The sequence below is a fragment of the Desulfovibrio aminophilus DSM 12254 genome, assembly GCF_000422565.1.
GTDB classification, from domain to species: domain Bacteria; phylum Desulfobacterota; class Desulfovibrionia; order Desulfovibrionales; family Desulfovibrionaceae; genus Aminidesulfovibrio; species Aminidesulfovibrio aminophilus.
Genome location: NZ_AUMA01000015.1, coordinates 56,797 through 114,467, shown reverse-complemented (window position 1 = coordinate 114,467; position 57,671 = coordinate 56,797). Strand labels below are relative to the sequence as shown.

The 57,671-nt window shown below is 68.5% G+C and carries 48 protein-coding genes and 1 riboswitch (2 of these 49 only partly in view); of the genes, 37 read left to right on the top strand and 11 right to left on the bottom strand.

The window, feature by feature from the left end; translation table 11 throughout:
• On the bottom strand, window positions 1-426 hold the 5' portion of the coding sequence (locus H587_RS0110515; protein ID WP_027176232.1) for a YMGG-like glycine zipper-containing protein. It extends 21 nt beyond the left edge of the window; only the first 426 of its 447 coding nucleotides appear in the window; the start codon lies at window positions 424-426; the stop codon falls past the left edge of the window.
• A gap of 372 nt (window positions 427-798) precedes the next feature.
• Complete coding sequence (serB, locus tag H587_RS0110510; RefSeq protein ID WP_027176231.1) at window positions 799-2,022, bottom strand: phosphoserine phosphatase SerB; 1,224 nt, start codon at window positions 2,020-2,022, stop codon at window positions 799-801.
• A gap of 239 nt (window positions 2,023-2,261) precedes the next feature.
• Here serB and H587_RS18220 point away from each other — a divergent pair, with 239 nt between their 5' ends.
• Both H587_RS18220 and H587_RS20270 read left to right on the top strand, forming a co-directional pair.
• Window positions 2,262-3,809, top strand: coding sequence for a methyl-accepting chemotaxis protein (locus tag H587_RS18220; RefSeq protein ID WP_051202660.1), 1,548 nt, complete (start codon window positions 2,262-2,264; stop codon window positions 3,807-3,809).
• A 367-nt stretch (window positions 3,810-4,176) separates the two neighbouring features.
• Complete coding sequence (locus H587_RS20270; RefSeq protein WP_084630616.1) at window positions 4,177-4,929, top strand: HNH endonuclease signature motif containing protein; 753 nt, start codon at window positions 4,177-4,179, stop codon at window positions 4,927-4,929.
• 102 nt (window positions 4,930-5,031) lie between these two features.
• Here the strand turns inward: H587_RS20270 and H587_RS18215 are convergent, their stop codons facing one another.
• The 3 genes from H587_RS18215 to H587_RS0110490 are packed head-to-tail and all read right to left on the bottom strand — an operon-like array spanning window position 5,032 to window position 8,721.
• Complete coding sequence (locus tag H587_RS18215) at window positions 5,032-6,873, bottom strand: putative nucleotidyltransferase substrate binding domain-containing protein (RefSeq protein ID WP_034609187.1); 1,842 nt, start codon at window positions 6,871-6,873, stop codon at window positions 5,032-5,034.
• Window positions 6,870-8,417, bottom strand: a complete 1,548-nt coding sequence (locus H587_RS0110495; protein ID WP_027176230.1) for a sodium:solute symporter family transporter — start codon at window positions 8,415-8,417, stop codon at window positions 6,870-6,872. The genes H587_RS18215 and H587_RS0110495 overlap by 4 nt, the downstream gene beginning before the upstream one ends.
• 1 nt (window position 8,418) lies before the next feature.
• Window positions 8,419-8,721 carry a DUF485 domain-containing protein gene (locus tag H587_RS0110490; RefSeq protein ID WP_027176229.1) on the bottom strand — a complete coding sequence of 101 codons (303 nt, stop codon included), beginning with the start codon at window positions 8,719-8,721 and terminating at the stop codon, window positions 8,419-8,421.
• Between the two features lie 785 nt (window positions 8,722-9,506).
• Here H587_RS0110490 and H587_RS0110485 point away from each other — a divergent pair.
• Genes H587_RS0110485 through H587_RS18210 form a run of 4 tightly spaced genes read left to right on the top strand, consistent with a single transcriptional unit; the run spans window position 9,507 to window position 11,939 of the window.
• On the top strand, window positions 9,507-9,758 hold the full coding sequence (locus H587_RS0110485) for a hypothetical protein (RefSeq protein ID WP_027176228.1): 252 nt from the start codon (window positions 9,507-9,509) through the stop codon (window positions 9,756-9,758).
• Window positions 9,759-9,782: 24 nt separating this feature from the next.
• Window positions 9,783-10,448: a molybdate ABC transporter permease subunit gene (gene modB, locus H587_RS0110480; protein ID WP_027176227.1), complete on the top strand. Its 666-nt coding sequence runs from the start codon at window positions 9,783-9,785 to the stop codon at window positions 10,446-10,448.
• Between the two features lie 11 nt (window positions 10,449-10,459).
• On the top strand, window positions 10,460-11,203 hold the full coding sequence (gene modA / locus H587_RS0110475; protein ID WP_027176226.1) for a molybdate ABC transporter substrate-binding protein: 744 nt from the start codon (window positions 10,460-10,462) through the stop codon (window positions 11,201-11,203).
• 7 nt (window positions 11,204-11,210) lie between these two features.
• Complete coding sequence (locus tag H587_RS18210; protein WP_051202659.1) at window positions 11,211-11,939, top strand: ATP-binding cassette domain-containing protein; 729 nt, start codon at window positions 11,211-11,213, stop codon at window positions 11,937-11,939.
• Between the two features lie 151 nt (window positions 11,940-12,090).
• Here H587_RS18210 and serS read toward each other — a convergent pair whose 3' ends face one another.
• Window positions 12,091-13,389, bottom strand: a complete 1,299-nt coding sequence (gene serS / locus H587_RS0110465; protein ID WP_027176225.1) for a serine--tRNA ligase — start codon at window positions 13,387-13,389, stop codon at window positions 12,091-12,093.
• Between the two features lie 179 nt (window positions 13,390-13,568).
• Between serS and H587_RS18205 the strand changes: the two genes are divergently transcribed.
• From H587_RS18205 to H587_RS0110405, 11 genes are all read left to right on the top strand, one after another.
• The gene (locus H587_RS18205; protein WP_051202658.1) at window positions 13,569-14,780 is read left to right on the top strand and encodes an ABC transporter substrate-binding protein; all 1,212 of its coding nucleotides are present in this window, start codon (window positions 13,569-13,571) and stop codon (window positions 14,778-14,780) included.
• Between the two features lie 30 nt (window positions 14,781-14,810).
• Window positions 14,811-15,962 carry an ABC transporter substrate-binding protein gene (locus tag H587_RS18200; RefSeq protein WP_051202657.1) on the top strand — a complete coding sequence of 384 codons (1,152 nt, stop codon included), beginning with the start codon at window positions 14,811-14,813 and terminating at the stop codon, window positions 15,960-15,962.
• Entirely contained in the window at window positions 15,955-17,970 is a 2,016-nt protein-coding gene (locus tag H587_RS19705) for a diguanylate cyclase domain-containing protein (RefSeq protein WP_051202656.1), read from the top strand. Before H587_RS18200 ends, H587_RS19705 begins: the two co-directional genes overlap by 8 nt.
• A gap of 43 nt (window positions 17,971-18,013) precedes the next feature.
• Complete coding sequence (locus H587_RS0110445; RefSeq protein ID WP_027176224.1) at window positions 18,014-19,132, top strand: heterodisulfide reductase-related iron-sulfur binding cluster; 1,119 nt, start codon at window positions 18,014-18,016, stop codon at window positions 19,130-19,132.
• A complete protein-coding gene (locus H587_RS0110440; RefSeq protein WP_027176223.1) occupies window positions 19,129-20,298 on the top strand; it encodes a hypothetical protein in 1,170 nt (389 codons plus the stop codon). The genes H587_RS0110445 and H587_RS0110440 overlap by 4 nt, the downstream gene beginning before the upstream one ends.
• Before the next feature lie 78 nt (window positions 20,299-20,376).
• Window positions 20,377-22,083, top strand: coding sequence for a bacteriohemerythrin (locus H587_RS0110435; protein WP_027176222.1), 1,707 nt, complete (start codon window positions 20,377-20,379; stop codon window positions 22,081-22,083).
• Window positions 22,084-22,737: 654 nt separating this feature from the next.
• Window positions 22,738-23,139: a hypothetical protein gene (locus H587_RS0110425; RefSeq protein ID WP_027176221.1), complete on the top strand. Its 402-nt coding sequence runs from the start codon at window positions 22,738-22,740 to the stop codon at window positions 23,137-23,139.
• Complete coding sequence (locus tag H587_RS0110420) at window positions 23,136-23,552, top strand: hypothetical protein (protein ID WP_027176220.1); 417 nt, start codon at window positions 23,136-23,138, stop codon at window positions 23,550-23,552. Before H587_RS0110425 ends, H587_RS0110420 begins: the two co-directional genes overlap by 4 nt.
• A gap of 53 nt (window positions 23,553-23,605) precedes the next feature.
• Window positions 23,606-24,019: a hypothetical protein gene (locus H587_RS0110415; protein ID WP_027176219.1), complete on the top strand. Its 414-nt coding sequence runs from the start codon at window positions 23,606-23,608 to the stop codon at window positions 24,017-24,019.
• A 169-nt stretch (window positions 24,020-24,188) separates the two neighbouring features.
• Complete coding sequence (locus H587_RS0110410; protein WP_027176218.1) at window positions 24,189-28,340, top strand: acyl-CoA dehydratase activase; 4,152 nt, start codon at window positions 24,189-24,191, stop codon at window positions 28,338-28,340.
• Between the two features lie 107 nt (window positions 28,341-28,447).
• Window positions 28,448-30,481, top strand: a complete 2,034-nt coding sequence (locus tag H587_RS0110405; RefSeq protein ID WP_027176217.1) for a methyl-accepting chemotaxis protein — start codon at window positions 28,448-28,450, stop codon at window positions 30,479-30,481.
• A 216-nt stretch (window positions 30,482-30,697) separates the two neighbouring features.
• Here H587_RS0110405 and H587_RS0110400 read toward each other — a convergent pair whose 3' ends face one another.
• On the bottom strand, window positions 30,698-31,888 hold the full coding sequence (locus tag H587_RS0110400; RefSeq protein ID WP_027176216.1) for a PhoH family protein: 1,191 nt from the start codon (window positions 31,886-31,888) through the stop codon (window positions 30,698-30,700).
• A gap of 323 nt (window positions 31,889-32,211) precedes the next feature.
• Here H587_RS0110400 and H587_RS18190 point away from each other — a divergent pair, with 323 nt between their 5' ends.
• The 5 genes from H587_RS18190 (at window position 32,212) to H587_RS0110375 (ending at window position 38,383) form a co-directional block, all read left to right on the top strand.
• Entirely contained in the window at window positions 32,212-33,885 is a 1,674-nt protein-coding gene (locus tag H587_RS18190) for a chorismate mutase (RefSeq protein WP_051202655.1), read from the top strand.
• Complete coding sequence (locus tag H587_RS18185; RefSeq protein WP_245560864.1) at window positions 33,860-34,126, top strand: hypothetical protein; 267 nt, start codon at window positions 33,860-33,862, stop codon at window positions 34,124-34,126. The genes H587_RS18190 and H587_RS18185 overlap by 26 nt, the downstream gene beginning before the upstream one ends.
• A gap of 22 nt (window positions 34,127-34,148) precedes the next feature.
• The gene (locus H587_RS0110385; RefSeq protein ID WP_027176215.1) at window positions 34,149-36,068 is read left to right on the top strand and encodes an aconitate hydratase; all 1,920 of its coding nucleotides are present in this window, start codon (window positions 34,149-34,151) and stop codon (window positions 36,066-36,068) included.
• Window positions 36,069-36,103: 35 nt separating this feature from the next.
• Entirely contained in the window at window positions 36,104-37,990 is a 1,887-nt protein-coding gene (locus tag H587_RS0110380) for a SurA N-terminal domain-containing protein (RefSeq protein ID WP_027176214.1), read from the top strand.
• 207 nt (window positions 37,991-38,197) lie between these two features.
• Window positions 38,198-38,383 (top strand): flagellar biosynthesis anti-sigma factor FlgM, encoded by a 186-nt coding sequence (locus H587_RS0110375; protein ID WP_027176213.1) that lies wholly within the window; start codon window positions 38,198-38,200, stop codon window positions 38,381-38,383.
• A gap of 50 nt (window positions 38,384-38,433) precedes the next feature.
• On the opposite strand, the gene H587_RS0110370 is transcribed toward H587_RS0110375, so the two are convergent.
• Window positions 38,434-40,761: a cache domain-containing protein gene (locus H587_RS0110370; RefSeq protein WP_027176212.1), complete on the bottom strand. Its 2,328-nt coding sequence runs from the start codon at window positions 40,759-40,761 to the stop codon at window positions 38,434-38,436.
• 272 nt (window positions 40,762-41,033) lie between these two features.
• Here H587_RS0110370 and H587_RS0110365 point away from each other — a divergent pair, with 272 nt between their 5' ends.
• The 10 genes from H587_RS0110365 to H587_RS0110320 all read left to right on the top strand — a co-directional run bounded on the left by H587_RS0110365 (window position 41,034) and on the right by H587_RS0110320 (window position 48,180).
• Window positions 41,034-41,435: a thermonuclease family protein gene (locus tag H587_RS0110365; protein WP_169432771.1), complete on the top strand. Its 402-nt coding sequence runs from the start codon at window positions 41,034-41,036 to the stop codon at window positions 41,433-41,435.
• An 87-nt stretch (window positions 41,436-41,522) separates the two neighbouring features.
• Window positions 41,523-42,092 (top strand): hypothetical protein, encoded by a 570-nt coding sequence (locus H587_RS0110360; RefSeq protein WP_027176210.1) that lies wholly within the window; start codon window positions 41,523-41,525, stop codon window positions 42,090-42,092.
• Between the two features lie 11 nt (window positions 42,093-42,103).
• On the top strand, window positions 42,104-42,502 hold the full coding sequence (locus H587_RS0110355; RefSeq protein ID WP_027176209.1) for a PA2779 family protein: 399 nt from the start codon (window positions 42,104-42,106) through the stop codon (window positions 42,500-42,502).
• 8 nt (window positions 42,503-42,510) lie between these two features.
• Window positions 42,511-43,080, top strand: coding sequence for a C39 family peptidase (locus H587_RS0110350; protein ID WP_084630605.1), 570 nt, complete (start codon window positions 42,511-42,513; stop codon window positions 43,078-43,080).
• A complete protein-coding gene (locus H587_RS0110345; RefSeq protein WP_027176207.1) occupies window positions 43,077-43,541 on the top strand; it encodes a tetratricopeptide repeat protein in 465 nt (154 codons plus the stop codon). The genes H587_RS0110350 and H587_RS0110345 overlap by 4 nt, the downstream gene beginning before the upstream one ends.
• Entirely contained in the window at window positions 43,538-44,674 is a 1,137-nt protein-coding gene (locus tag H587_RS0110340; protein ID WP_051202652.1) for a glycosyltransferase, read from the top strand. The genes H587_RS0110345 and H587_RS0110340 overlap by 4 nt, the downstream gene beginning before the upstream one ends.
• A 92-nt stretch (window positions 44,675-44,766) precedes the next feature.
• On the top strand, window positions 44,767-45,126 hold the full coding sequence (locus H587_RS18180; protein WP_084630599.1) for an Hpt domain-containing protein: 360 nt from the start codon (window positions 44,767-44,769) through the stop codon (window positions 45,124-45,126).
• Between the two features lie 109 nt (window positions 45,127-45,235).
• A complete protein-coding gene (locus tag H587_RS0110330; protein WP_034609213.1) occupies window positions 45,236-45,601 on the top strand; it encodes a DVU3141 family protein in 366 nt (121 codons plus the stop codon).
• Between the two features lie 43 nt (window positions 45,602-45,644).
• Complete coding sequence (locus H587_RS0110325) at window positions 45,645-47,261, top strand: polysaccharide biosynthesis/export family protein (RefSeq protein WP_027176204.1); 1,617 nt, start codon at window positions 45,645-45,647, stop codon at window positions 47,259-47,261.
• 16 nt (window positions 47,262-47,277) lie between these two features.
• Complete coding sequence (locus H587_RS0110320) at window positions 47,278-48,180, top strand: SAM-dependent methyltransferase (protein WP_027176203.1); 903 nt, start codon at window positions 47,278-47,280, stop codon at window positions 48,178-48,180.
• Between the two features lie 59 nt (window positions 48,181-48,239).
• Here the strand turns inward: H587_RS0110320 and ribB are convergent, their stop codons facing one another.
• Window positions 48,240-48,878 (bottom strand): 3,4-dihydroxy-2-butanone-4-phosphate synthase, encoded by a 639-nt coding sequence (gene ribB / locus H587_RS0110315; RefSeq protein ID WP_027176202.1) that lies wholly within the window; start codon window positions 48,876-48,878, stop codon window positions 48,240-48,242.
• Between the two features lie 110 nt (window positions 48,879-48,988).
• A riboswitch (FMN riboswitch) is annotated at window positions 48,989-49,145 on the bottom strand.
• A 106-nt stretch (window positions 49,146-49,251) separates the two neighbouring features.
• Here ribB and H587_RS21145 point away from each other — a divergent pair.
• Window positions 49,252-49,575 carry a DsrE family protein gene (locus H587_RS21145; RefSeq protein WP_245560863.1) on the top strand — a complete coding sequence of 108 codons (324 nt, stop codon included), beginning with the start codon at window positions 49,252-49,254 and terminating at the stop codon, window positions 49,573-49,575.
• 59 nt (window positions 49,576-49,634) lie between these two features.
• Here H587_RS21145 and H587_RS0110300 read toward each other — a convergent pair whose 3' ends face one another.
• On the bottom strand, window positions 49,635-50,207 hold the full coding sequence (locus tag H587_RS0110300; protein WP_027176200.1) for an OmpH/Skp family outer membrane protein: 573 nt from the start codon (window positions 50,205-50,207) through the stop codon (window positions 49,635-49,637).
• 236 nt (window positions 50,208-50,443) lie between these two features.
• On the opposite strand from H587_RS0110300, the gene H587_RS18175 reads away from it, so the two are divergent.
• The 4 genes from H587_RS18175 to H587_RS20605 all read left to right on the top strand — a co-directional run bounded on the left by H587_RS18175 (window position 50,444) and on the right by H587_RS20605 (window position 56,878).
• On the top strand, window positions 50,444-52,120 hold the full coding sequence (locus H587_RS18175) for an arylsulfatase (RefSeq protein ID WP_051202651.1): 1,677 nt from the start codon (window positions 50,444-50,446) through the stop codon (window positions 52,118-52,120).
• Window positions 52,121-52,184: 64 nt separating this feature from the next.
• Window positions 52,185-54,509 (top strand): tetratricopeptide repeat protein, encoded by a 2,325-nt coding sequence (locus tag H587_RS0110290; RefSeq protein ID WP_027176199.1) that lies wholly within the window; start codon window positions 52,185-52,187, stop codon window positions 54,507-54,509.
• Window positions 54,509-56,134: a SulP family inorganic anion transporter gene (locus H587_RS18170; protein ID WP_051202650.1), complete on the top strand. Its 1,626-nt coding sequence runs from the start codon at window positions 54,509-54,511 to the stop codon at window positions 56,132-56,134. The genes H587_RS0110290 and H587_RS18170 overlap by 1 nt, the downstream gene beginning before the upstream one ends.
• Before the next feature lie 237 nt (window positions 56,135-56,371).
• Window positions 56,372-56,878, top strand: a complete 507-nt coding sequence (locus tag H587_RS20605) for a hypothetical protein (RefSeq protein WP_156904518.1) — start codon at window positions 56,372-56,374, stop codon at window positions 56,876-56,878.
• 80 nt (window positions 56,879-56,958) lie between these two features.
• Here the strand turns inward: H587_RS20605 and H587_RS0110280 are convergent, their stop codons facing one another.
• On the bottom strand, window positions 56,959-57,671 hold the end of the coding sequence (locus H587_RS0110280) for an efflux RND transporter permease subunit (protein WP_027176198.1). 2,845 nt of this gene lie beyond the right edge of the window; 713 of the gene's 3,558 nt are visible here — the last part of the coding sequence; the start codon falls outside the window, past its right edge; the stop codon is at window positions 56,959-56,961.

The following is a 57,671-nucleotide window of genomic DNA, read 5'->3' as shown; positions in this document are numbered from 1 at the left end:
GCCGTCCGGGTTGCGGTAGGCCTTGGCCTTGACCTTCTGCGGCTTGCCGTCGGCGTCCGTGGTCTCGATGTAGACGTCGCGGTAGGTGCGGTTGTCCGCGCCGGTGTAGGCCGGTTCCGGGGTGGCGGCGTAGTAGCGGCCGGTGTCCGGGTTCTTCCAGCTGCTGGTCTGGCCCGAGGGCTGGTTTTCCAGGGTGTGGTTCAGCTTCTGGTTGTCGGACTTGTCCCACTCGTTGCCCACGATGTAGCCGAGCAGCATGCCGACGCCCGCGCCGATGGCCGCGCCCTGGACCTTGTTGCCGGAAAGCAGCGCGCCGATGGCCGCGCCGCCGAGGGCGCCGCCGGCCGCGCCGGTCTGGGCCTTGTTGGCGCAGCCGCCCGCCACCAGGGCCAGGATCAGGACCATCAGGAGAATGCCTTTCCTCATGCCGGTGCCTCCTTGCTCATCCCCTCGGACGACGGGACATCCTGGGGTGTTACGTCGATTTCGCAAATGCCTTTCTCAAGCAAAGCGCATGCCAGTACGACTGACGCCATTGTACCTGATCCTCTGGGAGGCGCAAGAGGCCTGGGAGCCCGGGCGGCGGGAGAATAAAATGCCCCGCCGGAACGGTTCGGGGGGTATTCCGGCGGGGACGGGGGGGATGGGCCGGGTGCGGCCCAGGAACCGGCCTTCCGACCGGCTCCGCGTTGAACCTATACATGACCGAAGAAGAAAATCAAGTAAAACGATAGGGATTCCGGCGAGACGGGGAGGGCAAATTCTGCGCACGCCGGACGCTTTTTGCCCGCTGCCCGGTCAGGCCTCCTCGCGCACGGCCTCGCGCTCGCGGAAACCGATGAGGAACAGGATCGAGTCCAGGCCCAGGGTCGAGATGGATTGCCGCGCGCCCTGCTTGACCTTGGGCTTGGCGTGGAAGGCGATGCCCAGGCCCGCCAGCCCGAGCATGGGCAGGTCGTTGGCCCCGTCGCCCACGGCGATCACCTGCTGCAGGCTGATCTTCTCCTTCTTGGCGATGCGCTTGAGCAGCTGGGCCTTCTTGGCCCCGTCCACGATGGACCCGACCACCTTGCCGGTGAGCGCGCCGTCCTTGATCTCCAGCTCGTTGGCGAAGACGTGGTCGATGCCGAGCTTCTCGGCCAGCTTCTCGCCGAAATAGGTGAAGCCGCCGGAGAGGATGGCGGTCTTGTAGCCCACGCGCTTGAGCGTGGCCACGAGCCGCTGCGCGCCCTCGGTGAGCGGCAGGGTCTCGGCGACCTCGGCCAGCACGGATTCGGGCAGGCCCTTGAGCAGCGCCAGCCGGGCCCGCAGGCTCTCCTTGAAGTCCAGTTCGCCGCGCATGGCCCGCTCGGTGATGGCCGCCACCTTGTGGCCCACCCCGGCACGCTTGGCCAGTTCGTCGATGACCTCCGCCCGGACCAGGGTGGAGTCCATGTCGAAGGCCACCAACCGACGGTTGCGGCGGAAGACGTTGTCCTCCTGCAGGGCGATGTCCACGCCCAGTTCCTGGGCCGCGTCCACGAACTTGCGCCGCAGCCCGACCGGGTCGTGGGGCGTGCCGCGCACCGAGAACTCCACGCAGGACATGCGCGGGGCCTTGCCGCCGGAAAGCGGGATGCGTCCCGAAAGGCGGGTGATGCGGTCGATGTTCAGGCCGTCGTCGGCCAGGGCCTTGCTGATGCGCTCGATCTGGGCCGCGTTCACCCGCCGGGCGATGAGGGTCACGATGTGCCGGGCCTTGCCCTGGGTGCGCACCCAGGCCTCGTAGCGCCGCGGCGACAGCGGATGGAGCTTGAGTTCGACCCCCAGCTCATGGGCCTTGAAGAGCACGTCCTTGAGGATCGGCGCGCTCTCGGCCTGGGCCGGGATGTGGATCAGGATGCCCAGGGTCATGAAATTGTGGATGACGATCTGGCCCACGTCCAGGATCTCCACGCCGTATTCCGCCAGCACTCCGGTCAGGGAGGCGGTGATGCCGGGCCGGTCCTCGCCGGTGACGTGGATGAGGATGATTTCACTCATGCTTGCTCCCGAAAAGGCGTTTGCGCGTTTCTCGCATAAAACCTCACGGCCGTAAACGCCGCACCCGAAACGCCCAACGCCCGGGCCTTCCCGGTCCCGTCCCGCGGCTTGTGCGAAATTTCACTTGACGAACAGTCCCATCGCTGTTTTCGTGGGGCCGCAGAAGCGTCCACAGGCTGTTCTCGTCAAACCGCCGACCGGCGCGGCCCCCCGGCCGCCGTCATGAAAGGATGCCGCCCATGATCCCGTCCAAGAAGACCCTTTCGCCCTCGGCCGCCGTCCTGATCCTCGGAGTCGGCCTCTCGATCCTCTTCGCCGCCGCGGCCTTCCTCGGCAACCTCGCCGCGACCCTGGCCGTGCCGATCCTGGGCCTCGCGGCGGCCGTCCTCCTGGCGGCCCGGCTGGCGGGCCCGGCCAAGGGCTTCGCCGCCGCCCTGGCGCACATGGACACGAACCGCCGTGACCTGACCCTCAAGGAGCAGTGCCTCCAATGGGGCCGTTGGGGAGAAGTCCCGGCTCTCGCGGGCGACCTCTTCGCCTACAACATCGAACGCCGGGAATATTACCGGGGCGCGGTGGTCGGCATCGGCAACCCGTTCTTCCTGGCCAACGCCAAGGGCGTCATCACCCACGCCAGCCGGACCCTCTCCGACCTGCTCAAAAAGTCCGAAAAGGACGTGGTCAACAGGAGCGTCGGCCTGGCCTTCACCGGCTCGGACAGCGGCTTTTTCGCCGCCGAGGTCATGGCCCGAGGGACCAAGCTGGCCGAAGAACGGGTGCTGACCCTCTGGGACGGCCGTTCCCTGCCCGTGTTCCTCTATGCCGACTGCATCCGCGACGGCCATGACGCGGTCATCGGCTGCGTGGTTTCCCTGGTGGACATGACGCTCATCAAGGAACAGCAGAAGCAGATCGAGGCCAACGAGGCCCAGATGCTGGCCCTGGGCCGGGAGATCAACCTGCTGGCCCAGCGCGCGGCCTCCGCCGCCGAGGAGCTTTCCGCCTCGGCCGAGGAACAGGCCAAGGGCGCGCAGCACCAGAAGCAGCAGACCGACTCCGTGGCCACGGCCATGGAGGAGATGCGCGCCACGGTCATGGAAGTGGCCCAGAACGCCGGACAGACCTCCCAGGCCGCCGCCGAGGCCAGCGACTCCGCCACCCAGGGCGGCGGACTCGTGTCCCGGGCCGTCGGCGGCATCAACCGCGTGGCCGAATCGGCCCAGAAGCTCTCCGGCGTGCTCACCCAGCTCCAGGACCAGTCCGCCGAGATCGGCCGGATCATCGGCGTGATCAACGAAATCGCGGACCAGACCAACCTCCTGGCCCTCAACGCGGCCATCGAGGCCGCCCGCGCGGGAGAGGCCGGACGCGGCTTCGCGGTCGTGGCCGACGAGGTCCGCAAGCTGGCCGAAAAGACCATGGCCGCCACCAAGGAGGTCGAGGACGCGATCAAAAAGATCCAGACCGGCTCCCGCCACGCCCTGGACTCCATGAACGAGACCGAAACCCAGGTGAGCGAGAGCACCACGCTCTCCAACGAGGCCGGAAGCGCCATCACCGAAGTCACCCGGCGCATCGAGGACATGACCTCCCGCGTGGCCCAGATCGCCACCGCCGCCGAGGAGCAGTCCGCCGCCGCCGAGGAGATCAACCGCAGCGTGGACGACATCGCCCAGGTGGCCCGCGACGCCGAGGAGGCCGCCGAGCAGACCGCTTCCGCCACCCGCGAACTGGCCCAACTCTCGCACCAACTGCTGACCCTCTCGGACAGCTTCGGAAAGAAATAGCCTCCGGCGGCCAGGGGCCAGCGGCCCCTGGACCCGGCGATAGTGGCGCGGATTCTCCCGGGCGGAGCCCCGGGAGAATCCGCGCCACGGTCGGACCTAGCGGGAGTGCGCCTTGGGAGCCAGGAGCCGCCAGCCCGGGGATCACGACGGCCGCCACGCCAAGAAGGAATCCCTTGCCCCGCAAAATGGTTACGATCCCGTTCTCCCGAAACTGCCCTCATAGTTCGCCGCCCCCCGGACGCAAAGCTTTTCTTTGTTTCTTTCTTGATGAGAGAGGGTGGAGTTCACAGGGCTATCGCTCTTTCACCATCAAAGCGTAGACTAGAGGTGAGCAGTTAGTTATAAGTTAAAAATTGAGAGGATCCATATGGCTATTTCTGATAAAACACGAAAAATACTTTGGGGACGCTCAGGAAGTCGTTGCGCAATATGTCGACGCGCTCTTATTATTGATGCCACAGGTTGCGATGATGAGTCTATAATTGGTGAAGAGTGCCATATTATTTCTTCTAAAGCGAACGGACCAAGGTATTCTACATCTTTTTTAAATGAATCAATTGACGATCAAAAAAATTTAATACTTTTATGCCGCATACATCACAAATTAATCGATGATCAACAAGAGACGTATACTGTAGAAAAATTAAAAAAAATTAAATCTGACCACGAAGAGTGGGTTTCATCAAACCTTGCTAAACGACAGAAGAAACAATTACGCGTAATAAGAATAAAAGAAAATATACCAAAATTTCTTGCCAGAATAGATAACGGATCTTCATTATATAATATAATAGATGGAGCTTATTGCTATGAATTTCAACACGACGATCTAAAATCTGAATTTGAAGTAGAGATGATCGCTGATTTTTTACAAGAATTGCAAGATTACGTTGATTTATCCGGTTTTCTTGAATCTGGAGAGAAAGTAAAAGCAAAATTCAGAATAGGGGAATTGTTAAATAACATTGAGGAGCATGGGTTCTTATTATTTGGTGCTCGCGAAATCCGTATACTGGAAGGCGGAGTCGGAGACAATCTCCATTTTCCTACAGCTATCATCTTCATCACTCGCCATGATAATCCAATAATACTAAAACATAATGACGCAAATCCAACCTAAAACAATAAGCTGCTGAAGCAAAACTCAGAGCTTTTACCCCAGTAAATTCTCCTAATATTTTTTCTAATTAACTTACTCACAGCCATTGGGTTCCCAAACCGTCTAGCTCATGAGCCTGAGGCCGTAGCGGCTATGCAGGAGGGACTGGAACTCGGCCACGAGCTTGAGGCAGTCCTTGAGGCGGTCGCGGTCGAGGGAGGAGAGGCGTCCGGGATGGACGAGGTTGTCCGGGGGCAGGCCCTGGGACACGGCCTCGGCCTGGGCCCGGGCGCGCAAGGTCTGGAGAAAGGAGAACGCCTGGCCCAGGGCGGCGGAGAACTCGGCCTCGAAGACCCCGGCGGCGGCCACGGCGCGCAGGCGGTCCTGGGTGTTGGTGGCGGCCACGCCCAGGTCCAGGGCCAGGGCGCGCGCGCCCTGGGTCACGGGGAACACGCCGCCGCGCTTGATGTCCAGGGCGCCCTTGGCCGGACCGGAGCGCTCGGTGACGAAGTTGCCGAGAAACCCCAGGGGCGGGGTGAAGCGCAGGGCCTCGCGGGCCATGTACTTGAGGATCACCGGGGCCTGGCGCACGCGCTTGAGGAGGTATTCACGCAGGCGGGCGGTGTGGCTCTCCTCGCCGTGGACGTGGCGCAGGTCGGCCAGGAGCGAGAGGCGGAGCACGGCCGGGCCGTCGGCGGCCAGGATCATCTCGTCCACGTCGTTCATCCAGGCGGTGAGGCCGCGCCGCCAGTCCGGGTTGTCGGCCATGACCCTGCCCGGGCAGGGAGGCAGGCCGATGTCGGCCAGGGCGGCCAGGAGCCGGGACGCGAATTCGGCGCAGCGGGCCTCCTGGTCCGGGTCCAGGCCGTCGGCCAGGATCATGCAATTGTCCTGGTCCGTGGCCAGGAACTGCTCCATGCGGCCCTCGCTGCCGAGCACGGCCACGGCCAGGGGCGGCAGAACGTCGAGCCGTTCGCGGACGAGGGCGGCGGCGCGGACCAGGAGGGCGTCGTGGATTTCGCCCATGAGGCGGCCCACGTTCTCGGCCCCGATGCCCTCGGCGATGGTCCGCAGGGCCAGACGCTGGAGCCGGGCGAAGGTCCGGCCCAGGGCCTCCACGCTTTCGGCCGAGGCGGCCTCGCGCTTGAGGCTCAGGGGATTCTCTCCCCGGGCCGAAAGCAGGTCGCGTTCGCCCACCAGCCCCAGGACGCGACCCTCGGCGTCCACGAGCACGAGGCGGCGGATGCCCCGGTCCACCATGCGCGAGAAGGCCTCGAACAGGGGCTCGTGGCCGCGCACGGTGGCCAGGCTTCCGCTCATGAAGCCGGTGACGGGCTCGGAGAGGTCGCGGCCCCCGGCGGCGGCCGTGAGCACGTCGCGTTCGGTGACGATGCCCAGGGGCCGGTCCACATCGCCCACGAGACAGGCCGGGGCGCGGGCCTCGGCCATGCGCCGGGCGGCCTCGGAGAGGGGCGTGCCCGGGGGCACGAAGAGTGGCGGAGCCAGGGGAATGTCGCGCACGGCCAGACGCAGGAAGGGATCGGCCCCGGCCGGGGCGGCGCGGGAGGCGGCCTCGAAGGCCAGGCGCAGCCGGTCCCGGCGACGGGCGAAATGGGCCCCCACGCCGGGAGCGGCCAGGAGCGCGCGGAAGCTCTCGGCGGGCAGGGAGACGAGGCTCGCGTCCTCCTGGGCCACCGCCCGCACGGCGGGCAGGGGGTCGTCGAGCAGGGTTTCGAAGCCCAGGCAGTCGCCCGGGGCCAGGAGGTCCACGACCGCCCCGGCCAGGGTCAGCTCCAGGCTCCCGGAGCGCAGCACGCACACCAGACCCTCGGCGGCGGGCTCCAGGGCCTCGCCCTCGGGCAGGTGGCGCACCCCGGCCGCCCTGGCGGCCTCCCCCAGCGTGCGCCGGGGGAGGCCGGAGAACGGCCGCACGGTCGCCAGGAAGTCCTGGACGGCCTGGTTCATTCAGCTCCCACCGCGAGGTAGTTGCGCACCTTCTGCTCGGCGTACTTCTCCTCGGCCTCCTGATCCGGGCAGAGCAGGGACACGAGCCAGCCCGCGATGAAGGCGGCCGGAAGCGAGATGAGCGCCGGGTTCTTCCAGGGGAACAGGGCGGCCTTGTTGCCGAACACGTCCACCCAGACCGTGGGCGAGAGGATGATCAGACCCACGGCCAGGACCGAGCCGGTGGCGATGCTGGCCCAGGCCCCGGTGGTGCTGAAGCGCTTCCAGAGAATGCTCATGAGCAGGGCCGGGAAGTTGGCGCTGGCCGCGATGGCGAAGGCCAGGCCGACCATGAAGGCCACGTTCTGGCCCTTGAAGGCGATGCCCAGGCCCACGGCCAGCACGCCGAGGAAGAGCGTGCCGCGCTTGGCCATCTTGACCTCTTCCTGCTCGGTGGCCTGGCCGTGCTTGAACACGTTCACGTAGAGGTCGTGGGAGAAGGTCGTGGCCCCGGCCAGGGTCAGCCCGGCCACCACGGCCAGGATGGTGGCGAAGGCCACGGCCGCGATGAAGCCCAGGAACACGGTGCCGCCGGTGACCTCGGCCAGGAGCAGGGCCGCCATGTTGCCGCCCTTGTCGAAGCGGGTGATGACCTCGTGGCCCACCAGGGACATGGCCCCGAAGCCGATGATGAAGGTCAGGATGTAGAAGTAGGAGATGAAGCCCGTGGCGTAGAACACCGACTTGCGGGCGGCCTTGGCGTCCGGCACGGTGTAGAAGCGCATGAGGATGTGCGGCAGTCCGGCGGTGCCGAACATGAGGGCGATGCCCAGGGAGAGGGCGTCCCAGGGGTTGGAGACGAGGCCGCCGGGGGCCAGCACCTTGTCGCCGTACTTTCCGGCGGCGGCGCTGAACAGGGCCGTGGGGTCGAAGCCGTAGCGGGAGAGCACGAAGAAGACGATGACCGAGGCGCCGCCCATGAGCAGCACGGCCTTGATGATCTGCACCCAGGTGGTGGCCAGCATGCCGCCGAAGAGCACGTAGGCGATCATCACCGCGCCCACGAAGATGACGGCGGCCTCGTAGGGCAGGCCGAACATGAGCGTGACCAGGGAGCCGGAGCCCACCATCTGGGCGATGAGGTAGAAGGCCACGGTCATGAGCGAGCCCACCGAGGCCGCGATGCGCACGGGCTTCTGGCGCAGGCGGTAGGCCACCACGTCGGCGAAGGTGTACTTGCCGAGGTTGCGCAGGGGCTCGGCGATGAGGAACATGATGATCGGCCAGCCGACGAGGAAGCCGATGGAGTAGATCAGGCCGTCATAGCCCTTGAGGGCCACGAGCCCGGCGATGCCCAGGAAGGAGGCCGCGCTCATGTAGTCCCCGGCCAGGGCCAGGCCGTTCTGCAGGCCGGTGACGCTGCGGCCCGCGGCGTAGAACTGCGAGGCCGAACGGCTCTTCTTGGCCGCGAACCAGGTGATGACCAGGGTGGCGCAGACGAAGAGAAAGAAGAAGACGATGGACACGGCGTTGGGCTGGCCGATGCTGGAGGTGAAGTCGCTCATCTCACTCCCCCTTCATGGAATCGAGGATGTTTTTCACGTCACGGTCGTAAGGACCGTTGGCCCAGGCCACGTACACTCCCGTCAGGACGCAGGCGGAAAGAATGACCAGCGCGCCCACGGGGATGCCGACGGACAGGCCCTCGCCGAGCTTGGCCGCCAGGATGTCCTTGGCGAAGGCCAGGACCAGGATGAACCCGAAGTAGATGGCCAGCATGACCGCGGTGAGGACCAGGGAAACGGTCCACTTCTTCCTGACCAGTTCGCGGAACTGGGCTTCGTCGGGTTGGCGGGCGTGCGTGTTCATGGGTTCCTCCTTGGCTTGGGTTGCGGATCGCGGCCGGGTCCACCGCCCGGACCCGACGCCCCACCTCTAGACAAGACGCAAGCCTCCGGCGATCCCTTTTCGGCCAACGGACGGGATCGGCCCCCAAGCGTTCCGCGCCCCTGACCGCGAGTGACTGCTTACCACTGACCGGCCGGATTCGACCGTTGGCGGGCGGGGAACAGGAGGCCCGGAGCCCCCCGGGCGCGCCCGCGTGGAAGGGACAGGCCCGAGGCCATTCGTCCACCAGGATCACTGAAAAGGCCTTGATCAGCAGGCGGATGGGGTCGCCGACCTTGGGATCCATGCTTTCGGCGCTGCCGCCGGTGATCGGGGCGCTCGTCCGCGCGCGCGGCCTCCTCGGCGTTGCGGGTTGGGGTGGCACGATGGACGACCTCCACGAAGGAAGCCGGTCTTCATCAGATATGCAGCATCAACGCGGATCGGGCAACCGATGCCGCATGTTCTCAAGCAACGGCAGTGTCACTGTTTTTCATTTAGCCGTGCCATGATTGACGGCCAATGCGCCATTCCGCATAGTTTCAGAAAAGAATAACAGAGTGTCACTTGTTTTTATTTTTTAGTGACACAAAGTACTGGCCGCGTCCTTGGACAACGAGACAATAGTGCAGCAAGGTCGACCGCTGGACGACAAAAATAGAGTTCAATGCGACTGAAATCTTCTCGTCGGGGAATATCGCCGCCAACGATTTAAAACCTTTGCACTCTTGGCACGGTCCTGGTCCACAGGCTCCCGGGAGGCCGTCATGGAAATCATCGTTCTGCTTCTGGTCGGAGTGGTCCTGCTCTTCATCCTGGACGTGCTGGTGGGCGACGCCTTTTTCGGCCGTCTCCCGGCCCGGGAGTTCCTCTTCGGCAGCGCGCCGTTCGTCCTGCTCATTCCGGGGCTGGGCCTGCTCACCCGCCACCCTCTGACCGCCCTGGCCGTGTTCGCCCTGGCCGGGGCGCTCTTTCTCGCCGGGCGGCCCCGCCCGCGCTGCCGCGACGGGAGGGGGTAGCCGCCCGTCCGAAGCGCGGCCGCCATGTTCGACGCCGTTCTCCCCCCCCTCCTGCTGACCCTCAAGGTGGCCACGCTGGGTACGCTCCTGGCGCTGGCCGCCGGGGTCGGCCTGGCCCGGTTCATGAGCCTGCGCGCCTTTCCGGGCCGCGACCTGCTGGACGCGGCCTGCACCCTACCCCTGGTCCTCCCGCCCACGGTGCTCGGCTACTACCTCATCGTGCTCCTGGGGCGGCGCGGCGTCCTCGGGGCCTGGCTCCTGGAGACCTTCGGCATCACCCTCATGTTCACCTGGCAGGGCGCGGTGGCGGCCTCGGCCGTGGTGGCCTTCCCCCTGGTCTACAAGTCCGCCCGCGCGGCCCTGGAGTCCGTGCCCGCCAATTGCGAGAACGCGGCCCGCACCCTGGGGGCCTCGGAGCTGGAGGTCTTCCTGCGCGTGTCCCTGCCCCTGGCCCTGCGCGGCGTGCTGGCCGGGACCATGCTGGCCTTCGCCCGGGCCATGGGCGAATTCGGGGCCACGCTCATGATCGCGGGCAACCTGCCGGGCAAGACCCAGACCCTTTCCCTGGCGGTCTACAGCGCGGTGCAGGCCGGACAGGACGACCGCGCCAACCTCATGGTCCTGGTCATCTCCGTGGTCTGCGTGGTCATCCTCGCGGCCACGGCCAAGCTGGTCAAACCCAAAACCTGAAGGAGCGTCCCATGCGCGAACTGATCCTCTCCCTGGCCCTGACCCTGCTTCTGGCCCCGGCGGCCTGGGCGGGCGAACTCATCGTTTCCGCCGCCGCCAGCCTCACCGACACCTTCAACGACCTCAAACCGGTCTACGAGAAGGCCCATCCCGGCGACACCCTGACCTTCAACTTCGCGGCCTCCGGCGCGCTGCTGGCCCAGATGGCCCAGGGCGCGCCCGTGGACGTCTTCGCCTCGGCCGACCAGAAGACCATGGACGACGCCGCGGCCAAGAACCTCGTGGACCCCGCGACCCGCGTGACCTTCGCCAAGAACGACCTGGTCATCGCCACCCCGGCCGGCGCCCCGGCCGTGAAGTCCATGGAGGCCCTCAAGGACGCCAAGGTCAAGCACGTGGGCATCGGCAACCCCGACTCCGTGCCCGCCGGACGCTACGCCAAGGCCGCCCTGGAAAAGGCCGCCCTCTGGGACGCCATGTCCTCCAAGTACGTCATGGCCGAGTCCGTGCGCCAGGTTCTGGACTACCTCGCCCGGGGCGAGGTCGACGCGGGCTTCGTCTACGCCACCGACGCCAAGAAGGGCGGCGACAAGGTCGCCGTGACCGCCATCATCCCCCTGGACAAGCCCGTGACCTATCCCGTGGCCGTGACCGTCACGACCAAGAACAAGAAGTCGGCCCAGGCCTTCGTGGACTTCCTCAAGTCCCCCGAGGCCCAGAAGATCCTGGCCGCGCGCGGATTCGCCAAGCCCTAGGACGATGATGAACCTGACCTTTCAGGCGAGCCTCAACGGCGGGGCGGGGAGCTTCCGGCTGGACGTCCGGCTGGAACTCCCCTGCCGCCGCCTCGTCCTCTTCGGCCCCTCGGGATCGGGCAAGTCCCTCACCCTGCGGGCCGTGGCCGGGCTGCTCCGGCCCGAGAACGGCCGCATCGAGGTGGGCGGCCGGGTGCTCTTCGATTCCGGCCAGGGCGTGGACGTGCCCGCGCGCAGGCGCAAGGTGGGCTTCCTGTTCCAGGACTACGCCCTGTTCCCGCACCTGACCCTGGAGGAAAACCTGCGATTCGGCCTGGCCCGTTTCTGGCGGCGCCCCTCCTCCGAGGCCGAGCGCCGCGTGTCCGCGCTCCTGGAGAGCTTCGGTCTCTCCGAGGTGGCCGGGCACCTGCCCGGCGAACTCTCCGGCGGCCAGAAGCAGCGCGCCGCCCTGGCCCGGGCCCTGGCCCCGGCCCCGGAGCTCCTGCTCCTGGACGAGCCCTATTCCGCCCTGGACCAGCCCCTGCGCGTCAAGCTCCGCGCCGAGCTGAAAAAGACCCTGGAGCGCTTCGACACCCCGCTCATCCTCGTGACCCACGACCCGGACGAGGCCGTGGCCTTCGGCGAGGCCGTGGCCGTGTTCGGCCGGGGCTCGGTGCGCCGCACCCTCACCGCCGCCGAACTGGCCGCCGCCCCGGACTCCAAGGCCCTGCTTCTCGAGGGCTTCGACGGCCTCTGACCCCCCCCTCGGCCCCCTTCGGGGGTTCATAACAAGGCCTCCTTCCGGGGGTTCCGGAAAGGCGAGGAAGGCTTTCGGCTGGGCGTGAAAAAAGGCGGAACGCCCGCGCGCCCCGCCCTTCTTCACAAAGATGCGGCCCTCTTCCGCCTTTCTATGAACGGGGCGAAGCCCCAGCCCCCCCGATGATCTCGATGCCGCCCATGTAGGGCTTGAGAGCCTCGGGCACGCGGATGGAGCCGTCGGCGTTCTGGTAGTTCTCCATGACCGCCACCAGGGTCCGGCCCACGGCCAGGCCCGAGCCGTTGAGCGTGTGCACGAACTCGGTCTTCTTGCCGCCCTTGGGCTTGAAGCGGATGTCCGCGCGGCGGGCCTGGAAGTCCACGCAGTTGGAGCAGGACGAGATCTCGCGGTACTTGTCCTGGGCCGGCAGCCAGACCTCCAAGTCGTAGGTCTTGGCCGAGGAGAAGCCCATGTCGCCGGTGCAGAGCAGGACCACCCGGTAGGGCAGGCCGAGCTTCTGGAGGATGGCCTCGGCGTGGCCGGTCATCAGCTCCAGGGTCTCGTAGGACTTGTCCGGGTGGGAATAGCGGACCATCTCCACCTTGCGGAACTCGTGCTGGCGGATGAGGCCCCGGGTGTCCTTGCCGTAGCTGCCCGCCTCGGAACGGAAGCAGGAGGTGTGGGCGCAGAAGGCCTTGGGCAGGTCGTCCTCGTCCAGCACCTCGCCCCGGTAGAGGTTCGTCAGGGGCACCTCGGCCGTGGGGATGAGGTAGAAATTGCGGCTGTCCGTGAGCTTGAAGAGGTCTTCCTCGAACTTCGGCAGATTGCCCGTGCCGAGCAGGGAGTCGGCGTTGACGATGGTCGGCGGGATGACCTCCAGATAGCCGTGCTCGCGGGTCTGCACGTCGAGCATGAAGGCCGCCAGGGCCCGCTCCAGCCGGGCGATCTGGCCGGAGATCACGGCGAAACGCGCGCCGGAGAGCTTGGCCGCGCGCTCGAAGTCCAGCATGCCGAGGCCCGTGCCCAGGTCGTGGTGGTCGCGGGGGGCGAAGTCGAAGCGCGTGGGCTCGCCCCAGACGCGCACCACGGGATTGTCGTTCTCGTCCTTGCCCACCGGCACGCTCTCGTGGGGGATGTTCGGCACGGACAGGAGCCAGTCCTTCTCCCGCTCCTCCACGCCGGACAGCTCGCCGTCCAAGGCCTTGGCCCGCTCGGAGACAGCGGCCATGCGGGCCAGGATGTCCGAGGCGTCCTCTCCGGCCTTCTTGCGCCGGACGATCTCGCCCGAGGCCGCGTTGCGCTCGGCCTTGAGCGCCTCCACCTCGCGCAGCAGCTCCCGGCGGCGTTCGTCCAGCACGGCGAATTCGTCCGCGTCCAGCTTGGAATTCCTCTTCCCCAGGGCCTCGCGCACCACGTCCAGGTTGGCGCGCGTGAATTTCAGGTCGAGCATGGTGTCCTTCCTTCGTTTGCTCCCCGGCATGTAGCGGAAACAGGCCCCGGAGGAAAGGCCCCGCCACGGGGCCTCCCCCGGACTCTGCGCGCGAAGTCGCGGTGTTAGAAAAAAAACGCTTTCAATCGTTCGTGTTTCTGGACTACATATAGATCAAGAACCTCAATAGGATGTATCGAATGCGGCATACGTGGGGCACGAAAAAGCCTCTCCCGCGCGGCCTTCGCGGACGCCTGCGGTCCCTGGCCTCGATCCTGTCCGCCTTCCTGCTGGCCGCGGCCGGGGTTTCGGCCTGTTCCGGGGGCCGGGACGCCTCCCCCGGGCCGGTGCGGCTGGCCTTCATCTTCACGCTCAGCGGCGAATACCAGGACATCGGCCGGACCACCCTGGACGCGGCCCGGCTGGCGGTGAACCAGGCCAATGCCGAGGGCGGCGTCATGACCCCCGCCGGACGCAGACCCGTGGAACTCGTCGTCCTCGATCCCGGCTTCACCGTGGAAGGCGGGTTGGACGCCCTGCGCGCGGCGGTCCAACGCGAACACGCCCTGGCCGTGATCGGCGGCTTCCTCTCCCGCGACGCCATTCCCATGGCCAAGGTGGCCGAGGAACTGCGCGTGCCGTTCATCACTCCCGGCTCCACCAACCCCGAAACGACCCGGGGCCTGCACTACACCTGGCGCATGCCCTTCACCGACTCCTTCCAGGGGTCCGTCCTGGGCCAATTCGCCCGCAACGAACTGGGCGCCGCCCGGGCCGCCGTGCTTTACGACTCGGCCGGAGACTACAACCGGGGCCTGGCCGAAAGCTTCCGCGAGGCGTTCAGCGCCAAGGGCGGAAGCATAGCGGCCTTCGCGCCCTACCTCACCGGAACCGCGGACTGGTCCGAACACCTCCGGCGCATCCTGGCGGAGCGGCCCGACCTGCTCCTGCTGCCCAACTATCACGACGAGGTTCTGTCCCAGGCCAGACAGGCCAGGCAGGCCGGATTCACCGGGGTGATCCTGGGCGGCGACGGCTGGGAGATGCTCTCCCAGGGGCCCGACCTGACCGCGCTCGACGGAAGCTTCTTCACCACCACCTGGGATCCGGGCATGGACACGGCCCGCTCACGGGAGTTCAGACAGGCCTTCGAAAAAACCTACAACCAGACGCCCAACGGCACGGCCTGCCTGACCTACGACGCCTTCGGCCTGATCTTCACGGCCCTGGGCCGGGTTCGCGCGCTGACGCCCACGGATCTGCGCGACGCCCTGTCCCAGGTGGAGATGCTGGAGGGGGCCGGGGGCCTGTACCGTTACCGGGGAGGCGGCGACCCGGAGAAGAGCGCCGTCATTCTGCGCATCGAGAACGGCAGGTTCCGGCTCCACAAGGAGCTGCCTCCCGTTCCCTGAACCGAGACCGGAACCGCCTGGGGAGGCGACATGAAGCCCAGATTTTTCCGCGCGCTGCCGACGCTCCTGTCCCTGCTCCTGCTCGGCCTGACGCTCTCCTGCTCGGAGGGCGAGGCCCCGAAGGACGAGTTCCGCATCGGTTTCGTGGCCGCCATCTCCGAAACGGCCGTGCGCCACAACCCCGACGCCGCGCGCCTGGCCATGGAGCAGGTCGACAACGCGGGCGGCCTGAAGGTCGCCGGCCGCAGGCTCTTCGTGCGGCTCCTGCCCCGGGACAACCAGGACCGCCTGGAAGACACCCTGGTGGCCGTGCGCGAACTCATCAGCCGCGACCGGGTCACGGCCATCGTGGGCCCCTATGTCAGCCGCCAGGCCATTCCGGCGGCCGTGCTGGCCCAGAACGCGGGTGTGGTGCTCATCTCGCCCACCTCCACCAACCCCGAGACCACCCGGGGCAAGTCCCTGATCTTCCGGGCCTGCTTCGCGGACACCGCCCAAGGCCGGGCCCTGGCGCGATTCGCCCGCGACGACCTGGGAGCGTCCAGGGCGGCCGTGCTCTACGACGCGGCCGACGACTACTGCCGGGGCGTGGCCGAGTATTTCCGCGACGCCTTCGTGGGCCTGGGCGGCCAGGTTCCGGCCTTCGAGCCCTACCTCACCGGCGAAAAAAACTTCCGTGAGCGACTCGCCAGGATCAAGGCGGGCGGATGCCAGGTTCTGCTCCTGCCCAATTTCCAGCCGACCCTGCGGGAGCAGATCCGCCTGGCCGGGGAGATGGGCGTCGCCCGCACCCTGCTCGGCTCGGATTCCTGGCACCAGCCCGACGTCCTGGCCCTGGCGGAGGCCCAGGACGCCTACTTCTGCACCGGCTTCGCCCCGGACCGGAACACGCCGGAAACCCGGGAATTCGTACGCGCGTACCGGGAGCGCTACGGCAAGGATCCCATCCTGAGCGACGCCATGACCTACGACTCCATGCAACTGCTCTTCCAGGCGGCCCGCAACGCGGGCGGAACCCAGCCCCAGATGCTGGCGGCCGGGCTGGCGGCCATCGAGGACCATCAGGGCGTCACCGGAACCATCCGCTTCCACGGCTCGGGCGATCCGGAGCGCAGCGTGCTCATCATGCGCGTGCAGGGAAAACAGGCCGTGTTCCACAAGGAGATTCCGCCTCATGAGTGAACCGGCGGGAAGCGGACTCTTCCGGCAGACGAGCCTGACCGGCAGGCTGGTGCGCACCTATCTGCTGCTCTCGGCCCTGACCGTGCTTCTGGTGGCCGCGGCGGCCTACGAGGGCGGCAAGGAGGCCCTGCGCGTCCAGGCCCTGGCCCGCCTGGAGACCGTGGCCGCGCAGAAGGAAAACTACCTGAACCTCTGGGTGGAGGACCGCAAGCGCGACCTCGCCCTGCTGACCGCCGACCTGACGCTCAACGGGCATCTGCCCTCGACCCTCCCGCCCCTGGAAAGCGACCCGGCGGCCCTGCCGGAATACGCCCGGCTCTCGGCCTTCTTCACCGCCGCGGTGGAGGCCCGGCCGGACATCAGCGAACTGCTCTTCCTCTCGCCCACGGGCGGCCGGGTGCTGGCCTCCTCCCGGCCCGGCGGCGTGGGCCGCTTCCGCACCACCTACAACTTCTACCTCAAGGGCCGCGAGGGAATCGCGCTGCAAAGCGCCTACCCCTCGCCGGATTCTCTGCGGCCGGTGATGACGGTGTCCATGCCCGTGCGCGGCGCGAAGGGCGAACTCCTGGGGGTGTTGGCCGAGCACCTCAACCTGGAGCGCCTGGACGCGGTGATCCGCGATCGCGCCGGCCTGGGCGAGACGGGCGAGACCTATCTGGTGGACAGCTTCCACACCTTCGTCTCGGCCGAGATCATCGGCCGGAACGGCGGCCGGAACCTGCATACCCCCGGCATCGACCGGGCCCTCTCGGGGAGCAGCGGCAAGGGGGCCTACGACAACTACGCGGGCGTGCCGGTCATCGGCGTGTACCGCTGGCTGCCGGACTACCGCATGGCCCTGCTGGCCGAGATGAGCCAGGCCGAGGCCTTCGACCCGGCCCGGCGGCTGGCCGGGCGGATCATCGCCGTGGGAGCCCTGGCCGCGCTCGCCCTGGCCCTGGGGATGCGCCTGCTCTCCCGGCGGCTGGCCCGGCCCGTGCTGGAGGTCACCAGGGCGGCCCAGGCCGTGGCCGACGGCGACCTCTCGGCGCGCGCCCCGGTGCTCACCGAGGACGAGCTGGGCAGCCTGGCCCGGGCCTTCAACAAGATGGCCGAGGACATCCAGACCCTCTACGCCCAGCTCAACCTCCAGATCATGGAGCGCACGGCCATCCTCCAGCACTCCCACGACGGCATCGCCGTGGCCGACCTCAAGGGCGACATCCACTACGTCAGCCCCGGCATGGAGCGCCTGTTCGGCATGAAGGCCCACGAGATCACCGACATCCGCGAGTGGATGGCGAAGACCATCCCCGGCGGCGCCGAGCGCGCGGCCATGCTCGAAACCTGGTTCCGCGACGCCGAAAACCCGGACCCGCCGGAACGCGTCATGCATTTCCGCGACGCCGGGGGCGAAAGCCGCTGGGCCCGCCTGCGCATGGCCCACATGCCCGACGGCAGGCTGGTGCTCAACGCCCAGGACATCACGGCCATGAAGGTCTCCGAGGCCCGTGTCCGGCACATGGCCCTGCACGATCCGCTCACCGGTCTGCCCAACCGCCAGCTCTTCGTGGACCGCCTGGCCCAGGCCCTCAAGCACTCGCGGCGCACCGGCCTGCCCATGGCCCTGCTCTACGTCGACCTGGACCGCTTCAAGGCCATGAACGACACCCACGGCCACCAGTTCGGCGACGCCGTGCTGCGCGAGGCGGCCAAGCGCCTCACCGCCTGCGTGCGCGAGTCCGACACCGTGGCCCGCATCGGCGGCGACGAGTTCGTGGTCGTGCTGGGCGACCTCTCCGACCCGGCCAACGCCGCCGCCGTGGCGGCCAAGATCCGCGAGGCCCTGCTGGCCCCGGACCTGCCCGAAGGCCTCTACCTCGCCGGGGCCAGCATCGGCATCGCCGTGTCCCCGCGCGACGGCCGGGACCAGGACAGCCTGCTCTCCGCGGCCGACCGGGCCATGTACGTGGTCAAGCGCCGGGGCGGCAACGGCTACAGCTTCGCCTCGGCTCCGGCCGAGGACTGAACGCCGTCGCCTCTTGCGCTTTTCCCTCTCCGGCCGTAACCCTATGCGGATGAACACACTGGGCGAGGCCGCCGTCCGGGCGGCGAAAGACATCCTCAAGCGTTGCGACTCCTGCACCATCTGCACCAAGGAATGCCCGCTGCTCAAGGAGCGGGGCATGCCGCACGAACTGGCCCGCGACGCCCTGGTCGGCAGGCTGGACCCGGCCATGCCCTTCCTCTGTTCCCTCTGCGGCCTGTGCAGCGTGGCCTGCCCGCGCAAGGCCGACCCCAGCGGATTCATGCGCCTGCTGCGCGCCGAGTACATCGCCTCCGGGGCCTATCCCCTGGAGCCCTTCGCCGCCTATCTGGAGAACGAAACCCGGCTTCTGAGCCGCAACCACACCTTCCTGGCGGCCCCTCCGGGCGCGCGCCGGGGCTTCCTGCCCGGCTGCGGCCTCTCCGGCTCCCGGCCCGAGACTGCCTGGAAAACCTATGAAATGCTCGACGCCACGGAGCCCACGGCCTTTCTCCTGGCCTGCTGCTCACGCCCCTCGGACAACGCCGGACTGCACTCCGTCGCCGCCGGGCGCGTCCGGGGGCTGGTGGACCGCATCGCGGCCCTGGGTCTGGAGGAGGTGCTGACCCCCTGTCCCGGCTGCCGGGAAATGCTCCGCTCCGTGGAGCCGCCCTTCGCCGTGAACACGGTCTACGAGGCCCTGGCCCCGGAAGCCGACGAGCGGGAGCAGGATCCGGACAGGGAATCCCTGGACATCGCCGTGCAGGACTCCTGCCTCTGGCGTCTGGACAAGGCCGTGCACCGGGCCGTGCGCGACCTGGTCTGGGGCTCGGGCCACGCCGTGTCCGAAATGAACCACGCCTGGTACCGCACCACCTGCTGCGGCGCGGGCGGCCGGGCCGACCTGGCCGGGAGCCCCCTGCCCGAATCCTGGCGCGCCCAACGCCTGGAAGAAGCCGGTGAGCGGCCCATCGCAACGGCCTGCACCGGCTGTGCGCGCACCCTCGGCGCGAGCCATCCCACCGTGCATGTCCTGGATCTCTACCTGGGGGCCGATCCGCTGCACCCGCCCGTACTCCTCCAAGGCCGCCGGGCCCACGCCGCGCGCCTGGAGCTGAAACGCCGGGCCCGACGCCATTTCCGCAAGCTCCTTCAGGACGCATGAGCCGGGAGTTCCTTCAGCCCTCCCTGGCCGTATCGCCCCTGATCCTGGCCTGCGTCGTCCTGCCCCTGGCCCTGGCCGCGACCCAGGCCGTTCCCGGCGGCCCGTCCCGGGCCGGGACCGTGGAGCCCGCCGCCTGGTTCGCCCTGGCCTGGCTGGGCGCGTTGCCGGTCCTGCGGGGCTCCGGCGGTTCGGCGCTCAAAACCCTTGGCGCGGCGCTGGTTCTGGGGCTGGCCACCCTGGCCCTGTTCCTCTACGCCGCGCCCGCGTTGCGGGCCGTTTCGCCGCCGCCGGCCTGGATTCCCGAGCTGACGCCGCCGGCCTTTCTGCTCCTGGCCTGGCTCTGGGCCTCCAGCTTCGGGCCGCCCTCCCGCCGGGCCTTCCTGGTCTGCGGCGGAATCCTGGGACTGCTCCGCTGCCTGGAGCTGACCCTGAACCTGACCGTCCTGGATCGGCTCCCGCTGACCTGCTCCTTGGGGGAGCCGGACAGCCTGGCCTGCGTCCTCGTGTTCTGCCTCTGCGCCGCCCTCTCCGCCCGTGGCGAGACCCCGCCCGGCCGCGCCGGACTCTGGCTGTTCGCCATCCTGCCGGGACTGGCGGCCTGCTTCTCGGCCCTGGCCCTGTTCACGGCGGGCTGGTGCCTGCTCTTCTTCGGCCCGGGCCGCCTGCGCCTGCGCCTCCCGCTCTTCGTCCTCTGCCTGCTGCTGACCGCCGCGGCCCTGATCCTGCCCCTGGACCAGAGCGCGGCGCTCACCCGTCTGGAGCAGTCGCGCCAATGGCTGGCCGTGTTCCAGGCCCTCGGCGAGACCCCCGGAGCCTGGCTCGCGGGGCTGCCCCTGAACCAGCCCCTGCCTCTGGACACCTCGCCGGACCTGCTCTCCCTGCTTCAGGCCATCGGCCGGGGCCCGGCCATGCGCCTGTCCGAGGTGCACGCCTTCTGGCCGCGCCTGACCGCCTCCTGGGGCCTGCCCGGGCCGCTGCTCCTGCTGGGACTGCCGGCCGTGCCCGTGCTGCGGCGGCCCACCGCCTTCGGGGCCGGGGCCTACGCCGCCTGCCTGAGTCTGGGCCTGACCACTCCCCTCCTGTACTCCGGGAGCGTGGCCGTGGTTCTGGGGCTGGCCCTGCTGTCCGCGTCGTCCGGACCTTCCCGCTCCTCGGCCCGGGTTTGATTGGAACGCCCCCCTGGTTGCGCTGGACGGCCGGAACGCTCCCGGGTAAAAAGAAACTTCCCGTAGAGGAGGTTTTTCATGACGATTCAATTCCGGATATTCACGGCCGTCGCCGGACTCTTTCTTCTGCTCTGCGCCCAGACCGCCGCCGACATCCTCGGCGCGGGCCCGGTGGTCGTGGCCGTCATCCTTGTGCTGGGGGCCCTCTTGGCGGCCTTCGCCATGGTCCAGACCCGGCGCAAGCTCACCGCGCCCCTGGCGGCCATCCACCGCTACGCCCAGGCCGTGGGCCGGGGCGAGGAGGCCGAGCTGACCGGGCGCTTCGACCTGGAGATGGGCGAAGTCCACGCGGCGCTCAAGGACATGGTGGCGCACCTCAAATCCGTGACCCAGTCCTGCCGCCTGAGCGAGGCCGAGGCCGGACGCCAGGCCAAGGCCGCCCAGGAGGCCCTGGACAAGGCCCGCGTCGAGGAGGCCGAGGTCGGCAAGCTGCTTTCGTCCATGAACGAAGCCGCGGGCAAGGCCCAGGCCGTGTCCGAAAAGATCTTCGCTGCCATCGGCGAACTCACCGAGCGGGTGCATGAGGTGAGCCGGGGCGTGGACATCCAGCGCGACCGCATGACCGAGACGGCCACGGCCATGGAGGAGATGACCGGCTCCATCGTCGAGGTCGCCCGCAACGCCCACAGCGCGGCCGAAAGCGCCGACCAGTCCAAGCGCAACGCCTCCACCGGCGCGGCGGGCGTGCGCCGGGCCGTGGACTCCATCGAACGCGTGCGCGACCGCATCCTGAACCTCAAGGAGACCATGGCCCAGCTCGGCCGACAGGCCGAGGGCATCGGCCGAATCATCACGGTGATCAACGAGATCGCGGACCAGACCAACCTCCTGGCCCTCAACGCGGCCATCGAGGCCGCCCGCGCGGGCGAGGCCGGACGGGGCTTCGCCGTCGTGGCCGACGAGGTCCGCAAGCTGGCCGAAAAGACCATGACCGCCACCAAGGAAGTGGGCGAGGCCGTGCAGCGCATCCAGGCCGGGGCCCAGGAAAACGTCCAGGCCGTGGAGGCCGCCGCCGGGGACATCGTGGAAAGCTCCCGCGAGGCCACCCAGTCCGGGGCCTTCATGGAGGAGATCGTGGGCCTCGTGGACGACACGGCCAGCCAGGCCTCGTCCATCGCCGCGGCCTCGGGCCAGCAGTCCAGCGTGGGCGAGGAGATCAACCGGGCCGTCAGCGAGGTCACGCGGGTGGCCCAGGAGACGGCCCAGGGCATGGCCCAGTCGGCCCACGCCCTGGTGGAGGTCTCCGGTCTGGTCGAGGAGCTGGACATGCTCATCCAGGGCATGGCCAAGGGCAAGCTCGACGGAGCCCTCGGCTCCGACCGTTTGGTGGAGTGGACCCCCGAGCTGTCCGTGAACATCGGGCTCATCGACGGCCACCACAAGGCCCTGGTGAACCTCATCAACGAGCTGCACCAGGCCATGCGCCAGCGCCGCTCCGAAAAGGTCATGCTGGACGTGGTGAACCGGCTCAAGCAGTACGCCATCAAGCACTTCAAGACCGAAGAGGAGCTGTTCGCCCGCCACGGCTACCCCGAGGCCGCCCGCCACGCCGAGATCCACCGCAAGTTCGAGGCCAAGGTTCAGGAATTCGAGGACGGCCTCAAGAGCGGCGCCGCCAAGGTGACCATGGACATCATGCGTTTCCTCAAGGACTGGCTCGTGGGCCACATCATGGGCACGGACAAGAAGTACGCCCCGTTCCTCAACTCCAAGGGCGTGAAGTAGGCGACGCCTCCGGCGGCCGGGGCTCCGCCCCGGACCCGCCAGGGGCCGACGGCCCCTGGACCCCTTTCAGCGGGGGCGGTCCCGGGCATGCCCGGGACCGCCCCCGCGTCGTTTCCGCCAAAACCCCGTCAAGATGCTTTTTCGCCGCAATCAGCCGCTTTTTCGCTGTCTTTCTTCACCTGGCCCAAAAACCGACCTTATGCTTCGTTGAAAACATACAGGAGGGGCCTTCGGCCCATGACCGAAAAGATTGAAGCCGCCGGTCATCCTCTCCGTCTTTCCGTAAATGGGGCGAAGCCCCGTCGCCAAGGAGCCGGACTGGACTCCCCCCGGAAGATGGGGCAGGGACGTGTTCGTGGCCGGCGCTCCAGCGGCCCCGGGCGCGCACGCGAAGGCCAATGGCGGTCACTTCAGCCAATGACAGCAGCCACGGAAAGAATCCCTTGCATTACAAGGACAAAGCTGTTGACTTGCGGGGAAATCACATCACAAAAGACAAGTTGAGGGAACTCGCTGCTGAAATTCAAAAAAACTCGGCAGGGACTACGTCGTATTGCCGGAAGAAAAATACGAACTGGATAAAAAGGGGAACGTCATCGACGTGAGCCACATTCACATCGAATACGATCCCAAGCCGAAGAAAAGGAAAGAGTGATGCCCCGCGTTCTGCTCTTCCTCGTCCTGTTTGTGTTGGCCGGAGCCGTTCCGCTCCGGGCGGACGACTCCCCGCTGGCTGGGTATTACCACACTGCGGTACCCACGGAATGGCGCCAGGAGCTCTTTCTCCTGGACCAGGACAACATCTGTTTCATCATGACCGAGAATTGGCTCCCGGGAGAGTCGGACAAGAGCGATATCCGATACGTCTCCTGCACCTGGCGGGAGGTAAACGACCGCGTGGTCTTGGAGCATGACGGCATGTTGGAGGTGCTGGAGCCCGGAGTCTGGGACCAGGACGAGGTGGAGCCCTATGGCCCCATGCGCGGCCTGCAACGCATCTCGCCCGACGATCCCCGCTCCAAAATCTCGTCCGCCACGTTCTGGAGGAGCGAATGAAGCGTCTCACGCTGATCCTCGGACTGATCCTGGCGCTCGCCCGACCATGCCTGGCCGAGGAACCGGGCATCGCCGGAGAATACCGCAATGGTGATTACCGGGCCTTGACGCGCACCATCGCCCTGGCCGAGAACAGCGACAAGTTCCTGCTCCTGCTGTTCACGCCTCCACACCACCTCAAGCTTCATGCGGGCACATGGTCCTTTGACGGCCGCAAGACGCTCATTCTGCGGTACAGGGGCGTCACTGAAACCTTTGCGCTGGAGGAGGTTCCCCTGCCCAAGGGCAATGGCCCCCAGGGCCGGTCCTTGGGCCTGCGGCGCGTGGGCGAGGCTCCGGCCGACAGCCTATTGACCGGGGACGTGTTCTGGAAACAGCCGGAGAGCAAATTTCTCCGGCCCGCCGGACGCTGAAGCACATGACCACACCAGCTGGAAAGACCGATTCTGACTCCAGGAAGCCCACCATGCCCATTTTCGTGTTCGACGACAGCGGCATGGCCGTGTTTCCAGAGCTTAGGGAAGCGGAGACGTATCTGGAGTGCTACGACGTGCTTGATGACGCGTATGCCGCCTTCGACGCCCAGGGACGAAAGCTCCAGTTGGACTGTGCCGAGGTGACCGCGCCCCTGTCCATCAGCCTGGCCGAGGAGGAGCCGACCCATGCCGAGGACTTGCGCGCGCTCATTCTCCTCGATCTGAGGGTCGGCAGCACCGCGCCCGCTCCCGAGGACACCTCCCTGGAGGGGCTGGTGGCTCACTGCCTGGCCTTCAGGATCGCCGTCATCCCCTATGTGCACCCGGACGGCCCCCTGAGGCGGCGGCTGTTCCGCTGGTTCCTCTCCCTGTTCGGCGTCTCTCCCCACGCGGACAAGGGCTGAGGGAGGCTCCAGGCTCGGCGAATTCCCGTTTTCCGGACTTCCTCGCGGGGAGACATTGCTTCCATCCGCGATTTGGCGTTATCCTGGGCGCGCGGGAGCGACCCCCGCCCGGAAGCGCCGCCGAGGCGCGGAACCCCTCCCCTCCGGGCGGCAGAACCCCCGTGGAGCCATGTCCCAGGAATTCATCGCGGGCCTGGACTGCGGCTCGGTGAGCGTGAAGCTCGCCGTGCTCGACGCCCAGGGCCGATTGCTGCACTCGGTATACGCCCGCCACAAGGGCCGCCCGACGGCCTGCGCCGCCGCCATGCTGACCCGCGCCCTGGAACGCTTCCCGGGCCTGGAGCTGGCCGTCACGGGCGGGCCGGGCAAGCTCGTGGCCGAAACCCTCGGCGCGCCCCACGTCAGCGAGCTGGCCGCCGTGGCCCTGGGCGCGGAGACCCTTTCCCCGGGCGCGCGTTGCGTGCTGGAGATGGGCGGCGAGGATTCCAAGCTGCTCCTGCTCCGGCCCGGGCCGCGCGGCCCGGTGGTCCGCGACTTCGCCCTCAACTCGGTCTGCGCGGCGGGCACGGGGGCCTTCCTGGACCAGCAGGCCGAGCGGATGCGCCTCTCCCTGGAGGACTTCGCGGCCCTGGCCCTGGCCTCCAAGCGTCCGGCGCGCATCGCGGGCCGCTGCTCGGTCTTCGCCAAGTCCGACATGATCCACCTCCAACAGGTGGCCACGCCCCTGGCCGACATCGCGGCCGGGCTCTGCGCCGCCGTGGCCCGCAACTTCCGGGGCTCCATCGTGCGCGGCCGGGAGCTGCCCGGCCCGGCGGTCCTGGTGGGCGGCGTGGCCCTGAACGCCGGAGTGGCCGAGGCCTTCCGCCGCGTGCTCGACCTGCCGGACCTCGTGACGCCGCCCCTGTCCGCCCAGGCCGGAGCCCTGGGCGCGGCCCGCAAGGCCCTGGAGGAGGGGCTTTCCGCGCCCTGCGATCCCGCCGCCGTGGAGCGGCTCGCCGTCGTCCGTCTGGAAGACGGCGGCGCGCGGCCGCCCCTGGCCGAACGGAAGATCATGGAACGGCATCTCGTGCCCGAGGCCCCGCTCGCGCCCCTGCCGGAGCAGGGCCGAGCCCCCGTGTACCTGGGCATCGACGTGGGCTCCATCTCCACCAACCTGGCCCTGGTGGACGAGGAAGGCCGATTGGTGGCCAAGCGTTACCTGCGCACCGCCTCCCGGCCCATCGAGGCCGTGCTGCGCGGGCTCGGGGAACTGGGGGCCGAGGTGGGCGGCCGGGTCGAGGTGCGCGGGGTCGGGACCACCGGTTCCGGCCGGGCCATGACCGGCGACCTCGTGCGCGCGGACGTGGTCAAGAACGAGATCACGGCCCAGGCCCGGGCCGCCGTGGCCATCGACCCGGAAGTGGACACGGTCTTCGAGATCGGCGGCCAGGACTCCAAATACATTTCCATCCGCGACGGCCGGGTGCGCGATTTCGAGATGAACCGCGCCTGCGCGGCGGGCACGGGCTCCTTCCTGGAGGAGCAGGCCGAGCGGCTGGGCGTGCCGATCAAGGAGCGTTTCCAGGAGCTGGCCCTGGCCGCCGAGGCCCCGCGCGACCTGGGCGAACGCTGCACCGTGTTCATGGAAAGCTCCCTGGCCTCCCAACTCCAGCGCGGGGCCGGACGCGACGATCTGCTGGCCGGACTGGCCTACTCCATCGTGCAGAACTACGTGAGCCGCGTGGTCGGTCCCCGGCCCATCGGGCGGCGCATCTTCTTCCAGGGCGGCACGGCCTTCAACAAGGCGGTGGCCGCGGCCTTCGAGAAGCACCTCGGCCGGGAAATCGTCGTGCCCCCGCACCACGACGTCACCGGGGCCATCGGCATGGCCCTCATCGCCCGCGACCACATGCGCGCCGACGGCGGCGGGCCCTCGCGCTTCCGGGGCTTCGACCTGGCCCGGCTGCGCTACGAAGTGGACTCCTTCACCTGCGACGGCTGCGAGAACTCCTGCGAGATCAACCGACTGCGCCTGGAGGGCGAGGAGCGGCCCCTGTTCTTCGGCGGCCGCTGCGAAAAATTCGACGACCGCCGCAAGGCCCCGGAAGACCTGCCGGACCTCTTCGCCTTCCGCGAGCAGGCCCTGTTCGAGGTCCAGCGCGAACGCGCCGAGGCCCTGGCCCGCTCGGGCGGACAGGCCCCGCGCGGCCGCATCGGCCTGCCCCTGGCCTTCCTGGCCCACGACCTGCTGCCGTTCCATTCCACCCTGCTCTGGGAGTTGGGCTTCGAGCCCGTGACCACGGGCCGCACCAGCCGCCGCATGGTCCGCCTGGGCGGCCGGGCCCTGGCCGCCGACACCTGCCACCCGGTCAAGGCCGCCTTCGGCCACTGCCTGGAGCTGGCCGGGCAGGGCCTGCCCGCGATCTTCGCGCCCTGCGTGGTCAACCTCGCCGGACCCGGCGAACCCGCGCGGCTGCCCTGTCCCCTGACCCAGAGCTTCCCCTTCCTCCTGGCCTCCCGGCTGCGCGCCGAGGGCCGCGACACGCGCGTCCTGGCCCCGGTGATCCAGGCCGACCACGGCCGGACCTTCCTGCTCCGCTCTCTCCGGGAGGCCTTCGACGGATACGGGGTGAGCGCGCGGGAGATGGACAAGGCCCTGGAGGCCGCCTGGGCGGCCCAGGACCGCTTCGAACACGCCCTGCGCGAACGCGGCCGCGCGTTCCTGGAATCCCTGGACGGCCCGGCCGTGGTCGTGCTGGGCCGGGCCTACAACGCCTTCGACCCGGGCCTGAACCTGGACCTGCCGCGCAAGCTGGCCGCCCTCGGCGTGCCCGCGCTGCCCCAGGACATGCTCCCGGCCGAGGACGAGGAGGGCCTGGAGGGCATGTACTGGCGCTCGGGCCGGAATCTTCTGCGCGCGGCCCGCTTCGTGCGCAACCACCCGAAGCTCTTCGCCCTGCGCATCGGCAGCTTCTCCTGCGGCCCGGACTCCTTCATCGACAAGGGCCTGGACCGCGAGATGGCGGGCAAGCCCATGCTCACCCTGGAGATCGACGAACACACCGCCGACGCCGGAATGCTCACCCGCTGCGAGGCCTTCCTGGACAGCATCGCGGACCTGCCCCCGCCCGCGCGGCTGGCCCGGCCCAAGCCCCGCAAGCGCCGCCCGGACCTCAAGTCCCGCGTGCTCTACGGCCCGCGCATGTCCGACCACTGCCTGGGGCTGGCCGCAGCCTTCCGCTCCTGCGGCATCGAATCCCAGGTTCTGCCCGAGACCGGGCCCGAAGCCATGCGTCTGGCCGCCTCCTATGTCTCGGGCAAGGAGTGCTACCCCTGCGCCGTGACCACCGGCGACCTCCTGCTCAAGGTTCTGGCCCCGGACTTCGATCCCGAGCGCGCGGCCTTCTTCATGCCCGGCGGCACAGGGCCCTGCCGCTTCGGCCAGTACGCCGCGCACCACCGGCTCGTGCTGGAGATGGCCGGGGCCGGGGACGTGCCGGTCTACTCTCCGGTGCAGGACCGCGGCCTCTACCGGGAGCTGGCCGAAGCCGGAACGCGCTTCGCCCGCCGGGCCTGGGAGGCCGTGGTCGGCTACGACCTGCTCCAGCACTGCCTGCACCGTGTGCGGCCCCATGAGCTGGACCCCGGCGCCGCCGACCGGCTCTACGCCTCGGCCTCGGCCGGGCTCGAACGCCACCTCGCCGATCCCTCCAAGGACATCGCCGCCTTCCTGGCCCAGGTCCGGGGGGCCTTCGCGCGCATCCCCCGCCGCCGCGAACCCCGGCCCCGCGTGCTTCTGGCCGGGGAGATCTTCGTGCGCCACAACCGGTTCTCCAACGAAGACCTCGTGCGGCGCATCGAGGCCCTGGGCGGCGAAGTCGTCCTGGCCCCCTTCGGGGAATGGGTGCGCTACGTGACCTACATCGCCGTGCGCGAGGCCCGGCGCTCCCGCGACCTGACCGGGTTCCTCAAACTCGCCCTGCGCCGCAAGGTCCAGGACTCCACCACCCGCCGCCTGGAAGCCGCCCTGGGCGATCTGGCCGGGCACGAACCGGATGTGGAGCGCGTCCTGGCCCTGGCCGCCGAATACCTGCCCGAGGACGTGCGCGGCGAGGCCGTGCTGACCATCGGCGCGACCCTGGAGGCCGCCCCCCGCGTGGCCGGAGTGGTCAACGCCATGCCCTTCGGCTGCATGCCCGGAACCATCTCCGCCGCCCTCCTGCGCGAGGCCTCCGGCAAGCTCGACCTGCCCGTGATCTCCCTGCCCTTCGACGGCACCCCCCATCCCGCCTCGGTCCTGACGCTGGAGGCTTTCATGGAGCAGTGCCGCTCTCGCGCTTGATATTCAACGATTCCCCGCCGTTTTGATAATCTCCGCGAGGGGCTTTGACTCGGCTCTGGAACAGGATAATAACGTGGCGTAACACTTGACCAAAAAAGGAGCGCCATATGCGCCTGAGCCTGCAAGCGAAGTTCTTCCTGCCCGTGCTGGTCATGATCCTCGCGGGAATGGTCCTGCTGGTCGGCCTCAACTACCGCAACGAAAAGCACGCCTTCGACATGGTCATGGCCGAAAGCATGTCGCTCATGAGCCAAGCCCTGGCCAACGACATCGGCGGCGACGTGGAGGCCAACCTGGCCATCATGACCGCCTTCGCCCTCGACCCCGACATCACCGGCGTGTTCAGCGGAGGCGGGTCGGAGGCGGCCAACGCGGCCCTCAAGCAAATGGTCCATTCCATGAAGGGCGTGGATTACGCCAACGTCTTCGACCTCACGGGCGTCTCCGCGGCCTCGACCAACACGGCCTCGGTGGGCAAGGTCAAGGTCAACGACCGCGACTACTTCCAGGCCGCCTCCACAGGCAAGGCCGACGTCATCTCCAAGGCCATCGTCAGCCGGACCACGGGCAAGGCGGTGGTGGTCATCGCCCAGCCGATCAAGGACGCGAACGGCGGGCTCATCGGCGTGCTCAACGCGGGCATGGACCTGGAATCCCTGACCAAGGCCCTGGCCGAAACCCGCATCGGCAGCACCGGCTACGCCTTCATCCTGGACCGGGACGGCATGGCCCTGGCCCACCCCGACGCCGCGCAACGCATGAAGAGCGAACTGCTCAAGACGCCCCTGGGCCGCGATGTGGCCGCCGTGGAGAAAAGCGGCATCGTTCTTTTCCAGGACGCCGACGGCGAACAGATGGCCGCCGCCCGGCGCTCCCCCATCTCCGGCTGGGTCTTCGGCGTGGTCGCGCCCTCCCGCGACATGCGCGCGCACATGAACACCGCCGCCGCGGCCAACATGGGCGTGGCCGCCCTGGTGACCCTGGCCATCATCGTCGCAGTGTCCCTCATCGTGCGCGGCTTCATCCTCAAGCCCCTCAAGAGCTGCACGGCCTTCGCCCAGTCCGTGGCCCAAGGCTCCCTCGACGGCCGCCTGGACATCCGCACCCAGGACGAGATGGGCACCCTGGCCCGTTCCCTGGGCGACATGACCGAAAGCATCCGCCGCAACCTGGAGGCCGCCGCCCAGCGCGGGGCCGAGGCCGAGGAGCAGGCCCGCAAGGCCATGGACGCCTTGAAACAGGCCGAGCAGGCCACCTGCCAGGCCGAACGCGCCCGCACCGACGGCATGGTCCTGGCCGCCGACCGCCTTCAGAGCATTGTCGAGGCGCTGGCCTCCTCCTCCGCGACCCTCACCCAGGAGGTTTCGGACATCACCGGCGGCGTCGAGGAGCAGGAAAAGCGCACCACCGAGACCGCCACGGCGATGGAGGAGATGAACGCCACGGTCCTGGAAGTGGCCAAGAACGCCGGCAGCGCCGCCGAAATGGCCGAACGCGCCCGGGGCAAGGCCCTGGAGGGCGAAGGCGTGGTCGGCCGCTCCATGCAGGCCATCGACCGCGTGGACTCCCTCTCCCGGGAACTCAAGACCGGCATGGACCACCTCGGCTCCCAGGCCCAGTCCATCGGCGCGATCATGAACGTCATCAGCGACATCGCGGACCAGACGAATCTTCTGGCGCTCAACGCGGCCATCGAGGCGGCCCGCGCGGGCGAGGCCGGACGCGGCTTCGCCGTGGTGGCCGACGAGGTGCGCAAGCTGGCCGAGAAGACCATGACCGCCACCAAGGAAGTCGGCGACGCCATCCGCGCCATCCAGGACGGCACCAGCCAGAATGTTGCCAAGGTCGATCTGGCCGCATCCGCCGCCGTGGAGGCCACGGACCTCGCCCGGGGCTCCGAGGCCGCCCTCAAGGAAATCGTCACTCTCGTGGAAACCACCTCCCAGCAGGTCACCAGCATCGCCACCGCCGCCGAGCAGCAGTCCGCCGCCAGCGAGGAGATCAACCGCTCCGAGGAGGAGGTCAGCCGGATCACCGGCCGCATCGCCGAGGGCATGCGTCAGTCCGCCCAGGCCGTGGAAAGCCTCGCCGCCAAGATCCGCGAACTGGAGGAAATGGTCGGCGCCCTGCGCACCGGGTGAGAAAGACAGGGACAAGAAACACAACGCCTCCGGCGGCCGGGCTCCGCCCCGGACCCGCCAGGGGCCGAGGGCCCCTGAACCCCCCAACGGTCGAGGCGGTCATCAGGGCGCGCAACGCGCCCTGATGACCGCCTCGACGGGTCGGCCCGAAACCGGGAGCCTCTTCAGCGAAAGACCGAGAGCCTCTTCCGCCTTTCCATGGTCCGGCGAAGCCGGTTAGAGTTTGGATTTGAGGACGATGTCCGTGATGGGCCCGCGCGAACGTTCGCCCTTGAGCACCATGTGGGCGTAGTTGCGGTAGCCCTTGAGTTTCTTCACCACCCAGTTGAGGCCGTTGTTGGACTCGTTGAGATAGGGGTTGTCCACCTGCCGGGTGTCGCCCAGGCAGATGCACTTCACGTTCTCGCCCATGCGGGTGAGCAGGGCCCGGGTCTCGTTGCGCGAAAGGTTCTGCATCTCGTCCACGACGACCACGGCGTTCTCCACGTTCATGCCCCGGATGTAGGCGATGGGCTGGATTTCGAACTTCTTGGGGTTCAGGCGCAGGCTCTCGGCGTCCGGAGTCATGAAGATGCGGTTGGCCGGACGCATCTCGTGGAGCTTCACGAGCAGGTCGTGGATGTAGCGCACGTAGGGGAGCATCTTCTCCTCCACGTCGCCGGGCAGGTAGCCCATCTTGGCCCCGATCTCCCAGACCGGCTTGACCAGGTAGATCTTGCGGTAGGTGTTGTCCTTGCGTTCGAGGACCAGGTAGAGCGCGGCGGCCAGGGCCAGGAAGGTCTTGCCGTAGCCCGCCTCGGACTGGAGCGAGACGAGGTCGATGTCCGGGTGGAGCATGATCTCCAAGGCCAGGTTCTGATACACGCTGCGCGGCCGCACGCCCCAGATCTCGTGCTGGTAGGTCACGGCCTTGGGCCCTTCGGTGCCGTGGAAGACCGGCGTGCCCTGCTCCCAGCGGAAACTGTTGGCCACGGGCTCCTCGCCGTCCTCCACGAAGCCGGTGTAGAGTTGGGATTCGGACTGGAAGGGCACGGAGTCGCGGTAGCCCTCGCAGGCGATGCCGTAGACCCGGGCCTTGAGCTGGAGGATGCGGTCGTTGGTGATGAGGATCGGTTCCTCGACGTTCTGCTTGAGGATTTCCTTGAGGATGCGGTCGTCGTAGATCTCGTCTTCCAGGCCCAGGGCCACGTCCGGAGGAAAGATGCGCACCTTGTCGTCTTCGAGGATGGCGTGCACGGCCTGGCTGACCACATGCCCCACGCGCGGGTCGCGCTTGAGCTTGTCCAGCTCGGCCAGGACCGTGTAGGGAACGTGGATGTTGTTTTCCTCGCCGTTGCGCAGGCCGGCGATGCATTTCGGGTTTTCGATGAGGACGTTGGTATCGAGAATGAAGTTTTTCGACGCCATAGGCTCCCTTGCGCTTCTTTCGAGGTTCTCACGCGAAGGCGTCCAGTCCACCCGTGGATTTCAAGAAACGATGCCGGGGCTTTGCACTCACCTCCCAGGACGGGCGGATGCCGCGCCGCCGAGTTGTTAAACATTCTCTAAACTTTTCCCGGCTTGGGGTCCATCACAAAGCGCGGCGGCGAGGTGACGATTGGGCGACGAAGGATCGGCGGAACGCCGCCCGGCCCGGCCGCCCGCGATCGGGGCCGTTTCCCGACGGGGCTTGCCCACGCCGTGGTTTCAGGCTATGCAGGCCCTTCCACACCGGAGATACCAGGAACCACATGACGGACGAGACCAAAAAGGGTCCCTCGCGCCGGGCCGGCGGGCCGGGCGGCGAGGGCGTCTTTGAAAAGCGGCTGGGCGAGATCAAGGAACTGGACGGCAGGATCCTGGAGCTATTGGCCAGGAGGGCCGCACTCCTGGGCCGCGAGACCGCCTGGAGGCGCTCGCGCGGCAAGCCCTCCACGGACCCGGGCCTGGAGAAACAGGTCTGGGGCGCATGGGAAGAGGCTTCCCGGCTCCACGGCCTGGACACCAAGCTTCTGCGCCAGCTCTTCGGCGTGGTCAATTTCTTCGGGCGCGGCCCGATGAAGACCGCCCGCAAGCAGTCCGACCCCTTCGGCCTGGCTCCGCGCCAGATGCCCGTGGACCTGGACCTGCCCGCGCCCCGCTCCCTGGACGCCGCGCGCATGTGGGCCCTCATGGCCGCCGCCTCAGGCCGTCCCCTGACCCTGAACCAGGCCGTGCTCAACGACCCCCTGGTGGAACTGGTCAAGGCCCTGAACCAGGCCGGAGCGCGCCTGTCCTGGACCGACGACGGCCTGGAAGCCGCAGCCGGGCAGGCTCCGCTGACCTTCGAGGACAAGCTGCTCTTCGCCGGGGAGACCCCGTTCACCTTTTTCGCCCTTCTGGCCCAGGCCCTGCGCGGCGCGGGCCGCTGCAAGTTCGCCGGGGGCCCGGAACTCAAGCTCATGGACGTGGGCCCGCTGAACCGCGTGCTGCCCGCCCTGGGCGCCCGGCTCATCAGCCTGAACCCCCACGCCCCGGGCCTGCCCGCGCGCCTGGAGTGCGGCGGCGACATGGACGGCTCCCTGGATCTGCCGGACGATCTTCCGGCCGCGTTCGCCGTGGCCCTGGCCCTCTCGGCCTGGGCCTATCCGCGCGGCCTGGTGCTGCGCTTCCGGCCCGGCTCCCCGGCCGCCGAAGACCTGCCCGGGGCCGTGGCTGTGCTGAACGCCTGCGGCCTGTCGGCCCGGCTGGAGGATGGACGCTGCACCGTGCCCCCGGGTGAGCCCAAAATCCCGGCGCGGCCCGAGTTGCCGCCGGACCCGGTGCTCTGCGCCTATCTCCTGGCCATGCCCGCCTTCACCGGCGGCCGGGCGCGCCTGAGCGGCCCCTGGAAGGCCGAAGCCCCGCTGGGCGGCGACCTGGGCCTCGGCCTGACCGCCCTGGGCCTGACCCTGGCCCTGGAGGACGGGGTCCTGGTTTCGACCAAGGGCGCGCCGGACGGCCGTCCCGACGTGGACTTCGGCCGCCGCGCCGAACTGTTCCCCCTGGCCCTGGTGCTCGGGCTGGCCTCCGAGCGGCCCTGCCGCGTGGCCGCGCCCGCGGACCTGGACGCCCTGGGACAGGCCGCCGAGATGCTTGAGCGCCTGGGAGCCTCCTTCGAGATCGAAAACGGGGCCGTGTTGCTGACACCCGGTCCGCTCACCTGGAGCGACTCCTACGCCGCGCCGGGCCCCTACTGCATCCTGGCCCTGTCCCTGATCGCCTGGCTGCGGCGCGGCATCGCCGTGGACAATCCCGGCGAACTGACCGCGGTCTGGCCGCGCTTCTGGAACCTCTACAACGCATTGCCCACGGGCCGCTCCGCCGAGCCCGCGCGCACGGAGCGGACCAAGGATGAGCCAAAGAAACCTCGACGCATCCGTGTGCGCGGAAATAGCGGCGCTTGAGGCCGAGATCGCCGGGTTCACGCGGGAGTTGGAGGAGTGCCAGGAACGGGAACGGGACTACCGCCTGCGCGAAGACCCGGAGCGTGACCTGTTTTTCGCCAACGAAATCTTCGAGCTGACCCGCGAACGCCTGCGGCTTGAAGTGGAAATCGATTTGCGGCGCAAGAAAATCCGCCGCCGCGAACTGGGTTACGCCGACGGCCCCGGCCCCGGCGCCCCGAGCGGCGGCTTCCTGTTCTGACCGCACCCACTGGAGGATGCACGTGGCCCGCAACCTGACCCAGAAGATCATCGCCGCGCACCTCATGGACGGGACCATGAGCCCCGGCTCCGAAGTCGCCCTGCGGATCGACCAGACCCTGACCCAGGACGCCACCGGCACCATGGCCTGGCTCCAGTTCGAGGCCATCGGCATCGAACGCGTGAAGACCGAGCTGTCCGTGTCCTACGTGGACCACAACACGCTCCAAATGGGCTTCCGCAACCCCGACGACCACCGCTACCTGCGCAGCGCGGCGGCCCGCTTCGGCGCGGTCTTCTCGCCTCCGGGCACGGGCATCTGCCACCAGCTTCACCTGGAGAACTTCGCCCGGCCGGGCAAGACCCTGGTGGGCTCGGACTCCCACACCCCCACGGCGGGCGGACTGGCCATGCTGGCCTTCGGCGCGGGCGGCCTGTCCGTGGCCCTGGCCATGGCCGGAGCGCCCTACGTCATCGCCATGCCCAAGGTCGTGCGCGTGCGCCTGGAGGGCAAGCTCACGGGCTGGGCCGCGGCCAAGGACGTGATCCTGCACCTGCTCGGCCTGCTCACGGTCAAGGGCGGGGTCGGCAAGGTCTTCGAGTTCTCCGGTCCCGGCGCGGCCTCCCTGACCGTGCCCGAGCGCGCCACGATCACGAACATGGGCGCGGAGCTGGGCGCGACCACCTCGATCTTCGAGAGCGACGCCCGCACCCGCGACTTCCTGACCCGCATGGGCCGGGCCTCCCACTTCAAGCCCCTGGCCGCCGACACGGACGCCGCCTTCGACGACGAGATCGTCATCGACCTGTCCAAACTCGAGCCCCTGGCGGCCTGCCCGCACATGCCCGACCGGGTGGTCACGGTGGCCTCCCTGGACGGCCTGACCGTGGATCAGGTGGCCGTGGGCTCCTGCACGAACTCCTCATACGCCGACCTGAAGACCGTGGCCCTGACCCTCAAGGGCAAGCGCGTGCCGCCCGCCACGGACCTGATGGTCTCCCCGGGCTCCAAGCAGGTGGTCAAGATGCTGGCCGCCGAGAAGCTCCTCGAACCCATCCTGGACGCCGGGGCCCGGCTCCTGGAGTGCACCTGCGGGCCGTGCATCGGCATGGGCGGCTCGCCCGTGTCCGCCGGAGTCAGCGCGCGCACCTTCAACCGCAACTTCGAGGGCCGCAGCGGCACCCAGGACGCCAAGGTCTACCTCGTGAGCCCGCAGACGGCGGCCAACGTGGCCCTGCGCGGCAGGTTCACGGACCCGGCCGGCTGGGGCAAGGCCCCGCGCAAGCCCGCGCTGCCCAAAAAGATTCCGAGCATCAAAAAGCTCTTCGTCTTTCCGCCCAAGGACGGCTCCGGCGTGGAGATCCTGCGCGGGCCGAACATCGCGCCCCTGACCAAGTTCGACGCCCTGCCCGCGACCATCACCGGACAGGTGGCGCTCAAGGTGGGCGACGACATCACCACGGACCACATCCTGCCCGCCGGGGCCCAGATCACGGCCCTGCGCTCGAACATCCCGGCCATCAGCGAGTACATCTTCAGCCGGGTGGACAAGGACTTCGTGGGCCGGATCAAGGGGCTCGGCGGCGGCTTCATCCTGGGCGGCGAAAACTACGGCCAGGGCTCCAGCCGCGAGCACGCGGCCCTGGGCCCCCGCCACCTGGGGGTCAAGGCCGTGATCGTCAAGTCCCTGGCGCGCATCCACCGGGCCAACCTGGTGAACTTCGGCATCCTGCCCCTGCTGCTCACGAACAAGGCGGACTACGACGCCCTGGAACAGGGCGCGACCCTGACCATCCGCGCGGCGGACCTGACTCCCGGCGGCGAACTGGAGATCATCGCCGACTCGGGACGCCGGATCACGGTGACAAATGATTTGACGGCCAAGGAACTGAATATTATCCAGGCTGGCGGACTGCTCAACGCGGCCCGCGCCCGGTCCTGACCGGACCCGCAACGCCTTCGGACCCTGGAGTCGACATGCTCGATATCATGCGTCAACATGCCTCGGGATGGATCATCAAGATCCTCTTCGGCATCATCATCATCGTCTTCATCTTCTTCTTCGGCTCGGGCACCATGCACGAGAAGGGCGATCCGGTGATCGCCTACGTCAACGACGAGCCCATCCTGGCCCGCGACTTCCTGCGCGCCTACCAGGAAAGCACCGAGCGGGCGCGCCGCGAGAATCCCGACGCCGGTCCCGAAGCCCTGCAGGACCCCCAGGCCAAGCAGCAGCTCCTGACCCAGATGATCAACTCCATGCTCCTGCGCGAAGCCGCCCGGGACATGGACCTCTCGGCCAGCGCCGCCGAGCTGCGCGCGGCCATCTCGCGCCTGGAGGCCTTCCAGAACAAGGACGGGGTCTTCGATCCCGAGATCTACAAGCAGGTTCTGGCGGCCAACCAGATGACCCCGGCGGTCTTCGAGCAGAGCCTGCGCGAGAACCTGCTCCTGGAGAAGGTCCGGGTCTACGTCTCCCTGCCCGCCCGGGCCGACGAGGCCCAGGCCAGGGAACTCTTCACCTGGGCCCGCGAACAGGCCCGCGTGGAGTACGTCCTCTTCCCCCAGGCCGACTTCCTGGCCAAGGCCCAGGTGACGGACAAGCAGGTCGAGGAGTTCTACGAGCAGAACAAGGACAAGTTCCTGCGCCCGGCCCAGGCCGCCTTCCGCTACCTGGCCTTCACGCCCAAGACCCTGGCTCCGTATCAGGAGGTCAAGGATGACGAGGTGCGCGCCTACTTCGACTCGCACCAGTCCTCCTTCGTCCGCCCCGAGGAAGTGCGCGTGCGGCACATCCTCCTGACCGTGGACCCCGCCGCCGGTCCGGCCGAGGCCCAGAAGGCCGAGGCCAGCATCCGCGCCCTGGCCGCCAAGGCCAAGTCCGGCGCCGACTTCGCCGAGCTGGCCCGCCGCAACTCCCAGGACACCAGCGCCGCCAACGGCGGCGACCTGGGCTGGTTCGGACGCGGCGCCATGGTCAAACCCTTCGAGGACGCGGCCTTCGCCCTGAAGAAGGGCGAGGTCTCCGAGCCCGTGCGCTCGGAGTTCGGCTGGCACCTCATCCAGATGGAGGACCACCGCGAGGCCGGGCCCATGGCCTTCGACGAGGTCAAGGACCAGATCAAGCGCCAGATCGCAGAGGACCGCGCCTCGGAGAAGATCTCCGACCTGCTGGACGCGGCCCTGGACCAGCTGGCCGCGGGCATCAAGATCGAGAAGATCGCGGAGCAGGCCGGCCTGCCCGTGTCCCAGACCGACCTGACCACCCAGGACACCCTGGTGCAATTCTTCGGCATGACCCCCGAAGCCGCGCGCACCCTCATGGACCTGGGCACGAGCATGAGCACCAAGACGCCCCTGGCCATCGAGGACGGCTACCTGCTGGCCGAGAAGATCCAGGATCTGCCCGAGGCCACCCTGCCCCTGGCCGACGTCAAGGATCAGGTGCTGCGGGCCCTCAAGGAGCGCGAGGCGTCGCGGCTGGCCGGGGAAAAGGCCCGGCAGACCCTGGACGCCCTGCGTGCGGGCAAGGCCGAGGAGGCCCTCAAGTCCGTCCGCGTGAGCGAGCCCTTCAACCGCTCCGGCTTCATTCCCGGCCTGGGCGGCGGTCCGGCCCTGGCCCAGGCCGTGTTCGCGGCCCCGGACAACGCCTGGCTGCCCCAGACCTTCCCCCTGGCGCAGGGCGTGGCCGCGATCCGTCTCAAGGAACGCATCGCCCCGTCCGAAGCCGCATGGGACAAGGAAAAGGGCTTCTGGGTCTCGACCATGAGCCAGCGCTACGGCGAAGAGCTGTTCCAGGCCTTCCTGACCGAGCTGCGCTCCAAGGCCAAGGTCCAGATCATCCGCGCCGACCTGCTCAACTAGCCTCTCCCCCCGACGCAACGGGCGGGGCCGTCTTCGGACGGCCCCGCCTTTTTTTCATCCGCCGCGCGCCGCGCGCGGACCCTAATCCTCCCGACCGATCTTCCGATAAGACTGCCACGGCACGCGGCCACGCCCGCCGCCGGACGGGGAACCCCGGGAGAGGGGGACGGCCCCGCCGTCGCGACGCCGAATCACGAGGGGGAAACCATGCTGAACACGCCCGAACCCGGCCGGGAACACCCGGACGCGTCCGAAAGGGACGCCGCCATGCCCGACCGCGAAGCCCGCGCCGCGAGACTGCGCGACATCAAGGCCCGCATCCGGGCCGGGGACTATACGCCGGACATCAAGGACGTGGCCTATCTCCTGGCCGCCATGATGAACCCGCGCTAGACGCGTCGAATCCGGCGGCCGGCTCCCCGGCCGCCGGAAACATATTCATTCTACCCCGCGCGCAGACGGTCCACCAGGGCCTTCAGCTCCGCGGCCAGCCGGGCCAGATCCTCGACGGCCCGGGCGGCCTCGGCCATGCCGTGGGACGTCTCGCCGCTGATCCGGCTCACGTCCTCCACGGAGCGCGTGATCTCCTCGCTGGCGGCGGACTGCTCCTCGCTGGCGGTGGCGATGGAGCGCACCTGGTCGGCGGCCTCCTGGACGCGGACCACGATGTTCGCCAGGGAGCCGCCGGAGCGGTTGACCATCCCGGTGGCCTGGCCCACGGCCTCCACGGCCTGATCCACGCCCTGACGGTTGTTCTCCGCGCCGCTCTGGATGGCCCGCACGGCCTCGCCGACCTCCTTGGTGGCGGTCATGGTCTTCTCGGCCAGCTTGCGCACCTCGTCGGCCACCACGGCGAAGCCGCGTCCGGCGTCGCCCGCGCGGGCGGCCTCGATGGCCGCGTTGAGCGCCAGCAGGTTGGTCTGGTCCGCGATGTCGGTGATCACGCTCACGATGCGGCCGATGGACTCGGCCTGGCCCGCGAGATTGCCCATGTCGGCCTTGAGTCCGGCGGCCAGGTCGTGGACGCGGTTCATGGCCGCCACGGACTCGCGCACGATTCCCTCGCCCTCGGCGGCGGTCTTGCGGGTCTCCTCGGCCGCGGCCGCGGCCAGTTCGGCGTTGCGGGCCACCTCCATGACCGTGGAGTTCATCTGTTCCATGGCCGTGGCGGTCTCCTCGGTGCGGCGGAGCTGGGCCGCGGCGGACCCGGCGGTCTCGCGGATCTGGGCGTTGAGCTGTTCCGAAGCCGAGGACAGGCCGTTGACGGCCTCCTCGATGCTGGCGGCGGCCTCCAACATGCCCTGACGGCGGGCCTGCTCGGCCTGGGACCGGGCCTGTTCGGCCTCCTCGGTGGCCAGGCGGGCGCGCTCGGTTTCGGCGCGGGCCTGCTCGGCCAGTTCGGCGGACTCGCGCACCTTGTCGCGCAGGCTGGCGACCATCCCGCCCATGTGGTGCTGGAGCACGCCCATCTCACCCCTGAAGCGCTGCTCCAGGGTGCGGTCCAGGTCGCCCCGGGCCACATCGTTGAAGTAGCTCACGAGCAGGCCGAGGGGACGGCCGATGCTCTTGCGGATGACCAGGGCGCTCAGGATGCCGAAAAGCACCACGAAGACCAGCCCGGCGGCCACGGCCTTGACGACCATGCCGGACACCGTGGCGCGCATCTCCGAGGTCTGGGCCCCGGCGGCGGCGTCGATGTTGTCCACGTAGACGCCCATGCCGATGACCCAGCCCCAGGGTTCGAAAAGCTTGACGAAGGAGAGCTTGGGGAAGCGTTCGTCGGTGACCCCGCCGCCGGGCCTGGGCTTGGGCCAGAGGTAGGTCACGTAGCCCTCGCCGGCCTCGCGGGCCACCTCGGCGGCGGCCGCGAAGAGATTCTTCCTCCCGCCGAGATCCTTGGGCCTGCCGCCGGTCCCGGCCTGGGCCGTGGTGGCGCAGTCATACTTGGGATCGTTCAAGGGCTTGCCGTCCAGGGCCGGAGACACGGGGTGCATGATCATGTTCGGCACGGGCAGGGTCGTGTCGTTGATCCAGAAATAATTTCCGTCGGGCAGGCGCATGCGCGCCACTTGGACCAGGGCCTGGCGCCGCATGTCGGCGCCGATGTCCTCCAGCCAGGCCCCGGTGCCGAAAATCCAGCCCAACTCCGGCACGAGCCGGACATAGGAGATCTTCAGCTTGGGCTCCTTCTCCCCGGGCTTGGCCCAGTAGTAGTCCACCAGGCCCTCGCCGCCGCCCTTCCGCACGGCCTCGACCATCTCGACGAACAGGCGCTTACCCTTGGGATCCGTGTTGTCCGAAAGATCCGCGCCGTTCAGCTCGGGCCGCGCCGGGTGCATGACCATCGCCGGGCGGAGGTCGTTGATCCAGACGTAGTTGTCGCCGTCGAAGCGTATCCCGGCGGTCTGCCGCCGGATGACGTCCTCGGCCTCGGCCCGGCCGAAGGTCTTGAGCGCGGCCAGGGCCTGGCTCGCCGCCGCGTCCACGACCTTCTTCAGTTCGCGCTGCTTCTCGCGCTTGAGGCCTTCCACGTCCTGAGAACGACGGTAATAGGAATCGACGACCGCAACGGCCATTTCGGTCAGATCACGCAGCCGGTCCTGCTCCGAGGCCAGGGTGTCCGCACGGAAGCGTTCTCCCCGCTCGTCCGCGAAGCGGAACACGGACCAGGAAAAGAATCCCAGGATGGCCGAGCCTTGGAAGGCGAGGGCCAGGACGACCACCAGGGCGACCTTGAAGGCGGTGGATTGCATGAGCGCGCGAAAGGTCATAATACCCCCCTCAGGATTCCGGCTCAACGGCCCGCCCCCCTGGCGAGCCATTGGGCCCTCACGCTAGAAGCATGTGCTCACTTTTTACGTTGTCAACCTTTACCCACCGCGCTTCCAGGGTTTTTTCCCCGGAGGCCGGGGGCTCCGCGTCGGCACGATCTATCGTCCACTCTATATCATCCCTGCTCGGCAATTGTCTCGCCTCCGGCGTTATTCTTTGCCTCATTTTCAACGGCCCGGCCTCGGCCTTCGAGGCCCGCCTGGAACGCGTCGTGGACGGCGACTCCCTGACCGTCCGGCTGCCCGGCGGGACCGAGGAGGTCCGGCTCATCGGCCTGGACGCTCCGGAACTGGCGCAAGAATGGGGCGAGGAGGCCAAGGCCTTCAGCGAGTCGTTCTGCTCCGGCGCGGCCCTGACCCTGTCCTTCGACCGCGAGCTGCGCGACCGCTACGGCAGGCTCCTGGCCTACGCGCGCTGCGACGGCCGCCTGCTCAACGAGGCCCTGCTCAAGGCCGGGCTGGCCGTCACCCTGCCGGTGAAGCCCAACGTCTCCCTGGCGCGCCGTTTCAAGAAGGCCGAAAAGGAGGCCAAGGCCGAAAAACGGGGATTCTGGGCCCGGGGCGGACTTGAGACGTCCCCCTCCGCATTCCGCCGCCGGCATCCCCGCCGATGACCGCCGACGCCCCGCGAGGCGTGACAATCGCCCGCGAATGCGGTAGTCACGGGGCAGTTTCGCGCAACCCGCATACGGAGGAAAGGTATGATCCGCACATTTCTGGCCGGGGCCCTCGTCCTGGCCGCACTGCTCTCCCTGACCGCCTGCGGCGCGGGCCGCGTGGTGCCCCTGGACTATTACGCCGCCCAGGTCACCCCCCCGCGCTGCTCCACGCCCGTGGTGGTCCAGAAGTTCACCGACGCCCGCGGCACGGACTCCCTGGGCACGAACAAGGACGGCCAGACCTTCCTGGCCGATCCGGGCCAGCCCGTGGCCGACTGGGTGAGCTACGCCCTGTACCAGGAACTGAAGGCCAACGGCTGCCAGGCCCTGTACCAGACCGTGGACCAGGGTTCGCCCAACCTCATCGTCCGGGGCGAGGTTCTGGAGGTCAACCTGAAGCAGAAGGACACCACGGGCTATTCCTGCGCGCTCAAGGTCCGGATGCGCTTCATCAAGAACGGCAAGGAAATCTCGGTGGAGCAGTTCGGCAGCCAGATCGACAAGGTCTACCTGCCCTCCTCGGACAACCCCCGCAAGGCTCTGCGGGAGTGCCTCCAGGTGCTCCTGACCGAGGTCATGGAGAACATGCTGCCCAAGCTCAAGACCATGTGAGGTGAGACGACATGACCCGGTTCATCGACGCCCGTTCGTTCCGGCTTCTGGCCCTGTTCATGGCCCTGTTCATGTGGACCCTCAGCTTCGTGCCCCGCGCCGAGGCCGGTTTCGTGGCCTCCCAGGCCCTGACCGCCTCCGAGACCCGGAGCCGGGACACGGCCACCGTGGAGCGCGTGCTCCAGAACAAGGTGGTCAAGCAGCGCCTGCAGGAACTCGGCTACTCCGACCAGGAAGTGCGCGACCGTCTGGCCGGTCTCTCGGACCAGGAGTTGAACCAGCTGGCCGGGCGCATCGACACCGTGGCCCCGGCGGGCGACGGCTTCGGCTTCGTCATCGGCCTGCTCGTGGTGGCCATCCTGGTGGTCATCCTGCTCATCCTCGCGGACAAGCGGGTATCCATCCACTAGGGCCGGCCTTGTTCCGATCCATCGACGGCATCGGCCGCCGCGCGACGCGCCGGGCCCCGGCGTTGTTCGCGGCGGCCGTTCTTTTCCTGCTCCTGGGCTGCGCTCCCCGGGTCGAACCGGATGCGCTCCCGCCGGGCCGGGCCGAGGTGTCCGGGGTGCCCTTCTTCGCCCAGGAGGATCACCAGTGCGGCCCGGCCTCCCTGGCCGGGGTTCTGGGCTTCCTGGGCAAGCCCGCCAGCCCCGCCGAGCTGGCGGCGGAGGTCTTCCGGCCCGACATCCGGGGCAGTCTGGGCCTGGACATGGCCCTGGCCGCGCGCAGGCGCGGACTGAAGGCCCGCTTCTACGAGGGCTCGGCCCAGGATCTGGCCGACTCCCTGCGCCGGGGCGCCCCGCTCATCGTGCTCCTGGACAACGGCCTCGGACCGGTGCGGCACCTGCACTTCGCCGTGGCCACGGGCTACGGCCCCGAGGGCGTCCGGCTCAACTCGGACCAGGACCGGGGCCTCGTGACGCCCTGGGACTCCTTTCTGAACCAGTGGAACAAGACCGGACGGTGGACCCTGTGGATCGCGCCTTGAAAACGCTCACGCCCCTTTTCCTGCTTCTCGTTCTCGCGGGCTGCTCCCTGCCGCGGGTGACCATCCACGAAGACCCGCTCTCGCCCGCCGAGCACCTGACCCTGGGACTGGCCGCCCTCGAGCGCGGCGACCCGGCCCGCGCCGCCGACGAATGCGAGGACGCGGGCGACGAGCCCGGAGCCCTGACCTGCCGGGCCGACGCCCTCTATCTCCAGGGCGACAAGGCCCGGGCCGAAGCATTCTACCGCAAGGCCCTGAAACGGAATCCGGACGACGCCACGGCCCTGAACAACCTGGCCTGGCTGCTCTTCGAGGCGGACCGGAACCTGGACGAGGCCGAGAAGCTGGCCGTCCGGGCCGTGTCCCTGGCTCCCAAGGAGCGGGCCTCGGACTACGCCGACACCCTGAACCGCATCCGCACCCTGCGGGCCGCGCGCGCCCTGCCCGGAGCCGGACGGTGAGCCAGCTGCGCGTCCTGCACCTGATCACCGCCGCGGAGACCGGCGGGGCCGAGACCTTCCTCTGTCGACTGCTCTCGCGCCTGCCCCGCGAATGCTTCAAGTCCCGGGTGGTCTGCATGGTCCGCCCCGGGCACGTCGGCGGCCGCATCCGGGCCCTGGGCATTCCCCTGGCCACCCTGGGCATGCGCCGGGGCCTGCCCTCGGTGGGCGCGGTGCGCAAGCTCATGGAGATGCTCCAGGACTTCCAGCCGGACGTGGTCCAGACCTGGCTGCACCACGCCGACCTCCTGGGCCTCGTGGCCGCCCGCCTGGCCGTGGAGTCGAACCTGGTCTGGAACCTGCGCAACTCCCGCCTGGACGCCGCGCCCTGGACCACGCGGGCCGTGGTCTGGCTCTGCGCCCGGCTCTCGCGCCTGCCCGAGGCCGTGCTGACCAACTCCGAAACCGCCCGGGACCAGCACCGGGCCCTGGGTTTCCGGCCGCGCCGCTTCGAGGTTCTGCCCAACGGCATCGACTGCGGCGAGTTCCGGCCGGACCCGGCCGCCCGGGAGGCCCTGCGCAAGGAGTTCGGGATCTCCCCGGAAACGCCCCTGGCCGGCATGTTGGCCCGCCACGCGCCGATGAAGAACCACGCGGGATTCCTGCGGGCCGCGGCCCTGGTCCTCAAGGAGCTGCCCGAGGCCCGCTTCCTGCTCTGCGGCACGGGCGTCACCCAGGTGAACCGCGAACTCATGGCCCAGGTGAACCAGGCCGGACTCCGGGGCCGGGTCATCCTGGCCGGATACCGCCAGGACGCCCCGCGCGTGCTGAACGCCCTGGACGCGCTCTGCGTGCCCTCGGCCTACGGCGAAGGCTTTCCCAACGCGGCGGCCGAGGCCATGAGCTGCGGCGTGCCCTGCGCGGCGACGGACACCGGCGACGCCGCGCGCGTGGTCGGCGACACGGGCCGGGTGGTCCCGCCGAACGACGAGCCGGCCCTGTCCCGCGCCCTGGTGGAGCTGCTGACCCTGCCGCCCGACCAGCGGACGGCTCTGGCCGGGCGCTGCCGCGAACGCATCGCGACGGAGTTTTCCCTGGACGCGGCGGCCCGGGCCTACGCCTCCTTCTACGAAGAGCTGACCGGAAGGCGTTGATCCGCCGCCCCCGGTCGGACGTTGCCTTTTTCCCGTGGCGGGGTATAGGTTCCTGAACGTTTTTCTGAACCAAGCCGCGTGGCGAGGCCCCCATGAGCACCCCCGGTTTCGATCCCGACCTGTTTCTGGAGTACCTTGGCGACGACCGTGAGCTGGCCGTGGAGCTGCTCACGGCCTTCACCGAGGACGCCCCGGTGCGCCTGACCGACCTGACCTCGGCCGTGGAGGCCCTCGACTTCGAATCCGCCACCCGCTCGGCCCACTCCCTCAAAGGCATGTGCGGCGTGCTCCGCGACCGGGAGGTGGCCGCCCTGGCCCTGGAGATGGAGACGGCGGCGCGAACCCGAGACGAGGCCGCCCTGCACGCGGCGTTGCCCAAGCTGACCCACGGCCTGCGCGAGGTTCTGGACCGCGCCGCGGCCTTCCTCGCCTCCGGCCCCCGGGCCGCCTGAGCCCGCCCCGGCCGCCCCTTCCGACCCGGTGGACAGCCGGGGCCGAGGAGAGGTATAGAAGCCCCGCGCGCCCATGCCGGAACACTTTCGGCCGCGCCGCGAGGTGAAGATGAAATCCCGGTACCCGTCTCTCGTTCTCCTGCTCCTCCTGGCCCTGCTTCCGGCGGGCTGCGGCGGTTCGCCCAGTCCCGCGCCGAGCCAGAACATCGCACCCCAGCCCAAGGCCGAAACCCCGGTGCTGGACTTCCTGGCCGCCAACGAGCAAGGCGCCTCGGCCACCCTGGACGACCCGGCCTTCGGCCAGGGCGTGCATGTGGTCCTGGACGCCCGCTTCTTCTCGGCCACCGGCGAGGAGTGCAAGCGCGCCATGCTGACCACCGCCGAGCACGAGGCCGAGGTGGTCGTGGCCTGCCGCCGCCCGGACGGCGCCTGGCGGCTGGCCCCGCGCATCTGGGGCCAGGGCCTGCCCCGCTGACGCCCGGCCCGCTTCCCTTCCGCATCTTCCGAGGACCATCGCCATGCGTCACTTCCTGTGCATCCTGCTTCTGCTGAGCGGCCTGCTTCCCGCGCGCGCGGCCCAGGCCGCCGAGAGCGCCACGGCCAGCGCCACGGCCACGGCCACCGCCACGGTGGCCTCCACGCCCTCCGCCGCTTCGGAGCCCGCGCCCTTCGGCTCCAACCTCTTCCAGGGCAACTTCTCCCAGGCCCGCGCGGGCGACTCCCGCGAGATCGGCGCGGGCGACCGGCTCGTGCTGCGGCTCTGGGGCGGACGCGCCTTCGACGGCGTGCTCACCGTGGACGACGCGGGCCAGATCGAGCTGCCCGAGCTGGGAGCCTTCCCGGTGGCCGGGATGTCCCAGGCCCAACTGCTGGATTCCGTGCGCAGCAAGCTGAACGCCGCTGGCGACGCCGAGACGCAGATCTACGTCGCGCTCCTGGACGGCCGCCCGGTGTCGCTCTTCGTCACCGGCTTCGTGCCCCGGCCCGGACGCTATTCCGGCGCGCCCACGGACACGGTGCTGGCCTACCTGGACCGCGCCGGTGGCATCGACTCCCGCCGGGGCAGCTTCCGCAACATCCGCCTGCTGCGCGGCGGCAAGGAGACGGCCCGCTTCGACCTCTACCCCTTCCTCCTGCGCGGCGAACTGCCCCAGGTGCGCCTGCAGGACGGCGACACCCTGGTGGTGGGCGAACGCGGGGTCATGGTCACGGCCGCCGGAGAGGCGCGCAACATCGCCCGCTTCGAGTTCCGGCCCGGCGAGGCCGTCGGCGCGGGGCTCATCGCCCTGGCCGATCCCCAGGCCCGGGCCTCGCACGTGAGCCTCGTGGGCACGCGCAACGGCGCTCCCTACAACCTCTATCTCCAGATGCGCGAATTCCGCACCCTGCGGTTGGCCGACGGCGACCGCGCGCAGTTCCTGGCCGACACCCCGGGCGACACGATCATGGTCGAAGCCGAGGGCGCCATCCGGGGGGCCTCGCGCTTCCCGCTCAAGCGCAACGCCCGGCTTGCCGAGGTGCGCAACTACATCGCCGTGGACCCCGAACGGGCCAATCTCCAGGGCCTGTACATCAAGCGCCGCAGCGTGGCCGCGCGCCAGAAGCAGGCCATCGACGACGCCCTGCGCCGCCTGGAGGCCAGCGCGGCCACGGCCACCTCGGTGACGGCCGAGGGCGCGCAGATCCGCAGCCACGAGGCCGAAATGATCTCCAAGTTCGCGGAGAAGGCCCGCGACGTGCAGCCCGAGGGCATCGTGGTGGTGGGTTCGGGGGGCAAGCTGGCCGACATCGCCCTGGAGGACGGGGACGTCATCGTCATCCCGGAAAAGAGCGACGTGGTGCTCGTGAGCGGCGAGGTCATGATGCCCCAGGCCATCGTCTGGAGCAAGGACCGCGTCCTCAAGGAGTACGTGCGCGGCGCGGGCGGCTACACCAACCGCGCGGACCCCGGCAACGTGCTCCTGGTGCGCCCCGGCGGCGAAATCTTCCGGGCCTCGGACGCGGACGTGGAGCCCGGGGACCAGATCCTGGTCCTGCCCGGCGTGGACTCCAAGAACATGCAGGTGGTCAAGGACATGTCCCAGATCCTCTACCAGATCGCCGTGGCCGCCAAGGTGGCCATCGGCATCTACTAGCGGTTCCGGGAGGGACGTGGGCCTCGCGGTCTACCAGGCGGCCCCGGGCTTCCTGGCCGAACTCCTGGCCGGGCTGCCGACGCCCGAGGAGGTGCGCGAGCCCCTGGCGCTCGTGCGCGGGGAGGTTCCGGCCACGCTCCCGGCCTGGGCCCAAAACGTCTGGCTCGAGCCCGTCTTCATCCCCATCAAGTCCATCGGGGACGCGGCCAAAAAGCTCAAGGCGATCCAGCGCAACTGGGCCCTCTGCCCCACGCGCCACCACCGCCGCGCCGCGCTCATCGAGGAGAAGCTTCCCAGGGTTTCCGCGAAGCCCCTGGTCTTCGGCCGGGCCGCGCCGCCCGCGCCCCTGGGGGCCTGGACCCTCTGGGAGGAGAACCTCCTGCTGGCCTCCCCGCGCTGCTCAAGCCCCTTTCCCAACGGCGAGATCCGCTTCGAGGAGGACCGCGAGGGACCGCCCAGCCGGGCCTACCTCAAGCTCTGGGAGACCTTCACCCGCATCGGCGTCCGGCCCGGGCCGGGCGAACTCTGCCTGGACCTGGGGGCCAGCCCCGGCGGTTGGACCTTCGTGCTGGCGGGCCTCGGCGCGCGGGTCTTCGCCATCGACAAGGCCCCCCTCGACCCGCGCCTGGAGCGGCTGCCCAACGTGGAGACCTGCCGGGGCAGCGCCTTCGGCCTGGACCCGCGCCACGCCGGGGCCGTGGACTGGCTCTTCTCGGACGTGATCTGCTACCCCGAACGTCTCCTGGGCTACGTCCGGCGCTGGCTGGAGCTGGGCTCCTGCCGCAACTTCGTCTGCACCGTGAAGCTCCAGGGCCCGGGCGCGCCCGAGGCGCTCCAGGGCTTCGCGGACATCCCGGGCTCCAGCCTCATGCACCTCTGCCACAACAAACACGAACTCACCTGGGTGAAACTGGGCTGAACGCGAAAAGGCCCCAACTCCCATCTGGAAGCCGGGGCCTTTTTCATTCACGGCCTGGGTTAGAGCCCCTTGTCCCGCCGGTACTCGGCCAGGGCCTCCACGCTGACCACGGGCATGTCGTGGGTCCGGGCGAAGGCCCGAATCTCGGGCAGCCGGGCCATGCTGCCGTCGGCGTTGGTCAGCTCGCAGAGCACTCCGGCCGGGGGAAAGCCCGCCAGCCGGGCCAGGTCCACGGTGGCCTCGGTGTGGCCCCGGCGCTCCAGAACCCCGCCGGGCCGGGCGATGAGCGGGAAGACATGGCCGGGGCGATGCAGATCCGAGGGTTTGGCGTCCGGGGCCGTGGCCGCGCGCACCGTGGCCAGCCGGTCGGCCGCCGAAACCCCGGTGGTCACGCCCTGGGCCGCCTCGATGCTCACGGTGAAGGCCGTGCCGTAGGGGCTCTCGTTGCGCTCGACCATGGGCGGCAGGTCCAGGGCCGCGGCCGCCTCGCCGGTGAGGCAGAGGCAGACGATGCCGCTGCACGCCCGGATGAGCAGGGCCATCTGCTCCCTGGTCAGGGTCTGGGCCGGATAGATGAGGTCGCCCTCGTTCTCCCGGTCCAGGTCGTCCACCACCAGGACCCCGCTGCCCTGCCTGAGGGAGTACAGGGCCGCCTCAACCTGTCGTTCGTGGAAAGAAACCGTGGTCGTCTGATTCATGACCGCTCCTTTTCGCGGTTGACCTGAATCAGGGCGATGAAACAGACAGGCCGGTCGCCCGCGACGCGCGCGCGACGGCCAAGTCCCCGGAAGGACTCCGGGAACGGGCGTCTGCTCCTCTTCCATCCGGACTGTGACCGTCGGCCCTGGCCTCGCACCAGGTCTGCTGACCCCGCGCCGCCTTGCGGCGGAACGGGCGCTCGCGGGCTCCCCGGACACGTCCGGGATACCGCCGGTGGGGAATTCCACCCCGCCCTGAGGATGACGCGCGAACGATAGCGCCGGGCGGCGTCCCTGGCAACCCCCGGGCTTGCCGCCCCGACCCGGGCTTGCTATCGCTTGTGTCTATCAAAACAAGGAGGATCGATAGGCGATGAAAATACTCATCCTCGTCTCCAACCCGGACCCGGAGATCAAGTGGAACGCGCTGCGGTTCGGCAACGTCCTGCTGAACCAGGGCGACGACGTGACCATCTTCCTCAACGGCCCGGCCGCCGACCTGCTGGCCGGGGACGGCGAACGGTTCCCCCTCGCGGAGCAGGCCAAGCTCTTCACCCTGAGCGAGGGCGTGCTAGCGGCCTGAGGCAAGTGCATGACCCTCCACGGCGTGGAGGGAGCAGCCTGCCCGGCGAGCCAGGGCAACATGGCCTTGCTGGCCGACGCGGTGCACGCGGCCGACCGCATCGTCAGCTACTGACGCAAAAAGGCCCCGGTTCCGCGCGGAACCGGGGCCTTCACATTCGGGGAGGAGCCGGATTACGGCTTCTTCTCTTCCTTGGGAGCGTCGGCCTTGGGGGCCTCGGCCGGAGCCGGGGCGGCCTCCGCCTTGGGAGCTTCCGCCTTGGCCGCGTCGGCCTTGGGCGCGAGCTGGAGGTCGATGTTCTCCTTGTCCAGGGCCTCGACCACCTTGGCGGTGATGTCGGCGGCCGGGTCGTAGGCCATCACGGCCTCCTTGGAGAGGATCGCCACCAGGCCGCTGTCCTTGCGGTACTTCTCGAGCACGGCGGTGTACTTGTCGTTGAGCAGGGTCACCAGGCGCTGCTGTTCGCCGCCCATGGTCGTCTGGTACTCGGTGACGGCCTTCTGGAAGGCCTGCATGGTCTGCTCGTTCTGGTTGCCCTCGGCGGCCTTCTGGGCTTCCTGGACCTTCTCCTGGAGGGCCTTGGCCTGCTCCTGGAGGTAGGTCATGGCCTGCTGTCCGGCCTTGCACTGCTTGAACACGGCGGCGGCGTCAACGACGCCCACCTGGGGCTTGCTCTCCCCGACGCATCCGGTGAACAGAAAGGCCGCCAACACCAGGACGCTCAGGGCGCTCAACGACTTGGTCATAGGTATGTCACTCCGACTGAGGGGGTTTCGTGCCGGAACCGCTCCGGATGCCCCTCCATACGCGCGGGCCGACAGGTTGGCAAGGGGCGCGGGCGGCCCGCGCGTCTTGACGGCGCTCCAGGTGGCGGATAAGACGGGGAAAATCGATAAAGTGTCATGCACCTTCCTCGCCGACGGCCGGACTCCCGCCTCCGGCCGCGGCCCACGGATCACGGGCGGGACCGAGGAGACGCGCCATGCCTTCTTCCGCCAAACGCCGGTCGCTCCCGTTCCCAACGTTCCTCTCCACCCTGGTCCTGGCGATCCTGCTCGCCGCACCGGCCTGGGCCGCCGAGAACATCCGGGGGGCGACCACCGGCCCGACCACGGCCAAGGGCTACAACCACCCGAACCAGTACGTCCATCTCCAGCCGACCCAGATCGCCCCGAACATGGAGCCGGTGATCCCGCACGCGGACCAGGACAAGGAGGCCCGCGCCAAGCTGGACGCCCTGCGGAAGAAGACCGGCAAGAAACCGAACATCCTCATCGTGGTCCTGGACGACGTGGGCTGGATGGACCCGGGCTTCAACGGCGGCGGCGTGGCCGTGGGCAACGCCACCCCGAACATGGACAAGCTGGCCTCCGAGGGCCTCGTCCTGACCTCGGCCTATTCCCAGCCCTCCTGCTCGCCCACCCGGGCCACCATCCTCACCGGCCAGCTGCCCTGCCACCACGGCGTGCTCTACCCGCCGATGTACGGCCAGCCCGGCGGCCTGGACGGGGCCGTGACCATCGCCCAGCTCCTGCGCGACCAGGGCTACGTGACCCAGGGCGTGGGCAAGTGGCATATGGGCGAGAACGACGGCTCCCTGCCCCAGAACGTGGGATTCGACGACTTCTACGGCTTCCTCTCGGTCTCGGACATGTACTCCGAGTGGCGCGACGTCTATTTCAACCCCGAGATCGCGCTCTCGCCCGACCGCTTCGCGGCCATGCAGAAGCTGCCTTTCAATCCCAACGTGGTGCATTGCGAGAAGGGCGGCTGCAAGAACGTCCGGCTCATCGACCTGAACGCCATCAAGGATCTGGACGAGGACTGGCTGACCTACAGCGAGAACTTCATCCGCAAGATGGCCAAGAATCCCAAGCCGTTCTTCCTCTACCACGGCACGCGCGGCTGCCACTTCGACAACTATCCCAGCGACCGCTACGCCGGGAAGTCCGCCGCGCGCACGGTCTACAGCGACTGCATGGTCGAGATGGACGACGTAGTCGGGCGGCTGGTCAAGACCCTGGAGGAGACGGGCCAGCTGGAGAACACCCTGGTCTTCTTCACCTCGGACAACGGCCCCGAGGGCGAGGTCGATCCCTACGGCCGCACCCCGTTCCGGGGCTACAAGGGCACGACCTGGGAAGGCGGCGTGCGCGTGCCCACCTTCGTCTACTGGAAGGGCATGATCACCCCCGGCAAGAGCGAAGGCCTCTTCGATCTGGCCGACCTCTTCCCCACGGCCCTGTCCCTGGCGGGCGTCAGCGGCGCGGACATCGGCAAGCTCGTGCCCAAGGACCGCTACATCGACGGCATCGACCAGGCGTCCTTCCTCCTGGGCGACCAGAAGCTCTCCAACCGCCGCAGCGTGTTCTACTGGATGATGGCCGAGTTCGCGGCCGTGCGCATGGACGAGTTCAAGCTCCACCGCGTGGTCCAGATCACCGACGGCATCAACACGAAGGGTTGGAACGGCGGGTTCAGCGGCACGGTCACCAAGACCGGGGGCGTGGTGATGTACAACCTCTATGCCAACCCCCAGGAGGACGCGAGCGTGGGCATCCGCCACCTGCCCATCGAAAGCTTCCTGGAGCAGGAGATGAAGCGCTACGCGGCCGTGCTCAAGAAGTTCCCGCCCAAGTTCGACATGGCCCGCAGATAGGTCCGACGGCCCGCCCCGCCGCGAGCGGGGCGGGTTTTTTTTGCGCCCGCGCGCAGGGAGTCCCATGATCCGCCGTCTCGCCTTGCTCCTGGTCCTCCTGCTCTGGGCCGCGCCGCTCTCCGCCGCCGAATCCGGCTACGCGGGCAGCGCCTCCTGCCGCTCCTGCCACGAGAAGTTCCACCAGCTCTGGAGCACCTCGCGCCACGGCCTGGCCATGCGGCCCTACGAGGCAGGGTGGGCCGGGCAGGCGCTCAAGCCCCAGCCCCGCGAGATCGCCGTGGGCCGGTATTCCTACCGCGCGGACGTGGCGCGCGGGGTCATGACCGAACGCGGGCCCGACGGCGCGCGCGAGTACCCCATGCTCCACGCCCTGGGCGGCAAGAACGTCTACTATTTCCTCACGCCCCTGGAACGCGGCCGCCTCCAGACCCTGCCCCTGGCCTTCGACGTCAACTCGGGCCAGTGGTTCGACACGGCCAAAAGCGGCATCCGCCACTTGCCCGGCGAGGGCCGGGGCCTGACCTGGCGCGACCCGGCCTTCACCTTCAACACCTCCTGCCACGGCTGCCACGTGAGCCAGCTGTCCACGAACTACGATCCGGCCACGGACAGCTATTCCAGCACCTGGACCGAGCCGGGCATCAATTGCGAGACCTGCCACGGCCCGAGCGCCGAGCACAACCGCGTCTGCCAAGAGGCCAAGGACGCGGGCGCGCCCACGCCCACGGACCTGAAGATCACCGGCGGCCGGTTCTTCACCACGGAGCAGCACGACGACACCTGCAACTCCTGCCACGCCAAGATGATCCCGCTCTCGGCCTCCTACCCGCCGGGCGGAAAATTCTTCGACCACTTCGACCTCGTGACCCTGGAGAGCCCGGACTACCACCCCGACGGCCGCGACCTGGGCGAGAACTACACCGCCACCTTCTGGCGCATGAGCCCCTGCGCCCGCTCCGGCAGGCTCGGCTGCCTGCACTGCCACACCTCCAGCGGCCGCTTCCGCCAGAAGAACGCGCCGGACACGGCCTGCGCGCCCTGCCACCAGGACAAGGTCGACAACCCGTCCGCGCACACCCATCACCCGGCGGCGAGCCCCGGCAGCCGCTGCGTCTCCTGCCACATGCCCAAGACCTGGTTCGCGCGCATGGCCCGGAGCGACCACTCCATGCTCCCGCCCACCCCGGCGGCCACCCAGCGCTTCGGCTCGCCCAACGCCTGCAACGGCTGCCACACGAACAAGGGCGCGGCCTGGGCCGACAAGATGGTCCGCTCCTGGCGCTCGCGGGACTACCAGGCCCCGGTGCTGGAGCGGGCCGAACTCGTGCGCCGGGCCCGCAACCGCAACTTCGACAAGCTGCCCGACATGCTGGCCTATCTCGGCCGCCCGGACCGCGAGGAAGTCACCGCCGCCTCGCTCATCCGGCTCCTGCGGACCTGCCCGGACCCGACCAAGTGGCCCGCGCTGCGCGAGCGGCTCTCCGACCCCTCGCCCCTGGTGCGCGCGGCGGCCGCCACGGCCTTGGCCGGGAACCGCGACCAGCGCTCGTTCCAGGCCCTGGCCAAGGCCGCCGCCGACCCGGTGCGGCTCGTGCGCGTGCGCGCGGCCGAATCCCTGGCCGGAGCCCCGGCCTCGGCCCTGAACCCGGCCGAGCTGACCGCCGCCCGGGCCGCCCTGGACGAACTGGAGCAGAGCCTGAACGCCCGGCCCGACGACTGGAGCGGCCGCTACAACCTGGGCAACCTGCTCTTCCAGCGCGGCGACGACGCCGGGGCCCTGGCGGCCTACGGCCAGGCCGTGGCCCTGCGGCCCGACGCGGCCCCGCCCCGGATCAACGCGGCCCTGATCCTGGCCCGGCGGCACGACCTGCCCGGGGCCGAGGCCTCCCTGCGCCAGGCCTTGGAGGCCGATCCAGCCAGCGCCGCCGCGCACTTCAACCTGGGCCTGCTCCTGGCCGAAACCAAACGCGAGGCCGAAGCCGAGAAGGAGTTGCGGGCCGCGCTGACCAACGACCAGCACATGGCCGAGGCGGCCTTCAACCTGGGGCTCATGCTGGAGAAGAAGAACCCGGGCGAGGGCCTCAAGCTCCTGGCCCGCGCGGCCCGGCTGCGGCCCGACGACCCGCGCTACGGCCACGCCCTGGGCTACGCCCAGCACCAGCGCGGCGACGGCGCGTCCGCCGCCCGGACCCTGGCGGCCGTGATCCACGCCCACCCGGACGCGGCCGAGAGCTACCGGCTCCTGGCCGCGATCTACGAGGCCCGGGGCGAAACCAAGAAGCTCCACGACCTCTGCGAGGACGCCCAGACCGCGCCGGGGCTCAACCCGCTGGTCAAGGCCATGCTGCGCAACAAGCTGGAGGAGCTGAAGACGCGGGGCAAGAGCTGATGCGGCCGTCCACCCTCGGAAAGGACATCCCGGCCGGGCTGACCCTCTGGGGCCTGCTCGTGCCCGAGGCCATCGCCTACGCGGGCATGGCCGGGGCCCCGGCCCAGGCGGGCCTGTACACCCTGCTGGCCTCCCTGCCGATCTACGCCCTGCTCGGCACGAGCCGCCAGCTCGTCTGCGCCTCCACCTCGGCCTCCTCGATCATGATGGCCGCCGTGCTGGCCCAGGCCACGGGCAACGACCCGGCGCTCTTCGCCGGGACCATGGCCGCCCTGGTCCTGCTGGTGGGCGCGCTGTTCCTGCTGGCGGGCTTCTGCCGCCTGGGCTTCGTGGCCTCGTTCCTGTCCTATCCGGTGATGACCGGCTACGTCTGCGGGCTGGCCGTGTTCATCGCCGCCAGCCAGGCCCCCAAGCTGCTCGGCCTGCACAAGGCCCCGGGCGACGTGTTCATGCAGCTCTGGGGTCTCGTGGAACGCCTGCCCCAGACGCGGCCCGAGGCGGCGGCGGTCGGCCTGGGCGCGCTGGTCCTGCTCTTCGCCCTGGAGCGGCTGGCTCCGCGCGTGCCCGGGGCCCTGGTGGTGCTCGTGCTCGGCGTGCTGGCCGGAACCTGGCTCAACCGCGACGGCCACGCGGCCCTGGCCCTGGCCGGGGTCATCCCCACGGGCCTGCCGCAGCTGGTCGTCCCGCGCCTGTCCCTGGCCACGCTCACGGACCTGCTCCCCGGCGCGGCGGGCATCGCCCTGGTGGCCTTTTCCCAGGCCCTGGGCACGGCCAAGACCTTCGCGGACAAATACGGCTACGAAGTGGACCCGAACCGCGAGCTGCTGGCCATGGGCGCGGCCAACGCGGCCTGCGGGATCATGGGCGGGCTGGCCAACGGCGGAAGCATGTCCTCCACGGCGGTGAACGAGCGGGCCGGGGCGCGCAGCCAAGCCGCCGGAATCACGGCCGCGGTCATGGTCGTGCTGACCCTCTTCTTCCTCACCCCGCTGTTCCGCGACCTGCCCGAGCCCGTGCTCGGCGCGGTGGTCCTGCACGCCGTGGCGCGGATGCTCAAGGCCCGCGAGGTCTGGGGCTTCCTGCGCCAGAGCCGCATGGAGTTCGCCCTGGCCGCGGCCGCCTTCCTGGGCGTGCTGGCCTTCGGCCTGCTCACGGGCCTGCTCGTGACGCTCAAGCTCTGCGCCGCGCTCCTGCTGTTCAACGCCACGCGGCTCAACGTCTCGCGGCTGGGCGTCTCACCTTGCGCGCCGGAAACGTTCCTGAGCCTGGAGCGCCATCCCGAGGCCCGGGCCGTGCCCGGTCTGGCCCTGCTGCGGCCGGAGTCCACGGTGTTCTTCGCCAATGCCGAGCGGCTGCGCGCGGCGGTGCGCGAGGCCCTAGCCGACAAGCCCCGGGCCGTGATCCTGGACCTCAAGGTCAACCCGACCCTGGACATCACCACCTGCCGGACCCTGCGCAAGATTCTGGCGGAAGTCCGCGAGACGGGCGCGGCCCTGCTGCTCACCGACATCTCGGATACGGCCCTGGAAAACCTGGACCGCTCGGGACTGCTGAAGGAACTGGGGGAACACCGCCTCCACGGCCACGTGGCCGAGGCGGTCAAAGGGGCGGGGAAGGAAGGCTAGGGAAACCGCGTCGGGGCAGGATTTCCTGGCGGCAGCGGCAGATTTGCAATGAGATTGCAAATTAGCCGGTAGCGGTCCTACAGTTCAGGAAACGTTTGGGGTTGTTCTCGCTAGGCTGCAACGGCCAAAATCAAAAGAGCACTTGAGAAGGGTAAGATAATCGAAGCGGGGGTAAAATGGTGAGGTCACCATTGGTTCCAATATGTGATACCCGGCGAAAAGTCCGAGGTTATTTTCATGCCATTATTCACTGATAGCTACACTTGGAATTTTTCTTTCACATTAAGTGATTTGATCTCTCTCTTAGCTGTTATAGCAACTCTATTTATAGCCATACAAACTTTTAAATTACAGAAATATCAAAATAAAATACAAGATAAAATTCTTGCCAATGAACAGTTTCAATTTAAGAAAGCTATCGCCGGGCAAGTAAGAATTTTAATATATTATTTTAAAAATGACATATTTCAGTTTATTAGCCCAAATGAATTAAATTTATTATCTGATAAATCAAATCTTCTTCACTATTTCGACAATGAATTTGAAAAAGCAGTTAGCAAACTTTTTTCTTTATATAATGAACTAATATACATTAATGGCAAAGTAGATGGCCGTCTATCCTTCAAGCCTCTCCGACCAAATCAATCAAAAGAAGAAGTAATTAAAAGAAATAAAGAAATTCATTGGGAAGCAACCATCACAAGTGAATTGCTGTATAAAAAATTAGAATCCTATAACTTATAATATCGCATTCAAAACCACGAGAGCCGGAGGCTTGCGCCCCCGGCTCTCATTTTGCCTTTCTATAACCGGGCGAAGCCCGCCTAATCCACCACCTTCAAGTCAAACGCGGCAATCGCATACAGCGTCGGCACCATGAGCAGGGTCGTCATGGTGGCGATCAGCAGGCCGCCGATCTGGGCGTAGCACAGCGGTTCCCAGAGCGGGCCGCCGTGCCAGGAGAGCGGGAACAGGGCCGTCACGGTCGCGCCCACAGTGATGAGCACGGGCCGCAGGCGCATGACGCCCGCGTCGATGAGGGCCATGCGCAGGTCGTCGCCCTCGGCCCGGCGCTCCTCGATGAAGTCGAAGAGCACGATGATGTGGCTGACGATGACGCCGATGAGGCTCACGATGCCCAGGTAGGCCATGAACCCGAAGGGCGAGTACGTGGCGTAGAGCACCGCGAAGGCCCCGGACATGCCGTAGGGGATGGCCGCGAAGACGATCAGCGGCTTGACCGCGTTCTTGAACTGCATGAGCAGGGCCAGGTAGATGGCCGCCACGGAGATAAGCAGCACCAGGGTCATCTCGCCGAAGCCCTTGACCTGCTCGTACTGTTCGCCGCCCACCTCAAGCCGGAAGCCCGGGGGCAGTTCCTTCTCGAACTGGGGCAGGATCGGGTTGATGTTGGCCATGACCTGCGAGGCCAGGGCCCCCTGCTGCGGGAAGCAGGCCGGGATGATGCAGCGGAACTGGTTGCGCCGGAAGATCTTCTCCGACTCCATGCCGTATTCCAGACGCGAGATCTGGTGCA

Coding starts and splice junctions, on each gene's coding strand:
- H587_RS20270 (WP_084630616.1), top strand. CDS start 4,177: ATGGCTATTTCTGATAAAACACGAAAAATACTTTGGGGACGCTCAGGA.
- H587_RS0110420 (WP_027176220.1), top strand. CDS start 23,136: ATGAAGCGTCTCACGCTGATCCTCGGACTGATCCTGGCGCTCGCCCGA.
- H587_RS18190 (WP_051202655.1), top strand. CDS start 32,212: ATGACGGACGAGACCAAAAAGGGTCCCTCGCGCCGGGCCGGCGGGCCG.
- H587_RS0110360 (WP_027176210.1), top strand. CDS start 41,523: ATGATCCGCACATTTCTGGCCGGGGCCCTCGTCCTGGCCGCACTGCTC.
- H587_RS0110290 (WP_027176199.1), top strand. CDS start 52,185: ATGATCCGCCGTCTCGCCTTGCTCCTGGTCCTCCTGCTCTGGGCCGCG.
- H587_RS18210 (WP_051202659.1), top strand. CDS start 11,211: ATGAACCTGACCTTTCAGGCGAGCCTCAACGGCGGGGCGGGGAGCTTC.
- H587_RS0110300 (WP_027176200.1), bottom strand. CDS start 50,207: ATGACCAAGTCGTTGAGCGCCCTGAGCGTCCTGGTGTTGGCGGCCTTT.
- H587_RS18215 (WP_034609187.1), bottom strand. CDS start 6,873: ATGAACCAGGCCGTCCAGGACTTCCTGGCGACCGTGCGGCCGTTCTCC.
- H587_RS18200 (WP_051202657.1), top strand. CDS start 14,811: ATGAAGCCCAGATTTTTCCGCGCGCTGCCGACGCTCCTGTCCCTGCTC.
- modA (WP_027176226.1), top strand. CDS start 10,460: ATGCGCGAACTGATCCTCTCCCTGGCCCTGACCCTGCTTCTGGCCCCG.
- H587_RS0110330 (WP_034609213.1), top strand. CDS start 45,236: ATGAAATCCCGGTACCCGTCTCTCGTTCTCCTGCTCCTCCTGGCCCTG.
- H587_RS19705 (WP_051202656.1), top strand. CDS start 15,955: ATGAGTGAACCGGCGGGAAGCGGACTCTTCCGGCAGACGAGCCTGACC.
- H587_RS0110425 (WP_027176221.1), top strand. CDS start 22,738: ATGCCCCGCGTTCTGCTCTTCCTCGTCCTGTTTGTGTTGGCCGGAGCC.
- H587_RS18205 (WP_051202658.1), top strand. CDS start 13,569: ATGCGGCATACGTGGGGCACGAAAAAGCCTCTCCCGCGCGGCCTTCGC.
- H587_RS0110485 (WP_027176228.1), top strand. CDS start 9,507: ATGGAAATCATCGTTCTGCTTCTGGTCGGAGTGGTCCTGCTCTTCATC.
- H587_RS0110445 (WP_027176224.1), top strand. CDS start 18,014: ATGCGGATGAACACACTGGGCGAGGCCGCCGTCCGGGCGGCGAAAGAC.
- serS (WP_027176225.1), bottom strand. CDS start 13,389: ATGCTCGACCTGAAATTCACGCGCGCCAACCTGGACGTGGTGCGCGAG.
- H587_RS18220 (WP_051202660.1), top strand. CDS start 2,262: ATGATCCCGTCCAAGAAGACCCTTTCGCCCTCGGCCGCCGTCCTGATC.
- H587_RS0110490 (WP_027176229.1), bottom strand. CDS start 8,721: ATGAACACGCACGCCCGCCAACCCGACGAAGCCCAGTTCCGCGAACTG.
- H587_RS0110400 (WP_027176216.1), bottom strand. CDS start 31,888: ATGGCGTCGAAAAACTTCATTCTCGATACCAACGTCCTCATCGAAAAC.
- H587_RS0110410 (WP_027176218.1), top strand. CDS start 24,189: ATGTCCCAGGAATTCATCGCGGGCCTGGACTGCGGCTCGGTGAGCGTG.
- H587_RS0110370 (WP_027176212.1), bottom strand. CDS start 40,761: ATGACCTTTCGCGCGCTCATGCAATCCACCGCCTTCAAGGTCGCCCTG.
- H587_RS0110405 (WP_027176217.1), top strand. CDS start 28,448: ATGCGCCTGAGCCTGCAAGCGAAGTTCTTCCTGCCCGTGCTGGTCATG.
- H587_RS0110375 (WP_027176213.1), top strand. CDS start 38,198: ATGCTGAACACGCCCGAACCCGGCCGGGAACACCCGGACGCGTCCGAA.
- modB (WP_027176227.1), top strand. CDS start 9,783: ATGTTCGACGCCGTTCTCCCCCCCCTCCTGCTGACCCTCAAGGTGGCC.
- H587_RS0110415 (WP_027176219.1), top strand. CDS start 23,606: ATGCCCATTTTCGTGTTCGACGACAGCGGCATGGCCGTGTTTCCAGAG.
- H587_RS0110435 (WP_027176222.1), top strand. CDS start 20,377: ATGACGATTCAATTCCGGATATTCACGGCCGTCGCCGGACTCTTTCTT.
- H587_RS0110440 (WP_027176223.1), top strand. CDS start 19,129: ATGAGCCGGGAGTTCCTTCAGCCCTCCCTGGCCGTATCGCCCCTGATC.
- H587_RS18180 (WP_084630599.1), top strand. CDS start 44,767: ATGAGCACCCCCGGTTTCGATCCCGACCTGTTTCTGGAGTACCTTGGC.
- ribB (WP_027176202.1), bottom strand. CDS start 48,878: ATGAATCAGACGACCACGGTTTCTTTCCACGAACGACAGGTTGAGGCG.
- H587_RS18170 (WP_051202650.1), top strand. CDS start 54,509: ATGCGGCCGTCCACCCTCGGAAAGGACATCCCGGCCGGGCTGACCCTC.
- H587_RS0110380 (WP_027176214.1), top strand. CDS start 36,104: ATGCTCGATATCATGCGTCAACATGCCTCGGGATGGATCATCAAGATC.
- H587_RS0110325 (WP_027176204.1), top strand. CDS start 45,645: ATGCGTCACTTCCTGTGCATCCTGCTTCTGCTGAGCGGCCTGCTTCCC.
- serB (WP_027176231.1), bottom strand. CDS start 2,022: ATGAGTGAAATCATCCTCATCCACGTCACCGGCGAGGACCGGCCCGGC.
- H587_RS18175 (WP_051202651.1), top strand. CDS start 50,444: ATGCCTTCTTCCGCCAAACGCCGGTCGCTCCCGTTCCCAACGTTCCTC.
- H587_RS0110495 (WP_027176230.1), bottom strand. CDS start 8,417: ATGAGCGACTTCACCTCCAGCATCGGCCAGCCCAACGCCGTGTCCATC.
- H587_RS20605 (WP_156904518.1), top strand. CDS start 56,372: ATGCCATTATTCACTGATAGCTACACTTGGAATTTTTCTTTCACATTA.
- H587_RS0110355 (WP_027176209.1), top strand. CDS start 42,104: ATGACCCGGTTCATCGACGCCCGTTCGTTCCGGCTTCTGGCCCTGTTC.